We start from the raw sequence: 57671 nt of genomic DNA, 5'->3' as shown, positions 1-57671 counted from the left end.
TTGAAGCCCTCTCGTTTTCGCTAAAGCAGTTTTAGCAAAACGCTTTGCTTGTTCTAATTGGCCTTCATGTCTACACGCTTCTGCTTCAATGGCATCTTGCATCCATTGTTTTTTTATTTGTTGTCCTATCGTGCGAGCCAAGGAAAGGTTTCCTTCTTCTAGTGCAATGGAAGCTTCATAATATTGTTTATAAATCGACTGTGGCAATTGTTGAACTTCTTGCTTCGCACGCTCTATATCTTTTCGATAAAGAGCTTGAATTGTTAAAAAGAGAGCTCTCCTTTGTGGATGTTTATACTTTTCAAGTAATATTTCAATACCTTTGTCCATTTCAATTACATCGTCATTCGCTAGCGCATAATAAAATTGGGATAACGGGTCTTTTTTATTGTTTTTTAAATATGTTTCAATAACATGTATGTCTTTCGAAAAAAAGATTGGACTAAGCTTAACATATAAATAAGCAATCACAACAACGAGGATAATGAAAATGAATCCAACAATATGCACATTGAAAAAAGCCGCTAAAATACTAGCAACAATAACAATAAATACAAAGATAATATGCGTAAGCAAAAAAATACCTCCTTATTTACAATCCTGTAATTGTCACGAAGTTAGACTTGTTTAGTCATAACTAAAAATTTCACATCTTCTCCTTGTAACGGAGAAAAAAATGTGACGCCTTGCTTAAATCCTACTCGTTCATAAACCTTAATTGCTCTTTGATTCCAGGCAGCCACTACTAAACGAAAGTCCTTTGCCGGAAACTTTTTTGGGAAGAATGTTAACACTTCCTTCATAAACGTGGTTCCTAACCCACAACTTGTGAGTTTAGGGTGTAAACCAATGCCTACATCCACTTTTTCAAAATCATAATATAAACCGATAGCATAACCTCCAGGGACATGTGCTGCTTGTCCATAACAGCAATAGCCAAGCAATTCTCCGTTGTCGTTCACACAACTATAATAATATCCGCTTAATAACTCCTCTATCGTTTCCAAAGAACCATTCATACTATATAACGTATAAGGCTCCTCATACTGCCATAGGGAAATTTTCTCAGCTTCCTTTTTTTTCATCGGCAAAAACTTCATATATGTTTACACTCCTCTTACAATCCAAATAAAGCTGGATACGCAAATATACTTATGATTATTGATGTAAAAACAACACCTAGACTTATAGAAAAAATCGCAACACGAACAGGGATGAAAAATAATAATGCGGCCATACAAGCACTGTATACACCTGTAGCTGGAAATGGAAGAGCCGTGAATAAGAATAAACCCATTGCTCCATATTTTTCAATTTTATCACTTTTTCGTATTGTTCGATCATATAACCAATAATAAAATTGTTCGTACATTTTAAAACGTGTTAGCCACCGACTGAGCGGAATAAACAATAGAAGAAGTGGAGCAATCGGAGCGATATTTCCGATGATGCTTAATAGTAATGTTTTTTCAAAAGAAAATTCTAATAATGCCCCTGCTGAAAGCCCGCCTCTTACCTCTAATAAAGGAAGAGCGGAAATAAACAATACGATCATCTCTTCAGGTAAAAATTGAAATAACTCTATGAATACATCACTTATATCCTCAAACCACTCCACATGATAGCTTCCTTTCTTTTTATAACATCAATTAAACGACCCCTCACCAAAAATTATTCTTCCTTTGTACAGAAAATAACTTATTTTTTATCTACAAAAGCACCAACATTAATGTTTCGGATAACCATTCCAGTAAAAAAATAGACCGCATGAACCAAAATCTTGATTCATACGGTTTTTATCATTGTTTTTCTTGCACTTTAACGCAATGCTAGTTTGGTTTTCTTACAAAATTTGCTTAAACATCTCAATAACTTCTTCCTTTGTAGGTTGAAATGGATTTCCAGGCGCGCATGCATCATTCATCGCATTTGTTGCAAGTTTATCTACATCCACTTCATCAACTCCTAATTCTGAGAGTTTAGTTGGGATACCAACTTCGACGGCTAATACTTCAATTGCAGCAATTACAGCATCTGCACATTGTGTGTCATTTTTACCGACAACTTCGATTCCAATAGCCTGAGCAATTTTTCGAAATTTACTTGGGTCTCGTTTAGCATTTTCCTTTTGGACAATCGGCAATAACATCGCATTACAAACTCCATGCGGTAAATCATAAACACCACCTAGTTGGTGAGCCATCGCATGTACATACCCTAAACCAGCATTATTAAATGCCATTCCTGTTAAAAACATAACGTAAACCATTTGCTCACGAGCCTCGATGTCTTGTCCATTTCGAACAGCTCTTGGCAAATGTTCAAAAATGAGTTTAACCGAAGCTAGCGCAGTAGCATCGGTCACTGCATATGCACCTGGAGTCACAATAGCTTCTATTGCATGTGTCAATGCATCCATTCCAGTAGCTGCCGTTAGAGAACTAGGCTTCTCTAACATTAATTCAGGATCGTTAACAGAAATAGAGACAAGGCTATTTCTATCAACCATTACCATTTTCACATCACGCTCTTCATCCGTTATTACATAATTAATTGTATATTCACTTGATGTTCCTGCGGTTGTATTAATCGCTACTATTGGTACAGATTTATGTTTTGTTTTTCCTACACCTTCATACTCTCTTATATCGCCACCGTTTTTTACGACAATTCCAATTGCTTTTGCTGCATCTTGTGGGGAACCGCCACCAATAGAAACAATAAAGTCACATTGACTTTTTTCATATTTATCTACTCCTAGATGAACGTTTTCTGTTGTCGGATTCGGTTTTACAGTATCATAAACGACAAAATCAATTCCTATTTCTTGAAGTACTGTTATTACCTTATTTACTATCCCATTTTCATTTAAAAAAGAATCCGTAACAACAAAAGCTTTGCTTACACCTAATTCAAGAATATAAGGTCCTATATCTTTCAAGCAACCTCTTCCCATTAAATTCGTTGACGGTACATAGAAAACTTTACTCATTTTTTCCCCCTCCTTACCATTAATCTTGCTCAGTTATTCACAAACTATTACATTTTTATCTTATTCTTGTTCTAGTTACAAGTCAACGAACGGAATATGAACATTTTATTTGCTCGGACAAATTTGTGAACTTTTCTTTTTTTGTTAAATCGTATAAGAAAAATACTAGTTCTTCTTAAATAGCTAGTATTTTTCTTGTTCTTTATGTTTTGTTATTTCACAGAAATATAAATATCAACTTGTGCTTCATCAGGGTTACTTGCTCTTTCATCATACACTTCAAAATCAGTGATAAACGCACGTTCATTTTTTTTTGACCATTCCCAAATATCAATCCATGCTTCCTGGACAACTTCTGAAACCGGTCCGATCTTTGTTGTAAACACTTCATACGTACATTCAGGGATATTAAAAAGAGGCACTTGATTTGAATTATTATCAACAACTTCATGTCCTATAGCAAATGTGTATAGTCCATTTTCATCTAATTCATAGTTTGTATAAATAGCGTAGACTGACAAATTTTTTTTATTATGAATTTGTTGACTACGTTTTTCTTGATAAAATAACTGCCATTCATTTTGGATTTTTCCTTGTCCCGACATTTCATTTTCATTTGTGGTTAAAATTGGAAAAGCCGCGATTTTCATTTCAGGAAGATGAATCTTTTTTGATTTCACGATTGCGTTCATTTGTATCCCCCATTATCATTTTTGTTATTTTTATAGCAAAATAGAACGTATATTCGTCTATATATTACAATATTTCCCTCATTAATAATAGTCACTTTTCCACTTTTTACTTTTTTACACATTTGTTTCAAAAAAAAATGAGCTTCCACCGAAGCGAAAGCTCTTCATTATTATTTTTTCCACATGATTTCAACTGGGAAAACTTCTTGAATTTCTTGTCCGTATAACTTTTGTTGTTCATCAAGCATCCAAATATGAACCATTCCTTTATCATGTTGACTCCGAATTAATCGTCCTACACCTTGGCGAAGTCGCAATAACATATAAGGAGTATCCACTTGGGCCATTGGATTTTGAACATGGTTTCTTTTCGCTTGGAAAACAGGATCATTTGGCGGAAACGGTAAAGATGCGATAACGACCTGGCTTAATGATTCACCTGGCACATCCAATCCTTCCCATAAATGATAAGAACAAAGTACTGTCTCTTTTTCTTGTTGAAATTCTTTAACAGCTTGACTAATTTCACGGTCACCTTCATACAAAATCGTAAAATCCCAGTTCTCGGTATTTGCCCATTGACGGAATCGACTCATTTCTTCAAATGAAGAAAATAAGACAAGAGTACTCCCGCCATTTTGTCGTAATGTCTGTCCTATTTCTTCCCATTTGTCTCGTTCTGTTGTTTCAATATGACCAGATAACGTCATTTGCTCTTTATAATTAAATGGGGAATCAACAGTAAACGAAAGGAAATCAGGAATTCCTAGGCTTTTCGAAATATAAGTAAAATCTCCAGCTTTAGATAACGTAGCTGACGAGAAAATAAAAGGAATCTGTTGTGAGAATACTTCTTTCTTTAACACATCTTCAACAAGTCTTGGCATAATGACAAATGTTGAACCCGAATCTGTGTTTTCCAGCCAAAATATTCCTTCATCATCCTTCAACAAAATAGCTAAGCCATAAGAGAAAAACTCCAAATACTCCTCAATAATTTTCAAATGATAATCATCAATTGTAAACATTTCAGCATCAAATACGAGTTGTTCTAGCAACTGTTGCACTTTTTCGTTCATGTTTTGGACGAGACTAACCATTGCTTGTGATCGCGGCACTTCATTCCGGTTCGACCCAATCGCTGGAACGGCTGTTTCTGTTAACAGATCAAACCACTCATCATGTAACATTAAAATGTCTTCAATTAAAAGCAACGATTCTTCCCTTACATTTTGTTGAATATAGGCCGTAAGCATCGTTGTTAATGTTTCAGCGTGGAAACGGTATGTTAATCCTTTTTGTGCAGCAAATTCTAACACATGTCCTTCATCGAAGACGACACAACTCGCTTCAGGAAGAAGAGTCAGCTGCCCTTCCCGCTTTCGTGATTCCTTTGTCCAAACATGTTCCATATAAAAATCATGGGAACAAACAATTAAGTCCACACTTTCACGGTAATAGTTACGATGTAACGTTTGACCACAGCGATGTCTCCAATCACATGTAGAGCATTGCTGCAGTGGGTCCCATGCTATTGACTCCCATTTCTCATTGGATACCCAAGGATATTCTTTTCGGTCCCCGTATCGAGAAAAAGCGTTCATAGAGGCGGACGTATTAAAAACAAAGCTCGGTATTTGCTCATGTACTTGAATGATTTCATCCTCATCCGTTTCATGAATTAACATATCCAATTTTTTAACACAGACATACTGTTCACGTGCCTTCGCTAATCTCACATCGATTTTTAATCCTAACGCTTCCTCAAGCTTCTCGATATCTCCCCCTTCTTTCACAATTTGCTCAATCAACGTTTCATCCGCACAGGAAATAATAGCTGGTTTTCTCATATAACGTGCATAACATACAGCATATAATAAATAAACAAATGTTTTTCCTGTCCCAACACCTGCTTCGGCAAACACAATGCTTTTATCTTTAAAAGCCTTTTCGATCTGAAATGCCATATAAATTTGTTCATCGCGCACTTCATACCCATGCTCTGGCAATATGTCGTAGAAGACATCGCCTATATAATCACCTAATTTATCAAAAAAACGGTCGGTTTTCCCTATTGAAAATGGAAGTTGGTTTGTCATCTAGCATTTCCCCTCTTTTTTTCCTGATGTGTCCATAAAGATTATCATACCAAAATCAACTAGTATGATGCTATGAAAACAACCTATAAAAAGAAAAAATGCACAAAAGGAACCCTTTTATGCATCCATCCTACAATTCACTTTTCGGTAATGACAACGTAAATGTCGTACCGACACCTTCTTTACTTGTAACATCAATATTCCCTTTATGCAGTTCAACAACTTGTTTAACAATGGCAAGCCCTAATCCACTTCCGCCACTTTTGCTAGAGCGAGATTTATCTACACGGTAAAAACGGTCCCATATAAATGGTAAATCTTGTTCAGGAATACCTTGTCCTGTATCTTGAACCGAAATCATAACATGATTCTCATTTTCTGTTACATCAATTTCAATTTTTCCACCTGGATCCGTATAACGAATACTATTTTCTAATAAATTAATCATTGCTTGTCCCATTCGATGTTGGTCAAGTTGAACATGAATCGACTTTGCCTTCTTGTTTACTGTACATTGGAGCGCTTTTTCTTTAAACAATAATTGTCGACTTGCCACCATATCCATTAACCATGGAATTAAAGCTGTATCTTCTTTTTTTAATTGAATTTGACCTTCTTCCAGTTTTGTTAACTGAAACAAGTCACTAACGAGATGTTCCATTCTTGTGGCTTCATCATATATAACATGTAACGTCCGCTTTTTGGTCTCTTCATCAAGTCCATTTGTATCCTTTAAAATTGCAGAATAGCCTTTAATATACGTAATCGGTGTGCGTAAATCATGTGAAATGTTTGAAATAAATTGCTGCCGTGAATCCCGATATTCTTTTAACTGTTTTGTCATCAATTGAATATCTTGAGCCAATTGTCCTACTTCATCCTCTTGTTTAATTGATAATATTTTATCAAAATCTCCTTTGGCTATATGATGGGTCACTTCACCCATTTCAGTTAAAGGTTGCGAGATTTTATTTGTAATATATAACGTCAATAATAAACCTATGACAAACGTAATCGCTGCCATAAGCAATAATAAAATTAACAATTTATATTTCGTATATTCAAAAGGTTCTGTATCTTGGTCAATAAATAAATAGCCATGTGCTTGACCGTTCACAACAATCGGTTGAAGTGCCCATGTATGTGGGATATGAAAGTTCCCTGAATCTACTTCTTCTACAATCGGAAATTCATGTTGAGTTTGAATTTGATCTCTTACCCAGTTTCGATAGACGTCAATCCAACCTTCTTCAATATGAGCGGATTTTACAACTACCGCTAACTCACGGTCAAACAAGGTGAGATGGACATCTTGTTTTTGTTCCATTAATAATACATGATTAATGGCACGAAGATCAAAATCATTTTCTATCACTGCTGCATGGGTTATAATTCGATGGGTTAAATTTTCTGTTACATTTTCACTATACAGCTCTTTCGCAATCATATAAGATGCATAGGTCATGATAGAAATAACTAAAAACATCAGTCCGACAACAATCCAAGTAATTTTAGTAGATAAACGCTGTTTCATTTTGTTCATGATTCTTCTATCATTTGATATCCAATACCCCAAATCGTTTCGATGATTGCTTTTGGATAACCTGAAGACTTTAATTTTTCACGAATGTTTTTTATATGAGCGTCAACTGTACGTTGATCACCTTCATAAAAATCATCCCACTCTAATTCTAATAAATGTTCCCGACTAAAAACTCTCCCAGGGTTTGTCGCCAACCGAATGAGCAAATTCAGCTCTTTTTTCGTTAAAGGAATGGCTTCGTTCAAATAACTGACTTTCGCTTTATCTGGATAAAACACTAACTCATGAATGTGGAAAGAGTCAGGGCTAGCCTCCACCTTGCGTTTCGTTCGACGAAGAACAGCGTCTACTCTAGCTACTAATTCCTTTGGCTCAAACGGTTTGACAATATAATCATCTCCACCTTGCTGCAGACCTGAAACAATCTTTTCTGAATCTCCAAGAGCTGTTAATAAAATAACAGGTAAGTCTTCATCAATGACCTGCCTAATTTCTTTTAATACGTCAAACCCATCCATTCCAGGCATCATAATATCAAGCAATACAAGGTCAAACGTCGATTCCATTAGAATATGAATCGCTTCTTCACCTGAGGCTGCTTCTTGAACGAGAAACTGATGTGGTTGTAAACAAATGGTCAAGAGCGTTCGCATTTCCTGTTCATCATCTACAACTAAAATTCGTTTTGCTTCCATCTTGTTTCCTCCATTAATCAAGTTGGTTCACTTCATAGACAAAAATTCTATCTCCTTAACAGGTCTACATCCCTATTTATATAATAAATGAATACCGTATGACCGATCAAAAAAGAGTAAATTTCATCCTTTTCACCCTTTATTTTTTCTTATTGTAATCATACCCTTATATTATGAAAAAATGATGAAAAAAGTTTGAAGATATAAAGTAGAAACAACTGAATATATTGACCTATCAATAAATGTTTTCCGTTTATTTTTTATTATATGTTGCTATTTATCTATTAGTTTTATACTATTATTTTAACAGACTTTTTAGACAAAATTCGACGATATGAGGGTAATTATGATTAGAAAAATAAAAAAACTCGTAGAAAGTTTCTCAAGCGCAACTTTATTTTCATCCAAGACTGAAGAAATTAATCGATTATTAGAATTATATGAGATGAATATCGTCGAAAGCACACCTGACAAAGAGCTTGATCAATTGACAGAGCTTGTCGCTAAAATTTTTCACACCCCGATCGCAATGGTAACGTTAATGACAGAAGAAAAACTTTTGTACAAGTCCTGTTTTGGATTGAATATGCAGGAATCGCCACGAAACCAAACTGTTTGTCAGTATATTATCGCATCTAAGGACCATCTAGTGATAGAAGATTTACAAAAGGATGAGCGATTCGCTGACAATCTTACTGTAAACAAAAACGGTTTTCGCTTTTACGTTGGCGTTCCACTAAAATCAGACAATGGGAACGTAATTGGAACACTTTGTTTACTTGATTACATTCCTCGTGAGTTTTCGAATGGAGAGTTAGACATTTTACAAACTTTTTCCGAAATGGCAGCTCGCATTATTGAAAAAAGAAGTGATTTACTTATCCATGCCGAATTAGAGTCAAAACTTATGGACATAAATAGTAAATACTTAAGTGTTATTAATCATGTAAGAGATGTTGTATTTCAAACGAACTTAGTCGGTGAGTGGACGTTTTTAAATCCTTCGTGGGAAGAGATTATGGGTTATAAGGTTGAAGAGTCGATTGGCACTTCATCACTACAATACGTATACCACGAAGACAAAGAAAATTGTATTGAATTGTTTACTCCTTTCTTTAAAGGAGATATAGCAAAACTCGACTATATTTGTCGGTTTGTCCGAAAAAATGGGACAAGAAAATGGATTCGTGTTTCAAGCTCTAAGACATACACACCCGACGGAGAAGTTGTCGGGGTCAGCGGGACTTTATCAGACATTACCAATATTGTGGAACTTGAAACAGAAAAACAAAAAGATCTTGAACTTGCAAAAAAAGTTCAATTGTCAGTCATTAGTGACCCTATTCTAAACGAAAACATCAAAGTCAATTGTGAATATTATTCCTCTTCTGACCTATCAGGTGATATGTACTATTCTGTTCAAATTGACAAATCTAAATATGGCGTCATTTTAATTGATGTAATGGGCCACGGAATTGCTTCTTCTTTAATTAGCATGTCGATTCGCTCTTTGTTGCGCGGATTAATTATTAAAGTACAAGACCCAATTATTGTGTATGAAGAACTAAACAAACATATTCAATTTCTTCTTCCAAAAACAAGTACTATCATTAGTTATTTTACTGCGATATACTTAATCATTGATACGGAGTTAAAAACAGTAGAATATATTAATGCAGGACATCCAGTTGGACTTATGGTTACAGATAACAAAGTATTCGAATTAAATAAAGGAAGCCTTCCTATTGGATTAATGGAATCTCCTCCTTTACAAAAAGGAATACTGTCTTACGAAAACAAAGCAAATATTATTTTATACACGGATGGATTGTCTGAAATTGACAATATTCACAATCCAAAAGAATTTTTATTAGGCTGCAATCAACAATACAATGCAACAGAAAACAAAGAAAATCTTGCGGCATATATAATTCATTCTTGTAACCTACCAGAGAAATTACCCGATGATTTATGTATCATTTCTATAGAGTTAACGTAAACGACAATACTTGAATAAGGAGTTTGTAAATACTATGAGCAAAGAGTTAGATATCGAATTAACGTTTACCCCAGTAACAATGGATATCGACATCATTATGTCCGAAGTATCATCAAAACTAACCGAAATTACATTTTCATGCACAGAAGAATTTTGTTTCGCAATCCGTGAGGCACTGATTAACAGTATTGAAGCTTGCAAAGGATTAGATCAACAAAATCAAATGATTTTCATTCATTTACAATATACTGACGGCACTGCTATCGCAGAAATATCAGACTTAGGCAAACCGTTCGACGAATCTCGTTTAAATTACTCAAAAGAAATGTCATTTGAAGATGTATTACACGAAGAGGATGGCCGAGGCTTTTTATTTATTGAACTATTCACAGATGATTTTTATTTCACCCAAAACTATGAAGGATTAAAGACTTTTGTTTTAAAAAGGAAGGGATAAACTAATGGAGAAAGCTACTGTAACAATAGAAAAAACAAGTAACACGGACAATTATATTCTTGTAAATATTACGGGACAGCTTGTATATGACAGTGTTGAATCTATCCGCCAAACCTTTACATCAATTACAGAAAAAGCTGACCATTATATTCTTTCGATTAGTGAAGTGACAACAATCGATAGTACAGGAATTGGTGCACTTGTAACTTTTGCTAAGACGTTTGGAGAAAATAATACAGCTATCATTTGCAATAACCCAAAAATCAAAAAATTACTTCATATCGCCCGTTTAGAGTTGCTGTTTCCCATCGTAGATTCTGTAGAGGAAGCAAAAATTGCGATTACAAGTAAATAAGAAACTAACAAGTAGTATTAGAAAAAACAAAAGGTTTATGGGCCTTTTGTTTTTTTTTGTATATGCAGGAAGTAACTCGCCTTCTGTGAGGATAATGAGGAAAGACTACTGAATAAAGAGGGTTTCCCCTTTTTTCAGTAGTCTCAATAAACCTTACATTTTAAATTTCGATAATTGTTGATTTAGTTCTTCTGTCATTTGATTTAAGAGAACGACTTTATCAGAGATTTTTTCAAACGAATGCAACTGTTCCGTTGATGATGCTGATATTTCTTCTGTTCCGGCAGCTGACTGTTCCGTAACCGCACTTATACTTTCCACATTCGCAAGAACACTCTGAGATTTTTCTTGTAAATGCGATAAACCTAATGCTACTTCATGTACTTGATTCGTAATGGCTTTAACTTTCTCATCAATCGTTTCAAACGCTGATAATGTTAAGTCCATTGCTGATCTTTGACTTGAAACTATTGCATTACTTTGATCAATAGAAGATGTAATGTCGCTCATTCCCTCATTTAACTTCGAAACCATCGTAAAAATTTGTTTTGTCGCTTGGTTCGATTCTTCTGCTAATTTCCGCACTTCATTTGCTACCACAGCAAATCCACGACCTTGTTCACCTGCTCTTGCCGCTTCAATACTTGCATTTAACGATAAAAGATTCGTCTGTTCTGAAATATCTGCTACGAACGATGCCATTTTTTCAATTTCAGTGAAGTATTGTTTGAATGTTTGCGTAGACGTTTTTATTAATTCACTAGCCTCAATATTTTGGGCTAATAGCTTTTCTTGCGTTTCAATATTATTCTTCCCATGTTCAATCGAAGTAAGAGCCTCTTCTGTCATTGAAGTAGATGTATGTGAATCTTTTAAGCTACGAATTAGTGTATCATTCATATCGTGAATTAATCCAACCGCATCTCCAAGATCATTGGATATGCTTTGCGATCCATTTGCCAATTCATCAGTCGATAATGCAACTTGTTTTGTTACTTCTTCCAAATACTGATTATCTTTTTCGATTTCATTAGAAGTTCTACTTACACGATAACTCACATCGTTAACTGAATGAACGATGGCTTGTAAATTTTCAACCATTTTCTTAAACGCATTTGTGAGTACGCCTACTTCATCTTTACTTTTTGAAGCTTGTACACGAATAGACAATTCGCTGTTTGCTAACGCTTGTGCTTGGTTTGCTAATGTAACAAGCGGTTTTGTCATTTTTCGAATTAAAAATAAATTTACGGCAATTGCCCCAATTAAAAGCACAACACTAAATATAACTGCAGTTGTAATCACTTGTGTAATATTTCGTTGTAATTCGTTTGTTAACATTTCATAATTCAAATTGGCTTCTAAGTTTAATAAGTAAATATCATTTAACACACCTGATGCTCGGATGGACTGCCTTTGAATATTGGAAAGCTGGTTCGCTTCAAATGCTTGAAGCACTTCTTCTTCAAGCTTCATAAACTTTGACTCAATCACAGTTAATCGCTGTTGTTCCCCTTCCGTCATGACGATGTCATTTAAAAAGGAAATTTCCTCTTTTGTCCGCGCTATACTATCGATTGCACCTGCTTCGTTAGCAGCAGAAGGATTAAAAGCATAGTTATTTAATGCTTGCTTTGTACTCATGACGTTTGCTTCTAAATCTTTTCCTGAAATGAGTACAGGGACATAATGACTATTTGAGGTTTGTATACTCAGCATATTTACAATAATAAACCCAACCATACATAATGAAAGTAAAATTCCACTTAACGAGGTTAGTAATATTTTTTGTCCTAATCTCACTTGTATTTAGTCCTTTCTATTTTTACTTTTTTTCCTCAATCATGTTCATTCTTAATTGTTCTAGCTGTGCTTCTTCTTCTTTTGATAACGATGTGACGCGAATAGGCGCTAACCCTACTCCGTTTTCGGTTAATCCCATTTCAATATGCCGATCTGTTAGTTCTTTTTCTTCAACAAAAGAAGCAATCGTTAAATATATCGCCACATCAATGTTTTTTAGCATAGATGTAATAACAGCCTTTTCGCCAAGAAAATATTGGTCACTATCAACCCCAATTGCATATATTCCTTGTCGTTGAGCCTCTTCGATCATACCTACTCCTGTAAATCCAGCTGCAGCGTATAGTACATCAGCTTCTTGGTCAATCATGTCATTCGCGATTTCTTTTCCTAATTCATCATTTCCAAAATCGTTCGCATATTCAACTACTACCGTTGCCTCTGGATTGATTGCCTTTACTCCTTCTGTAAAACCGTGCTCAAACTTGTGAATGAGCGGCACATCCGCCCCTCCAATAAAACCTACTGTATTTGTCGATGTTTTCATACCGGCAACAATACCAGCTAAATAACTTCCTTCATCTTCTTTAAATGTCAAAGATGTAATATTTGGTAAATCAGATATATCATCAACTAATAAAAAGTTGACATCAGGAAATTCAGCTGCAATTGTTTCTATATCCTCTTTTACTAAAAACCCTAGTCCAATCACTAAATCGTTATCAGCTTGTGCGAGTTCGCGTAATCCAACAGCATAATCACCTGTTTCCTCAAGTTCGCGATAATCAAAAATAATACCAAGCTCATCTCTTGCTCGTTCTAAGCCAAAAAAAGCCGCATCACTAAATGATTGATCTCCAAGACCAACATCTGACAACATAATGCCAATTTTGATTTTATCGTCTATTGTTACACCACTTTGCTCGGCGTTTGTCGAACACCCGGCAAGAAGCACGATTAGCAACAAAGATAGATATTTCAATTTAAAAGTTTTGTTATTGTACATTTTAATTTTTAGCTCCTTTGAACTATTTTTTAAATATATTCTATCACTCTACCTGTTTACCATAAAAAAATCTAGTACTAAAGGAATAGTTCTTATTTTTTGAACATTTTAATTTTTACCAATGAATTGTTTCCCACTGTTGGTAGTTTTTCCATTGCGCTCTTTGCTTGAAATCCAGTAGCCTTAGCATATAAACATAAAAAAGGTCATATGAAATCATTGATTTCATATGACCTTTTCCTTAGTCAATAAAACGAAGTAAATCTCCATATAAAAGTTTATCAGAATAGTAGAGATCATTTTCTGCTCTAGAAAAATAAGGCTCACATTTCTCTATGTCCGTTATTTCTCTTGTTTGTTTACTGTAACATTCTCCTTTAGTAAAGACAACGTCATCCGTTATAAATCCACCGTCACGTCGGACGACGATTGACTCTCGATTAGGAGAAAATAAATCAGATCCAAACTGAATTTCTTGTCTCGTATGAACACCTAATAAATGTAGAATCGTTGGTTTTAAATCGATTTGTCCTGATACCGTATGTTTGATTTCATTGTTTTTATGTCCCGGAATATGGATATACAATGGAACCTTTTGTAATTCAACCGTATCAAACGGAGTTATTTCATCTTTTTCTAAATACATACTCATCGCACGATTATGATTTTCAGAAATACCGTAGTGGTCTCCGTAAAGAATGAAAATCGAATTTTCATACAACCCTTCTTCTTTCAGGCGAGTAAAAAAGTATTCAACGGCAGCGTCCATATATCGTACCGTTGGAAAATAACGATTTAATGTACCACTATTGGAATCAAACTCGTCAATAAATTTATCTTCCTCCCCTAATTCAAAAGGAAAGTGGTTGGTCAGTGTAATTAATTTTGTATAATATGGCTCTGGCTGTGTTTTTAACAATTCTATCGACTGCTCAAAAAAATCAAAGTCCTTTAAACCCCAACCAATCGAATTCTCTTCATGAACATCATAATACATTAAATCATAAAAATGCTCATAGCCTAATGCCTCATACATGACATCGCGATTCCAAAAACTTTTGTTATTAGCATGCATAACAGATGTGTAATACCCATTTTCATCGAGGATTTCTGGTAACCCTCTAAACTCATTTCCCGAGTGAGTGAAGAAGACGGCTCCACTATCTCGACCAAACATCGAGTTGGATACGAGAAACTCTGAATCTGATGTTTTCCCTTGTGCGGTTTGATGATAAAAATTATCAAAGTAATAACTATCATTAATGAGCTCATTTAAGAAAGGAGTAATTTCCTCTCCATATAAGTCATTGTTTATGACAAAGCTTTGCAATGATTCAAGTGAAATGACAATGACATTTTTCCCTTCCGCAATCGAAAACAACTCTTCATCCGGCTTTTTATAATTAAGTCTCGTATAATTTTTTATCGTTGTGATTTCTGTACTATCGGCAAATACACGTTGAGCTTTTGATTTCGATTGAATGTACGCATCATACACATGATAATTAAACATACCAATATTTTTGACTAATAACTCACGGTCAAACGACCTTGTTAATAATTGCGGCCGTTCCGCTTGAGCGATTGTTAAATTCACAAAAAATAGTGCAATCGCTAAAGCTAATATCGTACTTCGTTCAAATCTCAAATAAGGCTGAACTTTAAATGTACGTTTTGTGACTAAAAATACTAGTACAAAAATATCAACAAATAACAGAATATCGTACATATGCATTAACTCGGTAATACTACTTGATAAATCTTTAGCATTGCTCGTTTGAAAAAGGACGGGCAATGTTAAAAAATCTGCAAAAAACCTGGAATATAGTAAGTTAAAATACAAAATCAATGTCCCAAAAAGACTGAAAAGGACAACAAACACATCTCTCCATTTTGCATTCATAAACAAACTTATTCCTAATAAAATGATCACTGAACTTAGTGGATTAATAAACAAAATTAATTCTTGTAGCGCTGATGTCGTTTCAATGCTGAACCCAATCTTATATAATATGTACGATTTAATCCACAAGAAAACAACAGCTAACCAAAAAAACTTAAGTCTTGACCATGAACCCCTTATTCTATCCATGTTTTCCCCTTCTTTACCTTTTTTCTATATTCAATATATGGTAATATACATATATTAAACTTTTATTTTTCTTTGTCAACTATAAAAAATGATATTTTTTCCAATTATTCGAGTTTATTCTTGGACATTCGTGTATTATAAAATGTAAAGGAAGTGAAGTCAATGGGTAAATCGAAAGCAAAACGTCTTCGCGACAAACAAACTCGCGAAGGAAAAAGAAATCCCGAGAGTAATCGAAGTCCATTTTCGTTCTATGATTTACGAACAAGACGGACAAAAACAAAAAAAGACTATATGTATCGTAAGAAAAAGGAAAACCACTATTCAGATGATATAAGTGGTTTTTTTTGTGCCATAAAGACTATGGAAATATTAGTAAACTGATGCTATATTAATATTTTAGTTACGTCAAAGAAAAAAAGGTGGAAACGACATTGAAAATAAAAACAGCTTGCTTACTTCCCCTCCTTATTGGTGTTCTCTGTTTATTAACTGGCTGTAGCCCAATCATTCAAGTGCTTCACGAAATGTTACAAACCGATAAACTTCAAGAGCTGTATGCAGATGAGAATTATGAAGAAGCCTTGGTATACATAAACGAAGAAATTTCTAAGAATCCTAATCAATCTTGGGCATATAGTGATAAAGGGTTTATTTTAATTGAAATGCAACAATATGAGGAAGCTCTTCCTGTCATTGATAAAGCTATCGAGCTAGACCCCAATAATGAAATTGCACTTGCGAATAAAAGCTTTGCACTCAATTATTTAACTCAGTATGAAGATGCCTTAGAATATAGTCAAAAGGCGTTAGAGCTCAATTCAAATGACCCACAAAACTTTATTAATCAGGGTGATGCTTTTCTTGGCTTAGGAGAGTGCGAGAAAGCATTAGAATCATACGAAGAAGCCATTGCGATTAGTGACCAATATCCATTTGCTTTCTATGGACGGGGAGCATCGCATTATTGTTTAGGACAGTATTACAGTGCTTCAAAAGATTTCGAGTATTTTATTGAAGTCGAACACCCAAACAGTGGTATGGCGTATTGGTATTTAGGTGATAGCTATTATTTCCAAGACCGCTATGACGAAGCTCTCAACTATTATTACGAATCAATTGAGATTGAGCCAGAAGACGAATGGGTTTATTATGATATTGCACATACAGAAATGATGATTGGTAACATCAATCAAGCGATTGATATATATGAAAAAATGAAAGAGATGTTTCCTCAAAGTGAAGCTGAAATTTATTATCGAATGAGTCTCACTTATGCAACCGCCTTTGATCATCATAAAGCAATACAATTTTTGTCAAAAGCAATAGACATCGACTCGTCATATAAAGATTTTGCGAGAAATGACCCCGTATTTTTTGATATGGAAAATATCGAGGAATTTCAAAATCTGATTCAGTAATGAATTTCTGCTAGTCATATTTTGCAGTTTCATGTAAAATGAGGCTATTAGTGAACATGAAATGTTTACACATTATTAAAAGGAGGTGTTTTTGATGCCACAAAAAGAAGAAAGAATGTTTTCTATGTTAATTTACTTACTTAGTTTTTTTACAGCCATTATTGGACCACTCATTATTTGGTTATTAAAGAAAGATGAGTCAGAACTTATTGACCATCACGGCAAGGAATATATTAATTTCTTTATCTCTTACGCCATTTATGGACTTGTCGCTAGTATTTCAATGATTATTTTAATTGGCTTTATTTTAGCACCTGCAGTCGGAATTGCTTACTTCGTCTTTACGATTATTGCTGCAATTAAAGCGTACGAAGGTAGCTTCTATCAAATTCCATTGATTATTCGCTTTTTGAAATAATAAGAAAAACGCGGGAGCGTCTTTTCGTTTCAAGCGAAGTGCAAAGCCCTGCCCGCTTTTGAAAGTGAAACCCAAGTGTTCTTCTTGAATAAGCTTTCAAATCTTCAGTGCTATACAAAAATTTCATATTTTCTTATATGTAAAAAAAGAAACGAGAAGGGTTCTATCCCCTCTCGTTTTTTTAATCAAAATGAAATTGGAGCTCTGGCATCCATTGTTTCATGTGCTCTTTCGTTTTTTCATAATGTCCTGCTGCCTCATATAACAACGAATCTTGGACTTCTTCTAATGGATAAATGCGATAGTTTCGCCAGTTTTGTTTTGACGCATACGTAGGAATAAATCTAGGGTCTTTCAATTCAATTGTTCTTTCTTCTCCAAGCACCGTTTTTACCACTTCAAGTCTAGCGATACCTCCGATTTCTCTTTCGACTCCTTCTTGACCAGCTAAAAAATTACCGAGCGAATAAACAACATAGGCTTTTTCCCCATCTTCTGTTTCGATCCACTCCATCGGTTGAAGAACGTGAGGGTGATGGCCAAAGATAATCGAAGCCCCCGCATTAGCTGCTTCCGTTGCGATAGTCTTTTGCATGTCATTTGGATATGGCTGATACTCATCTCCAAAGTGTAAACTCAAAACGACAACATCACTTTGTTCTTTTGCTTCTTTAATCTCTTCAATCATCGTTTCTATTTCTATGACATTTACTAAATACTCTTTTCCATCAGGAATGGGGATACCGTTTGTCCCATATGTGTAGGCTAAAAAAGAAAAGGTAATATCGTTTGCTTCTATTGTTCGAATTTCTTCCTTATCTTCAAATGACTCATAAGCGCCTGTATACGTCATTCCAATTGAATTCCAATGATTTATGGCATTAATAATCGCTTTTTCTCCTCGATCAAGTGTATGATTATTCGCTAACGACACAATATCTACACCTGCATCATATAAGGCATCGCCTACTTCAAACGGACTATTAAAACTAGGATAACCCGAAAACCCTATCTCTGGTCCACCTATCATTGTTTCTTGATTAGCAAATGTAATATCTGCATGTTGCAACATATCTTTTACAGGTTCAAACATCGGTGTGAAATCATATGTTTCTCCATCAAATGCATCTTTAAAAAGCGTGCTATGAATTAAAATATCACCAACTGCCGCAATTGTTGCTGTCGTAACAATTTCTTTCTCTGGCTCAGGTTCTGGTATCTTTGGGTCTAATTCACTTTCTTCTTGGTGGTCGGTTGAAATCCCTTTAACTACAGGTTCTTCTGATTGAAAGGTTTGGTTTGAACAGCCCAATATAAAAAAAATGATAGAAATACTCCATACTAATTGAATCATTTGTTTTTTCATAGACTTCCCTACTATTCTAGTAAATTTATGACATCATTTTACATCATTTGCTATATTGAGAGAAGTCTTTTTTATATCTTGACGAAAAATGTTACTTTAGTTGTTTTTGTTGTATGAAATCATACTCATTTTTGCGGTCAGAGAAGCCGTTATTTGTGAACATAATACGGGTTTCCGTTTTTTAGCGGCCACAGGAGCCCTTATTAACGCAAAAGCTACTCTATTCCTAGCGATATAGTATGATTAACTGCTCCTGTGTCCACCAACATTCCAAAATGCTAGCCATGTTCACAGATAACAGTTCTCATGGCCACTTAATTGCCTAATTCCTAATAAAGAAAAACGGGAGAGCATCTTTTCATTTCCAGCGAAGTGCGGAGCCTTCGCTCTTCTATAATGCGCTTTCAAAACTTCACTGCTAGTCCAAAACTTTCTTATCTTTTAAAAAAGAGGAATAATGCGCCCACATTATTCCTCTCAATAGAATTGTTTTGTTCTCAGAGCTTTTACACTATAACCCGCCATCCCTACTAACTGGTCGGTTATTTTTTGTGTGTAAAAGAAAGCAATGCAATGACTAAAGTAGCAAATGCAACCATTAGCATTAAGGCTTCAAACACGGTCAACATTGCATCACCTCCCTTCAAACCGAGCTTACTCCACTCTTTTTTAGGAAGTTCAATTCTATTGTTTTTTCATTATATCACAAATAACGAACATATGTTTGCTTTTTTATATTATAACCAAACGAAATAGGAAATTAGAACAGTAACAACCATATATAATATATTTAACGGAATCCCCACTTTTAAATAGTCATTAAATCGATAGCCTCCAGGACCATATACAATTAAATTCGTTTGATAACCGATAGGGGTAGCAAAACTAGCAGAAGCTGCTATTGTAATCGGAATAAGTAGAGATAAAGGATCAATGCCCATTTGCGAAGCCGTTGCAAAAGCAATCGGAAACATGAGAACGACAGCCGCATTATTCGTAATGATTTCTGTAAATATCGTTGTAATTAAATACATTACTGCTATGACACCAATGATCCCGAGCCCTTTTGTTATTAAAATTAAATTTTCTGCTAACAAAGCTGCTGCTCCAGTTTGTTCTAGCGCAACACCAATACCGATTGCACTAGCAATTAGTAATAATACATTAAAATGAACATATTTTTTAACAGACTCAAACGACACTGTTTTCGTTAAAAAGAGGACCAACACTGCTAATGTTGCTGCTTTTAGCATCGATAACAGTTCAAATGTCGCTAACAACACCATCACAATAAGCGTCACAATGGCAATCATTGATTTTTTCGGATCAATCACTGCTTGCTCTTTAACAGAGTTCATCAAGTAAAAGGCTTTTGAATTTGACCACCGACTTACGAAATCTTGACTTGCAAGAACGAGCAACGTATCTCCTGGTTGCAACACAATATCTCCAACTTTGCTGTTAATCCGTTCATCATTTCGATGAACAGCAATGACTCCACCACCAAATTTTTCTCTAAATTTTGTTTCTTTAATCGAGCGATTCGTTAAAGAAGACTGATGTGAGACAACAACTTCAAATAAACTTTGTGTTCCGTTTTGCAAATCATCAAGTCTTATTTGTGAGCTTGTTTGTACACGAAGACCTTTTATGTTTTGAAGTTCAACTATCGTTGAAATTAATCCTGTAAATAAAAGTCGGTCTCCTTCGCGAATTTTATGTTGAGATGTTATTGGGGCAATTCGGTCGCCCTCTTTTCGAATAATTTCAATTAAGTATAAGCCTGATAAATTGCGTAAACCCGCTTGTTCTATTGTTTTTCCTATCATCGGAGCATCAGTTTCAACAACGAGCTCAGACAAGTATTCTTTTGTATTTTCTTGAAAGGTTTCTTCTGATGTTTTTCGGTTTGGGAGTAATCGAAAGCCAATTGTACTCATATACAATGTTCCGACCATTGCAGCCGGAATTCCCACAATCGCAAGGGTAAACATCGAATAGCCTGACATGCCACTTTCAATCATTAGTCCATGTGCTAAAAGGTTAGTTGATGTCCCAATTAATGTTACTGTACCTCCAAATATCGTGGCATAAGATAACGGTATTAAAAATTTTGATGGCGCGATATTATGTTCTTGGCACCACTTGCGAACCACTGGAGTAAACATGACGACAATGGGCGTATTATTTAGAAACGCTGACAATCCTGAAACTGGGATCATCATTCGTAACAATGCTGTTTTTGGTTTTTTTCCTTTTCCCAATGTTCTTAAAACTACTTGTGTTAAAATCCCACTTTGTTGAACGGCCCCAGCTACAATAAATAATAAGGCAACCGTTATCATCCCTTCATTCGAAAATCCTTTTAACGCATCAGCAGGTGACAATACACCAAGGAGTAATAAAACGGCTAACGCACAAAAAACAATAAAGTCCGGTCTTGTGACTTCTTTAATTAAGCAAATAATCATGACGACAACAACAAACAACACAATACCAATCTCAATTGTCATACTACTCCCCAACTTCCTTAATCCATAGTAAACTAATGTGAATTCTTAGTTTTAATCAGTATAAGAAATCCACCATCATTTGTCTATTCTTTTTTTCAAGATTTTTCATTTATTTTCTGTTGTCGATTTCCAGTGAAAAAACTCATACTTTGCGCTTACCCGGAAAATATTTTTCATTTCATTATTAAAATAACAAACTTATAGTCTCCATTGTATGAAATGAAAAAAAGTCGGGACTCCACTTATGCCCAACTCATAAAGAAAGATCATTATAATATTTCATTTTATGCTACATTTTCTTTCAGCACTGAGTTCCTTTTTATAAAAGCGGGAAGTAATTACCACTTCATTATCAGCCAATAAAAAAATGGTGTGTAAATTTTTACAAATCACCGTTGACACATCAATTGTATGAGTGTACTATTCAATTAATACACTAATACTACAATACAATTTAGGAGGGAATTACAATGTATGCATGGTTACACTTAGCAAAAAAAGAATGGAGACTTGGTTTACCCGCGTTTATTATGCCGATTCTTGTTTTTATTATCATTTCTAGCATTGCTGTATTTATTGGCAGTCGTTATGGTTTTGGGATTGAAACATTAATCGGCCTTAGCCTTTTAGCAACCGGTACTCAAGTTTTCTATTTAGCGTATTATTTATTTTATAGTTTATTAACCGAACGAAAGAAGCTTCATTTATGGTTGCACAATCCAATGTCAGGAGTATCGTTAGTATTAGCTAAAATTAGTGCAGGATTAGTTTCTCATCTCCCAACATTACTACTAACGACAACGGTTCTTTTAGTCAGTCTTCATTTTTCACAGCTTGATTCTCTACTTACCATGTCAACGATTTATTCAGTCATTAGTTTTATCATCCTACACATCTTTTTGCTTTCCATTCAAGTAGGTGTGTGTTTACTTTTGTTTTTCGTCATTTATCTCGTCCTATCAAAATATTTTCATTCGTTTATTAGTTTTTTACTGACCCTCATACTTGTAGCGGTTTCAGCCGGATTATATGGTTGGTTTACGGTAACTATTTACGATTCAATAACATCTTGGGGGGAAATACCTCTTCCACTTTTAACTGACATTTCAATATTAGCTACACCAGAAGGAAGTTCAGTTCATGTCGGCGCAGAAGATACATCTATATTTATAGGAACGTATTTTTTTGAAACTATATTTACTCTCGCTATCTTTTTTGGAGCGTGCTGGATGCTAGACCATAAAGTAGAGGTGTAGACAATGACAGATACTTTTCACTCATCAATGCCCATTTATAGCCAACTAGCCGACCGAATTAACCGGAAAATTATTCGTGGGGAATTAAAGCCTGGTGACAAGCTTCCTTCTGTAAGAGAGATGGGGACTCAATCAAATGTAAATCCAAACACAGTTCAACGAACATATCGGGAGTTAGAGGGGATGAAAATTGTGGAAACAAAGCGTGGCCAAGGAACATTTGTGACAGAAAACAAAGCGATTTTAGCGGAAATAAGAGAAGAGTTAAAAAAAGCGGAAATTTCATCATTTGTCAAAGGAATGCATGAAATGGGGTATTCAAATGAAGAAATACAAGATGGTCTTCACACTTTTTTACGAAAGGAAGAAGGTGGAACACAATGATAACAATTTCAAATGTAACGAAACGATATATGACGAAAACAGCTCTTTCCAATATAAATTTACACTTATCAAAAGGGAAAATTATCGGTTTAATTGGGGAAAACGGCAGTGGTAAGTCCACCACATTAAAACTCATTTCCGGCTTAGTGAAGCCAACAAGTGGAACTGTCGTCGTTAATGAATCAAATGTCGACCGCAAAATTTCTTCTCAAGTTGCGTACTTATCTGAACTTGATGAGTATTATAGTTTTTATACCGTTGGCCAAACAATCGAATTTTATGCAAGCCAGTTTTCGGATTTCAACACAAAAAAAGCCGAAGAAATCCTCTCCTTTATGAAGTTAGATAAACAAGCAAAGTTAAAACACTTATCAAAAGGAAACCGTGGAAGATTAAAAATTGTCTTAACCCTAGCACGAGAAGTCCCTGTTATCTTACTAGATGAGCCTTTATCAGGACTCGATCCGATGGTACGAGATTCCATCGTCAAAGGTTTAATTTCTTATATCAATTTAGAAGAACAAACGGTTATCATTACAACACACGAGATTAAAGAAGTAGAATTACTATTAGATGAAGTTATCGCGATTAAAAATGGTGCTGTCATTGGTCAATGTAATGTTGAACAGTTACGATTCCAAGAGCATTTAAGTATAATAGAATGGTTAACGAAAATATATGAAAAGTAAAAATGAATAACATATCTCATTTTCGCGGTCAGAGCAGCCGTTATTTGTGAACATCATACGGGTTTCGGTTTTTTAGCGGCCACAGGAGCGCTTATTCACGCAAAAGCAACGCTATTCGTAACGATATATTATGATTAACTGCTCCTGTGTCCTCCAACGTTCCAAAACGCTAGCAATGTTCACAGATAACGGTTTTCGTGGCCGCTTCCTTACCATAAACAACAAATTTGCTTGTCTCATAGTACCCCAAACCCCTCATTCATTCTAAAAATATAGTAGATTTATGTTATACACAGGTCGAATATTTTATCGTTTCCTAAACAACGAAAAAAAGCTGTTGATTTATCTCCACAGCTTTTTTTCTATACCTGTTTAGAGCAGATTATGTAAACGGAGATATTCTCGGACCTCATTAAAATCATTGACAGGTACAAACGGAACCTCTTTTTCTTTTAATATCGATATAAGAGCCGCTTTAGCAAATGTCACATCAGCATTAACAGCTGGATGGGAGTCTGGCTCACTGTCTCCAAAAAAATAAATCGTTTCATATTCATTTTTCATTTGTTGGATAACTTTTGCTTTATCAATCCCATATCTCTTTGAATATGTAGGGTCATTCTCATTTAATGTGAGATGGATATTTTTTTCGTGAAAATAACCTTTATTTGAAATAACATCGACATTTTCTATCCCGTAGTGTGAAAGAATATGCTTAATATAATAATCTGTTCCTGCACTTAATATATAAAAATCGCCACCACTTCGCTGAACATCTCGGATAAATCGAGGCACAGCTTCATCAATTTGTAAGCTAACAATATCTTCAATTATTGTTGCTTCTTCTTGATGAATGGATGAAAAGACCGTTTGTAGAAATTCAATATCAAGCAACTCTTCTGCTTTCCACTTTTTAAAAAGGTCATGACCTTCTTCAAAGTATTTTTTTATAACAAGCCAATAAAAATCCTCTTTTGATATTGTACCGTCAAAATCAGATACGAAAGCCCATTTTTTCATTGTGTCCCTCCTCGTTTTTTTACACGGTAATATTCCAATATAGTACAATAACAAAAATCATATATAAAACTACTAGACCAAGCGCTAAAAACACGCCTGCAGTAGAAGTTCCCCCTGCTTTTATTACTGTTGCTTCACGGCTTTGTTCAGGGATAGATTGACTATGTTCAACGGTCTGTTCTACTTTTTTCTTATAAAGTGAGTTCCCTTTGATTCCAAAAAACAAAGCGACCATCCCTCCGATTAAATTGTCAATAACGGGTGGGTAATATGGCCAAACGATTCTCATGATGATATCAAATGAAACAAAAAAAGCAAAAAGGAGAAACATCACTTTATACATTTTCCGGTATCCAAGCCAACATACCGATAAGAAAAAAGCAGCCCAGTTCCACGATAGGTCCTTTTGCCATTTCGTTGCATACCACTCATATTTTTCCCCCACAAAGCTTTCCTTTAACTTCTCATTACTGTTTTCAATTTTAGTCATTTTTTCCATTACTCCTTTAACGAATTCTACTTTTATAGTAAGCATTTAATCCGAAAAGAGCAATTTATTATTTTTTAAACTCCACTTGATAAGAATTGTCTCCCGCATGGACTGACACGAGTGTATCTGCATAGCCAACTAACCGATTTACAATTTCATCCGTAATGGCATAAACGAAAGAATACATGTTTTCTTTCCATAAGTTCTGATCATCAATGATAACAGTCGTATTGATAAAGATATCTCTATTTCCTTGCAACTCATAATGAATGATGACTTTTATTGCAGCTCCTCCGTGTTTCGGTTCTTGATAGGAAGGCAAAAATACATACCATTCTTCAGCTGTTGCTGAACGAAAATTTTTCGTGAATTTCATTTTTTCGATTTTAGCATTTTCATGATTTTGACTTAAATCATAAATATTCACTTTTCCAACCCCTAAGTCCGACTTTTTTGAAACAAAAATGACCACTATTCGTGGTCAAATCCGTCCATTTCATCCATATGGCCTTCGATTAATTCTATAATCGTCCCTGCTTCTTCTTTACTAAAAACAAAGTCAGATTCATCCTCAATGACGGTGTCATCCTCTGTCACAATTCGATTTACTCGACGAAGGACACCATCACCAGTTTCTTGGACAATTCCGAATCGATAAGCGACCTCTACTTCGTCTAAATAAGAATAAGCAAGAACTTCAGGTGTTGTCCAATCAACATCAATGATGACTTCTTCAAACACCCCTTCTTCCAACTCTTCACTATCGACATATACGCCTTCTTCTTCATATTCATCACTTTCAACTATTTCTTCGTCCACTAATTCATAAGCATCGATTGCATCATGGAATGTTTCATGAACAACTTCGATAATATCATCTATATCATCAAGAATGATTCGTGCAGTATGTTCTGTTTCTAAATCATATTCAACGATATAAAATTCTTCGTTATGAGGGTCAAATAATAATGAACAAAAATAATCACGTTCACCATCATCAAGTTCAATATAACACTCAATTTTCGGATGCTTTGAGGCACGGTCAATTTGTATTTGCCCTACTTCATCATATTGTTCGCAAATCGATTCCATACTATCTTGCAATTCAGAACATACACGATCAAACCATTCTAAAGACATATCATATCCCTACTTTCTTTAATTAGTCATCTATAGAATACGTCCGTTTCCCTTAAATTACCCATTCCATAAAAAGGAAAAATCCCCTTAATGCACACCTCCTCTCATATTCCAGTAAACCCCTAGTATCAATTGTTTCCTTTATCAATTATGATTAAAATAAAAATTTACTAGTTTGAGAGGGATAATCGATGAAAAATAACATCATTTTTTTCGCAGTCCTACTATTATTTTGTTGCTCTATTCCTTTGCCTTCTGCGCACGCTTCTGTTGAACAACCTTTGATGAGGGTTAAACTCGTAAACTATGTAAAAAATACAACTCAATTAACGGTCGCGTTTAACGGAAACTATACGTTAAACGAAACATTTTTCATTCCCTCGGGAAAGACGTATCAAATGCGAATTGTTAACAATGAACTCGGTTTATTTGATGGGACACATCAAGTCTTCCGAGGAGAAAGAATTTCATTTGTTCCAGCCCAATATAATGAAGCTCATCTCATCCGAATTAACAATCGACCATACCTAGGAACAATAGAATTTCAAATTGAAAATGCATTTATTCGCCCAATGAACACGATTCCACTCGAAGACTATGTAAAAGGTGTTGTCCCAGCAGAAATGCCTGCTTCTTGGCATCTAGAAGCATTAAAAGCACAAGCGGTTGCGGCGAGAACATATGCCCGCAAACACCAACGGTCAATTATTGATGATACGATTTCATTTCAAGTGTATGGCGGGTATGCGTGGCACCCAAATAGTACAAAAGCAGTTGTTGATACAACGGGACAAACACTTACGTTTAACAATGCTCTTATAGATGCTGTTTATTCTTCTAGTAATGGTGGGATGACAGAGTCAAACGCCAATGTTTGGAACGGGACAAGCTTACCTTATTTTCCGATACAACAAGATTCCTTTGATTCCATTGACCCGTGGAACTTTACATTGGCCAAAACACAAATTGATATTTCCAACTTAGATGTTATGAAACCTGAACTGTGGTGGGATTCTACAAGAGAAGTCGATACAACGATTCCTGCAAATATTAAAACATGGCTTCTGACCAATGGCTATTCAAATCAAGATATAAAGCTTGTTTCAATCCCTTTCCTCCACTTAACAAATCCTGGGACTGGAGGACGTGTTCGAAACGGAGCTATAAAAGTCGATTTCTTCCTAAGAGACCGAGGAACTAGAGAATTTTCAAAAAATTCGGACGGAACAATGAAACTCCATACTGTCCATTTCACAAATACGTCTGCGCAACGAATTCGAGCTATGATAGGCATTAATCACATTCGAAGCTATCTTATTGATGAAGTTACAGACCAAAACAATCGCATCACTGTTCGTGGGAGAGGATGGGGACATGGTGTTGGCTTAAGTCAATACGGCGCAAAAAACCGTGCAGATGCGGGACATTCGTACGTTCAAATTTTAGGGTTTTATTATCCACATACAGTTCTGACACCAAAACTTCAATATAACCAACCTGTAATGGGTAATCATCCACCTGTACAATCAATAGAGGAAACAGTAACTGTTCCAGAAGTACTCCCTCTTGAAATCACGAATGTTCAAGTGGATTTCAATCCAAATACAGAGCAAATGATTATTCGGTATCGTTTAAACCAAGATGCACAAATGACGATATCTATTCAAGACTCTACGAAAAGAACAATTGCTACCCTTATTCGAGATATGACGAGATCTGCGGGTGATCGAGCTCAATATTGGACTGTAACAAACATTCCAAATGGGAATTATACCTTTACGATTGAAGCAAAAGCGGGCTCACAGAACAGAATAGCAACAATAGAACAAGCACTACAAAGAACAACAACTCCACCAGAACAAGAACCAACACCTGTAGTCACAGTACCAACAAATCCAATCATTGCCCCTGTCCCTGTACAACCTGTTGCTTCGCCTCCGAAACAAGAACAAGCAGTGGCAATTGTTGGAACACAAATTACAGGGAAAATTAATGTAGCAGTGGCGAATATTCGAAAAAACGCATCAACATCATCCTCTATCATTGGGAAAGCGAGAAGGAATGATACAGTACAAATTACCGGACGACAAGGTGAGTTTTACCGAATTCGGGCTGGAAAGATAAGAGGGTTCATTCATACGAGTCTCATTACTATTAACGAAACGATTTCATCAAAAGATAGAAAAACAACACTTATTGTTAATGGTAAAGTTGCGACATTAAGCCGTGAGCCAATCAGAAGAAACAAGACGATTTATGTCCCAATAAAGCAGGCATCTGAACAAATAGGTTATAAATATAGTTGGAACAAATCAACAAATCGATTGACGATTACAAATCGAACCGACACTGTTTCTATGAGAGTAAATCAAAAACAAGCGACGGTAAACCAACGTAATCGGACATTGACAAACCAGCCTGAAATCCTAGATTCAAATGTTTTTGTATCTTTACGGACATTGCGTGAAACGACAATGGCTGGGACACATTGGGATTCAAAAGCAAATGTGATTTGGATAACGAAGTGACTTTTTTGACCGACGAGCTATTCCACAAAAAGTGGGATAGCTTATTTTGTTTTTTCAATTCATTTCCTTTGTTTTACACATTTTATCTTCTTGTGTATGATTTTTGATTTTTACTCAAATATTAAACGTATTCATGAAAATTAAAATTAACAAGGGGGTTTCATTATGAAAATGAACAATTTTTTACTTTGCCTCTTCCTTATTATTGCTTTTGTAATAACAGGATGTGGAACAGGTGGAGGCGGTGGTACACAGCCAGAACCAACAGCACCAGAAGATACTGAAGAGGAACAGCAACAAGAAGAAGCGACTGGAGATGCAGAAGATTTTACAGTCGCTATGGTTACTGATGTTGGTGGAATTGATGACAAATCGTTTAATCAATCGGCTTGGGAAGGAATGACTCGTTTTGGTGAAGAGTTTGGGTTAGAAGAAGGAACAGATTATAAATATTTGCAATCTTCCTCTGAAGCAGACTATGCACCAAATTTAAATTCACTCGTTCGTGAAGATTATGATCTTGTATGGGCCATTGGTTTCTTAATGGGAAATGATGTGAAAACAGTTGCACAACAACGCCCTGAAGCACAGCTAGCAATCGTTGATATGGTTGTTGAAGGCGATGATGGAGAACTTCTAGATAATGTCGCTAACATCACATTTAAAGAACATGAAGGTTCATTTCTTGTTGGGGTTATCGCAGGTCTTACAACAGAAACAAACCAAGTTGGATTTCTTGGTGGTGTAGAAGGTGCATTAATTAAAAAGTTTGAAAATGGCTTTAAAGCCGGAGTGAAGACAGCAAACCCTGATGCCGATGTGATCGTACAATATGCGGAGTCTTTTAACGACGAATCTACTGGCCAGCAAATCGCGAATGCCATGTACACTCAAGGTGCAGATATTATATATCATGCATCTGGCGGAACAGGGAAAGGGCTATTTACAGAAGCAAAGAACAGAAAAAGAAACAATGAAAATGTTTGGGCTATCGGTGTTGACCGTGACCAACATGAAGAAGGACTTCCTGAAAATGTCACACTGACATCAATGATTAAACGTGTAGACAATGCTCTTTATTCTGTAAACCAACAAACTATGGAAGGAAATTACCCAGGTGGTGAAATTCTTGAGTTTGGGTTAGAAGATGATGCAGTTGGAATTGCCGAAAACACTGAGAATGTTAGTGATGAAGCTCAAGAACGGGTTAACGAATATATCGAACAAATTCAAGCCGGTGACATTGAAGTTCCTCAAACCGATGAAGAATACGCAGAATTTATTGAAAATCTATAAAGGTCACTGTCACCATCGTGGTGACAGTCCCCTTTTTTATCGTTCGTGTTTTCCAATAGGAGGTGAATTGGCGTGGACTATGTCATTGAGATGCGCCACATTCGAAAAGAATTCCCTGGTATCGTCGCAAATGATAACATTACCCTGCAACTGAAAAAAGGTGAAATCCATGCCTTACTTGGAGAAAATGGAGCTGGTAAATCAACTTTAATGAATGTCTTATTCGGTCTATATCAGCCTGAAAAAGGTGAAATTTTTGTCAAGGGAAAAAAAGTGAACATAACCGACCCAAATATCGCAAACCAATTAGGAATCGGAATGGTCCATCAACATTTTATGTTAATCGATAAATTCACTGTTGCTGAAAATATCATTCTTGGGAAAGAGCCAACAACCTATGGAAAAATTAATATAAAAGAAGCTGCCAACGAAGTCGAACGAATTTCTAAACAATATGGTCTTGCTGTTAATCCATATGAAAAAGTGGAGCGTATATCTGTTGGGATGCAGCAGCGGGTTGAAATATTAAAAACACTATATCGCGGCGCTGATATTTTAATTTTTGATGAACCAACCGCTGTGTTAACTCCTCAAGAAATTAAAGAACTTATGCAAATTATGAAAAAGCTCGTAGCAGAAGGAAAATCAATTATTTTAATCACACATAAATTAAAAGAAATCATGGAAGTTTGTCACCGATGTACAGTCATTCGTCGTGGAAAAGGAATCGGAACCGTTGATGTTGCATCATCATCACCACATGAGCTTGCTGCAATGATGGTTGGACGCGAAGTGAACTTCACTGTAGAAAAAGAACAAGCGAAACCAACACATCCTGTCCTTTCGATTAAGAATCTTGTTGTTAAGGACTCTCGTGGGGTCCCCGCGCTTAAACAGCTTGAGCTAGAAGTAAAAGCAGGTGAAATTGTTGGCATTGCCGGTGTCGAAGGAAACGGGCAAACTGAACTAATTGAAGCGATAACAGGGCTAGCTACAAAAGAAAGTGGAGAAATAAAATTAAACGATAAAGAGATTTCTACTTTTACTCCTCGACAAGTAACTCGGACTGGGGTTGGTCATATCCCGCAAGACCGCCATAAACATGGTCTTGTCCTTAACTTTACGATTGGTGAGAACATGGTGTTACAAACTTATGATCAACCGCCTTTCTCTAAATCAGGTGTGCTTAATTATCGGGCCATTTATGAGAAAGCGAGAAAGCTGATTGACGATTATGATGTTCGTACCCCTAGTGAGTATACATTAGCGCGCGCACTATCAGGTGGAAACCAACAAAAAGCAATCATTGCAAGGGAAGTCGATCGCTCGCCAGACTTATTAATCGCAGCTCAACCTACACGGGGTTTGGACGTAGGTGCTATTGAAGCGATCCATCGTCGTTTAATAAAAGAACGAGACAGTGGAAAAGCCGTCTTACTAATCTCTCTCGAACTGGATGAAGTGTTGCATGTTAGTGACAGAATTGCGGTTATTTACGAAGGTCAAATTGTCGCGATCGTTGATGCAAAAGATACGAACGAAAATGAACTCGGTCTGTTAATGGCTGGAGGTTCAACGGAAAAGGTTGGTGATAACAAGTGAAGCCATCATTGCGAGAAAAAATGGACCATATCATTTTCCCTCTTTTAGCAGTTCTAATCGCTTTAACGATCGGAGCTATTATCATGTTATTAAGTGGCTATAATCCAGTACGAGGTTATACCGCCCTTTTCGTTGGAGTAGTCGGAGATACGTATTTTATTGGAGAAACGATTCGGACAATGATTCCTTTAGTTTTGGCTGGATTAGCTGTTGCCTTTGCCTATCGAACGGGATTATTCAATATCGGTGTAGAAGGCCAATTAATCGTCGGATGGCTTGCGTCTGTTTTTGTTGGGATTACATTTGATCTCCCTAGTTTTCTTCACCTCCCTCTAGCTATCGGAGCCGGAGCCTTCGCTGGAGCGTTATGGGGCTTTATCCCTGGCCTCCTAAAAGCAAAATTACATGTTCATGAAGTTATCGTTACGATTATGATGAACTATATTGCTCTACATGTAGTCAATTATTTAATCCGAACGTTTTTATTACAGCCTGGGGAAAGGACTGATATTGTGAAGCCTTCAGCTTCTTTAGCCTCACCTTTCCTGCAATCGTTAACAGACTTTTCAAGATTACATTATGGATTCATCCTTGCCATTATTGCATGTATCATTATGTGGTTTACTCTTTGGAAAACGACAACTGGCTTTGAATTACGAGCTGTCGGTTTAAACGAGCATGCTTCTAGATACGCAGGAATGAATGTAGGTGGAAATATTGTTTTATCTATGGTTATATCAGGAGCTTTTGCTGGGGTTGGTGGTGCAATGGAAGGATTGGGCACATATCAATATATGACTATAATGTCCGGATTTACAGGTGTCGGTTTTGATGGGATTGCGGTCGCCCTTCTTGGAGCGAACACTGCAATCGGTGTTGCCTTAGCTTCAGCGTTGTTCGGTGGTTTACAAATCGGTTCGTTGAATATGCAATCACAAGCTGGGGTCCCGACAGAGCTCGTAGACATTGTCATCGCCTTAATTATATTTTTCGTTGCTTCTAGTTATTTGGTTCGTTGGCTTATTACTCGAATCAAGAAGGAAGGTGTATAAACATGGACCTCCAACAAATACTAGGTCTCCTTATCCCTACTGCTATTTTTTCAGCTGCACCTTTAATCTTTACCGGCATTGGTGGGCTGTTTAGTGAACGAACAGGGGTTGTCAATATAGGATTGGAAGGATTAATGATTATTGGTGCTTTTGTTGGCGTTGTGGCTACTCTCGCATTAGAAAATATCGGAATGGGACCTGCTTCTCCATGGATAGCGTTACTATTTGCTATCGTAGCCGGTTCACTCTTTTCATTATTTCATGCTTTTGCTTCCATTACATTAAAAGCAGACCAAATTGTTAGCGGTGTAGCGTTAAATTTTTTAGCGTTAGGATTATCTGTGTTTCTAGTAAAAAACATTTATAATAAAGGCCAAACTGATTTTATCCAGCATTTAATTTACAGAATCAATGTTCCTGTTCTAAGCGACATTCCGATTATTGGCCGATTATTTTTTGCAAATGCTTATATTACCTCTTATCTAGCAATTATTGTGGCGTTTATTGTCTGGTATATTGTGTTTTATACTCCGTTTGGACTCCGTTTACGTTCAGTCGGTGAACACCCGATGGCTGCTGACACAATGGGAATTCGGGTCTTAAAAACGAGATATGTTGGCGTAATGTTAAGTGGGGCATTTGCTGGAATGGGTGGCGCTGTTTATGCATTAACGATATCGGGAAACTTTGCAGCGAACACAATAACAGGACAAGGGTTCATGTCGTTAGCTGCTTTAATCTTTGGGAAATGGCATCCGATTGGAGTAGTAGGCGCTGCGCTCTTTTTCGGTTTAGCTCAATCGATTAGTATTGTCGGGCAACATATTCCTTTTCTCCAAGATATCCCTCGGGTGTTTCTGTTAACGGCGCCTTATGTGCTAACGATATTAGCTCTTGCTGGTTTAGTTGGGCGAGCAGATGCACCAAAAGCAATCGGTAAACCTTATGAAAAAGGATCAAGATAATAAAGAAAAACGCGGAGCGTCTTTTCTTTCAAGCGAAGAGCGTAGCCCTGCCCGCCTTTGACAGTGAACCCCAAGTGCTCCTCTTGGGCTGAAACGCGCAGGTGCGAAGCCTTCGCTCTTCTAGAATAAGCTTTCAAAGCTTCATTGCTATACTAAAATTTAACTTTTCTTTTGTTTTTAAAAAGAGACAGGTTGTTCAAAGGACATTCCCTTCCCCAACAACCTGTGTTTTTCTTTATATTTTTGAAAAAGTCGGGTTTTTCGTTATATCTATCCATAATTCTGTTTTTTCTAACATTCCAGCAAGTTGATATAACCGATCTTCTTTTCCTCTCGCCGCCATAAATTGAACCCCGCAAGGCAAACCCTCTTTTGTCATGTAAACAGGAACGGACATCGCAGGTTGACCTGTTAAATTGGCAAGTTGTGTAAACGGGGTTCGAAGTAAACTTGTCTCAGCTATTTTATCAACAAACCCAACTTTTTTAAGCAAATGAGCCACTCCGAATTGGTTTACTAACGAAATGAGCATTTTTTCCCCTTTACTTTGCTCAAGTTCTCCAATTTTTGCAGGGGGAAAAGCCGTCGTTGGTGTGACATAAAAGTCATACTGTTCAAAAAAAGTCTCCATTTGGAAAGCGGCTTTATCCCATTCTCGTAAAGATAACACAAATTCTTGAGCTGACGTAGCTTTCCCCATTAAATGGAGGAGCCATGTCGCTGGTTCAACATCATGTCTCGTTACTTTTTTGCCGAGTTGTTCTTCTGCACTATACAAAGTAGCGGCAACCTCGCCGAAATACATCGTTAAATAACTTTTCGCTAATGCTTTTCCATCAACAGGTGCTGTTTTTTCTATAACACGGTGTCCTTCTTTTTCTAGTTTCTTCATTAAATTAAGGACAGCTTCTTTACAATCGCCATCCACTTCAGTTCCTAATGGTGAAGTAGTAGAAAAAGCAATGGTTAATGGTGACTCATTAGGTGTTTGACTATACTGCATATAACGTAATGGATGTGGACTAACGGAAAACGCATTTCCTTTTTCATAGCCGCTTATTTCATCTAGTATGGCCGCACTGTCTCGAACGGACCTTGTTAAAACATGGTCAACTGAAGCTCCTTGCCAGTGGCGCCCATGGGTTGGCCCTGCTGGCGTTCTTCCTCTCGTTGGTTTCATTCCAAACAAACCACAATATGCAGCTGGGATTCGAATAGAGCCCCCTCCATCATTTGCTCCAGCTATCGGCACCATCCCCGAAGCCACGGCTGCACCTGAGCCTCCACTTGAGCCACCAGGGGTATACTCCATATTCCACGGGTTTCTCGTTGGACCATGAAAAGCAGGTTCAGTAATCCCCATTAGGGCAAATTCAGGGACATTCGTTTGACCAACAAATACCGCTCCAGTGTTTCTCACACGCCTCACATATTCAGAATCTTGTTTTGCTTTATAGGATGCAAATGCTTTTGAACCAGATGTTAGCGGTTCTCCTTTTATTTCTTGTGTTATATCTTTTAATAATATCGGGACCCCTGCAAACGTACCCGTTTCATCCTTTGCGATCGTTCGTTTCGCTTGGTCATACATCGTATGAATAACCGCATGTAAAGATGGGTTCCATTTCTCAATTTCTGTTATTGCTGCCTCTAGCACTTCTTCTTTTTTCACTTGTTTTGTTTGAATTAATTCAGCTAATCCTACACCATCATATTGTCGATATGGAAAGGTCCCCATCCTCAAACACCTCTTTATCAAAATAATCGAATTACAATCTCATTCGACAATTTTGAGTAAAAGTCCTTTAACGTTGTCCACGCTAGGTGGACAGTGTCTTTTTAGGGTGTCAGACACCCTGAAACATACCGCCATACACCCCATTCGCCTGTTGTTCCTGGTTCTTCTCCTAGTGTCCACCATCCTGCTCTCCATATACTTCCATTATGGGAAACCTCTGCTCCCCCAGTATAAACTTGCGTACTACTCCAAGCTGGCGCCTCACATTGTGATGGTGGCTCTGGCTCCGGTGGGTCAGTAGGATCTGTTGGTTCTGTTGGGTTTCCTGGCTCTGGAGCAGGTGGTGTTTGTCCATCAAATAAATCATTATGAACTTGTGTTAATAATGTATTGTTTCTATCTCCGCTAAACTCCCAAAACATTGCTCCCCCAAGCCCTAAATTTTGAATATAGGCTGTTTTATAAGCCATCGATTGTTCATCATCATAGGAGATAAATTCTCCGGTAGACGGATTATATAAATAAGGAACTTTTGCTACATCATTCCAATGCCGTGTATAGCCATTTTTATTAATAAAGTTATTTTCAAGATCAGTGAAATCATAAACGCCATTTTCCCAAGTTCCTCCTGTAGCTCGTCCACAATTTTGATATTCTCCATTTCGACCATTGCTACAATTTCCCCACGACCGACCATAGAACGGGACCCCTAATACTAGTTTTTCTGGAGGTACCCCTTTTTCAAGATGTCCTTGGACACCGGCATCGACATAATAAACTTCCGCTTGTGGTACACCAGCAGTAAGCGCTGCTTCATCATAAAACAATGGAGCATTATGAGCACTTACAGTTTGCCACCCACCATTAAAGTCATATGTCATAATATTGATGAAATCTACCACTTCAGCGATTTTATCTAGTTCGTTATTTTCCGCATACGTTGGACTAGCACCTGATGCTATCGTTAGTAAATATGTTTTTCCATCTTCTTGTTCTGCAATATCAAGAGCTTTCCGAACTTCTTGCAATAAGAGTGTATGATTTTGCTTATCTTCTGGACGACGACTATTTCCAGGCAGTCCTCCACTCACAGGATATTCCCAATCCAGATCAACTCCATCCATATTATATGTTCGTATAAAGTCAACAGCAGATTGAGCGAACACTTCTCTCGTTTCTTGAGTAGCAGCTACATCAGAAAACCGATTAGACCATGTCCATCCACCAATTGAAATGATTGTTTTGAGATGGGGATGTTGCTCCTTTAATTTGCTCAACTGATTCAAGTTCCCAGCATACGGTTGGTCCCATGTATCGCCAGTAAAGCGCTTCCCCGCATCAATCCAAGGGTCACCTAACACGACCGTTCCATTTGGAACATTAATTGTTTGCTCATCAGCATTTCTACAAGGCCATGTTTGCGGATTAGGTCCTTCTGGGTCCGCGTTTCCATGACGCCCATTCCAGCAAATATCGGCAAAAGCATAATTAATATGCGTCACTTTCGAACCATCAATATCGCTCACATTATACTCTCGACCGTATGCTGCCCATGACGGATAATATCCTACAATCTTATAATCTGTGTTCATCCCCGACAATTCATTAGCAAAGGTAGTTCCACCACCTCCAACGGGAAACATAACCGATAGTAACATTAGAAAGCTTAACAATCCCATAAACGTTCTTTTTCTCATTTTAGTATTTTTTACAATAGTACCCAATACACTTCTCCTCCTTCATAAGTATATGATAGGTTAATAGAATAGAATCCTTGTCATAAAAGAAAAAACAGCTTTAATCCATAGTTGAAAACATCATGTATAATCATCTATACCAGTTAACCTCTTTTTATCTTCTCTCATTCGTTCACTAACGGAAAGGGTATTTATCCCTAAATTTCAGAATATTCCTAATCGTTTTGTTTTCTATATTTCTTATGCTTTTGCACATAAACAACTAGATAAACGGAATTTTCATCCAAATATATCAAGAAAATCTAGTAATCTATTACTTTTCTTTTAATCTCATATAACTAGACAACTATACAATTTAAATTTGATTTGAACAGTAAAAAATGTATAAATTCCTTCTATTCAACACAAAGTAAAAAAACATCTACTTTGCCTTGAATAGGAGGAAAACCAATGATAAGAACGATGGTTGAGCAATTTCAAGCTTTTGTCTTTGCCTTTTTTGAGCTTGAATACGAAAACGTCCTTTATGACAATCAAGAGCAAACAACATCAGATCCTCATCCCCATTTAAAGGTGTAACGTCTAGGGAGTGGTTTACCTCTGCACACCACTCCCTATAGACGAAGCCAACTTCTAGTCATTCATTCTTTTTTTAACTCCAACCAAAATAACAGAAAAACACTATATCTCCTATTTTTTTCTCTCTCAAACAAATTTTAAAATCCCCTTAAGAGTTTTTATAACGTTTTATACTGTATAAAATTGGTTAGATTGTTAAAAATAACGGTAGGAAAATCTCACCAAAGCTCCATTAGGAGGTGTAATGATGAAGTCCGTTCAGTTTGATTATAGTATTCCTCGATATGTAGTAAGCAAAGTGGCTGGAAAAATGAACCCGTCACTACATTGGCACCCAAAACTTTCATGTATACGTTTACGTGACGTTCAAGAACCTTCCCTGCCTAATGAGGATTGGGTAAAAATCAAAGTTACATATGGTGGCATTTGTGGAAGTGATTTAAACTTAATTTTTTTAAATGATAGTCCCGCCACATCTCCTTACGCCTCCTTTCCTTTTACGGTAGGACATGAAGTTGTCGGAACAGTATTAGAAAGTGGAAAAAACGTTGACAACTTACAAAAAGGGACAAGGGTTGTCGTTGATCCTGTTCTCTCTTGTATTAGTCGTGGCATTTCTCCTCCTTGTAAAGCCTGTGCTAGAGGTGATTTTAGTGTGTGTGCACATAAAACAGAAGGGAATATTTCTCCTGGACTGCTTATTGGCGCGTGTAAAGATACTGGTGGGAGTTGGGGTCCAATTCTTGTTGCCCACAAAAGTCAAATTTTAACACTCCCAGATGAAGTCGATGACTTAAATGGCGTATTAGTCGAGCCATTCAGTTGCTCCTTACATGCGGTATTGCGAAATCCACCACAACAAGGAGATAAAGTACTAGTAATTGGAGCAGGAGTTATCGGTATTTCAGTCATTGCGGCGATTCGAGCACTTGACATTGAGTGTGAAATCATTGCGATGGTCAAACACCCATTCCAAGGTGAATTAGCCAAACATTTTGGGGCAAATGAACTTATTTACCTTTCACGAAATGAAGCGTACATAGACGAAGCCGCCATCATTCTTGGTGCGAAAAAGTTAAAGCCAATTTACGGAGACGCTGTCATTGAAGGCGGAGCTGATATCGTCTATGAATGTGTCGGGAAAAAGAAAAGCATGAATGATGCCCTTCGTTTCTCACAAAGTGGAGGAAAAGTAGTTTTACTCGGTTTGGCGAGTATTATTGATGGAATTGATTGGACAACGGTTTGGTTAAATGAGCTCGAAGTAAAAGGAAGCTTTTGTTATAGCACAGGAGAATATCAAGGGAAGACAATGCGAACGCTCGAAATTGCGATTGAATTAATGAAACAAAAAAAAGTCGACTTAGCTCCAATGGTAACTCACAAATTCCCGCTTGATCATTACCGCGAAGCCATTCATACAGCTGCGAATAAAAGTAGGGAAAATGTCATGAAGGTTGTATTTGAGCATTAATATACACATCCATGAAGGAGGATTACAGCATGAAAACATTTACATTACATGGTACGGCCAATACTTCATTTTTACAATGGCTCTATGCTGGTTTAAAGGATACATTTTCAGCTCAAGGGTTCCACTTTAGTGATAACCATGAGGAAGTCATTCAATTAGTATTAAATTTTGTAACACCTGACGAGTGTCGTCCTTATCGCAGAAAAGCACAAGCGACATTTGTCGTATCGGTTTTGGAAACTGAAGGAACCATTGATAACGTTTTTAAAGAAGCATATCCCTATTTAATTCGTTCCTTATCTAATCACCTGCTTTATATTAATCATGACAACGATGTGACTACTTTGTATTTTCTAACACCTGAACAAGGATGTTATCGAATCGAGTATAAAAAAGGTGATGACGAACAACGCTTATTTAAAGCGATTTATGATAGACTCGAGCCTTTAGCCTTATCTCAATTGGTTATTAATAATGACTTTCAATATGACTTGCCAAAACCGTTGTGGAAAGGCGATTCCGTAACAAATCAGTTAAGTGAGTCTGGGAAAAAACTTGATGAAATGGATTTGCTTCCAGCACCATTTCCTATTGATCAATATTTAACTCCACGGGATATGCGTCAACTTCATAAATTATATGGAATTGGTGGGTTAAGCTATGGAAATTTAAGTGCACGTCAAGAAAATAACAATTTCTGGATGAGTGCTAGCGGCATCGATAAATCAAACATGAAGACAATTGGACAAGACATTCTTTATATAAAAGGGTATAACGAAATAAATAATCAAATTGAGGTGAGTGTGCCACCAGAAATCGCTCCAAAACGGGCGTCTGTTGATGCCATTGAGCATTGGATGATTTACAAGGAGCACCCTGAAGTAGGTGCCATCGTTCATATTCACGCCTGGATGGACGGGATTAAGGCGACAGAAATAAATTACCCTTGTGGGACTGTTGAACTTGCCAAAACGGTCGCACAACTAGTGAGAGAAGAAGAAAACCCTGCTCGTGCAGTCATCGGCTTAAAAAATCACGGACTCACAATTACCGGAACTTCCCTAGAAGATATTTTCAACCGAATTGATGGAAAAATACAACGACAAGTCCCAATGCATTAAAACCAACTTGAACGAAAGAACAAGGCCACTGAAGAGGATAAGTCCTCTTATCAGTGGCCTTACAAACGTTCTAGTGTTTTTCTTCCCCAAAAATTAGTCCTGATGTTTGTACGTTATAATAACGATTCTGCACCATCAATAAATATATCGGTTCCAGTAATATGACTTGATTTTTTTGAGGCTAGAAACACAACTAAATCAGCAACTTGTTCAGCTTTACCAGGCTGATGCTCTAACGGTTGATTTCCTTCTGGGTATTCGATAGGGATTTTCACTTTATCTAAACTTTCCGTCGGATGTGTGTTTTGGCCAATATTTGTTTCAATCGCACCTGGGCAAATCGCGTTCACACGGATCCGATACTTGGCTAACTCGAGCGCTGCCATTTTCATAAATGCCACTTGCCCTGCTTTTGATGTACTGTAAGCAGACATCCCTATATTTTTAAATGTTCGATTTCCATTAATCGAACTCGTTATAATAATACTCCCACCTCTAGTTTTCATATAAGGAATACTATGTTTAACAAGTAAAAAAGTACTGCGCAAATTCGTTTCCAACGTAACATCCCAGTCTTCTGCTTTTAAGTCTTCTATCGCTGCCAAAGTCCCATTTATACCTGCATTAATACAAACAACTTCTATAATCCCATTCAAGTTTTCACATGCTTTTTGAAAGCCATTTTTCACCCTCTCCTCATCTTTAACATCAATGTCTAAAACAATTGATGTCCCTCCAGCCTTATCAATACTCCGTTTTACTTCTTCTGCACGCTCTTCTTTAATATCCATTATACAAACAGCAAATCCTTCTTCTGCTAGTTTGATCGCACTAGCTTTTCCGATGCCAGACCCTCCGCCTGTTACGATTGCGATTTTATTACCCATCTCATCACTCCAGCTTTTAAGATTTCCTTTATTGTTACACGCATAATATAAATGATTCCTCTTATAAAAAAACGTCCTAATAGGAATATTCACCCTTTTAAGACGTTCTTTCATTATATAGTTTCTAGTTTCTGCGACTAACATTCATATCTTCCACTAACCTTTCGAGCCTCGATGTCATATCCTTTAATGACGATGTAATGTCAGTGAAACTTTGATACGTAGCCAATTGTTGTTCGGAAGAAGCGGAAATGGATTCTGTCATTGCTCGCTGATCATCTGAAATATTTGTCATTTCTTCTAGTGACATTTTTAACTCTTTTACTTTTGTGACAATCGTTTGTGAAATGAGATGAGCTTTCTCTACATTTTCATTCACTAATACTGTATTTTCAACAATTAAATCAAAAACCTCATTTGTTGCCTTGACTTGATCAATTCCTTTTTGGACTTGTGTTTGACTGATTTGCATCACATTTGTGACATCATTAGTACCCGTAACAACATCCCGGATAACTGAAGAAATTTGCGCTGCATAATTACTTGACTGGTCAGCTAGTTTCCTTACTTCTTCAGCCACAACCGCAAAGCCTTTCCCCGCTTCTCCTGCTCTTGCTGCTTCAATCGCAGCATTTAATGCTAATAAATTTGTTTGGTCCGCAATTTCAGACATGAAAGTTAATGTTTTTTGGATTTGCTCAGCTCCAGCTTGTAAACGTTGGACGACAACCTCCATATTTTGAACGGAATGAGATATTTCACTCATTTGTTTTTCTGTACTACCCATACTTTGCTTTCCACTTACTGCTAACTGCTTCGTTTGATCTGAAGATTGTTTTGAACGTAATGATTGCTCTGAAATAGTGGAAACGTCGACAGTTACAGCTTCAAGAATATCCGAACTTGTTTTAGCGCTTTCAAGTTGTTTTTCCGCACCAGACACCATATCTTGAATAGAACTAACAATTTCACTATTCGCTAAAGTAGATTCTGAAACTCCAGTATTTAGCTGTTCAATTCCTTCAAAAACTTCGTTAGACGTTGAAATAATATTTTCGATTAACTGGGAAATCACATTGTTATCATGGTTTTCTCGCAACGTAACCATTTGTAAATATTTTTGTCTTGCTACTAGCTGAATAATAATAATGACACTTGTAAACACAAGGAAAACAGCATGCATCATTAATAACCCAAAAGGATATTCAGTTGAACCACAAATTAATTCTGGAAAGGTAAAATAGCCAACCGTATGATGCACGGCAAAAATTCCTGTACTCCACACAATAAGACGAATATTTTCAAAATAAGCCAACCCAGCTAAGACCATAAAAATTGAAAAGTGATATTCTACTAATCCATCACCACCTGCAATAATGGATATACTTCCAAAAGTTAGAGCTAACATAATCAACATCGGTATTCTTTGGTCCGTTTGTTTTTTCTTATACAGCACAAATGAGAGAGCCAACAAAATACATGGAATAATCATAAGTAAAGTAAGAATTATATTTAAATCTGTAATGCTTGTCCCTCGATGACTAAGGCTATAATGAGCTAAAAAACCAAAATGACGATGCAAAATGTGGATCAAAAGAGATAACCCTACAACAAACAATGTGAAATACATCATAATCGCGTTTTTTTGTTTTACCATTGTGCTCTCCCCTTAAAATATAATTCTATAATACTAGTTATTTAGTCCTTTCATTCATTTTACAAGCATCTACTATTTTCCGCAATCTATTTATAAATAAAAGTTTTATAATAAAAATAACATCTTTTTCAAAACTTAACAAAAAAGATCGCTATCTTTTTTGTTAAGTTGATATTTATCGAGTAACAGTCATATCACACACTTGTTTTTCTAATTTTTCCGTCATTGACTGGAGCAAGGCAGTCGTCTCTTGTAAGTTTGCAAACGTCTTTAATTGACCTTCTGAGGCAAAAGAGATTTCTTTTGTTTTTACTTGATGTTCATTTGATACGTCCATCATCTCATTCACTAAATTATTAAGCTCTTCTACCCTCTTTGTAATCATTAATGCTAAATGATAAGCTTGGTCCACATTCATATTTACATTCTCTGTATTTTTCACTATTGATTCAAATACAACGGTTGTCGACTGAACTTGATTCATACCTTTTTCTACTTGTGCCTGGCTTTCGTTCATGACTTTAGTCACATTACTTGTCCCTTCCACAACGTATCCAACGATGGAGGAGATTACAGATGCATAATGTTGGGATTGGTCAGCTAATTTCCTAACCTCATCTGCCACAACTGCAAAGCCTTTTCCGGATTCACCCGCTCTCGCCGCTTCAATTGCAGCGTTTAACGCTAATAAGTTCGTTTGTTCAGCGATGTCAGACATAAATTGAACGGTTTGTTGGATATCCTTTGCACTTCCTTGAAGCTCAGATACGACTACTTCCATGTTATTTACGGAGTTTGAAATAGCCTTCATTTGCTCTTTGGTTTCTTGCATACTTTCTTTTCCATTACGTGCCAAAATCAATGTTTCATCAGAAGAGGTTTTCGAACGAAGCGATTGCTCTTTGATTATCGTGGCATCGTTCGTTACCTCTTGAATCGCATCTGTACTTTGATTTGTTTTCTTAAGCTGCGCTTCGGCCCCAGCCACCATTTCTTGAATAGAAGCTGTGATCTCAGTTGTAGCAGCTGTTGACTGCTGAACTCCTTTTTCAAGTCTTTCAATTTGGACGAACACTTGATTTGATGTTTTTTCTATGTTGTTGATAATGTTTTGGATCATGTTTTCGTGTTCACGTTCCCTTGTTTTCACTGCTCTTTCATAACGATTTCTCGCAATAATTTGAATAAGGATAACGACACTCGTAAAAATTAAAAATACAGCATGGATCATAAGCATACTAAAGGGATATTCAGATGTCCCGCAAAGCAATTCTGGAAATGTAAAGTAACCTAATAAATGTTGAACAGCAAATATAACGGTACTAACAATGACAAGTTTAACATTTTCATAATACGCTAGTGCCGCTAATACCATGAAGATAGAGAAATGATATTCAACAAGTCCATCTCCTCCTGCAATGATAGAAATACTACTAAATGTTACGGTCAATGTAATCATCATAGGGATATACGGATGAACGGCATTTTTCAAATAAAGAAAAAAGGACGAAAAGAATAATAAAATTGGTATAAGAGCAAGTCCAATTAAAATAGCACCAAAATCTGTACTCGTTTCTGTTGCATGGTGCATATGACTTAAGTGATGAAGAAAATGGAACTGTTGATGTAATACGTGAACGATAATAGATAATAGGACGACAAACGCCGAAAAAGATAACATAATAACATTTTTTCGTTTTTGCACAAAGAAGACCTCCTGAGTATGGGAAATAAAAAAGATGATATTATTTACCCAATAAGGAGGTCCTTTAAACCTACTACTTTTTTCCTTGTATTTATTTGTTTTTTAAAACCCGAAGGAGATATTTAAATTAATAGTTCATATACTTCATTTAATTGTCTGTATCTTGTTGGGTCCATTCCATCTTCTGCGTATTCAATTTCTCGTTTTAATACTTTATTTAAAAAAACATGTTCTTCCTCATCCAATTGTCGAACAAACTCTAATTCGCTTTCATTTGATTTACTTTCAATTTTTTCATATACTCGTCGGCACACTTCACTATGTTCATAATAATTCGATAAAGCTTCTCGTAAATATCCTAATGTTCCATCCATTTTTATACACACCACCTTTTTTAGAATTCATTTTATTCTTCTCCGTTTTTCCATCTCTTATTAATAACAATATTGCTCTAATAATTACCTAAATCACACTTGGAATACTAGGTCAAAATAATTAGTGCGAATGCCCATGTTACGATTTGAGCGTTAGGTGAATATACTCTTTTTGAAGGCTTTACGATAACAAACTTGTTGGGAGCGACAATCCAATGGCGATTCGAATTTTACAAGGACACCAACATTCACTAGCACAAAAGGAAGCAGACCCTCACATTAATGTTGTCATTGATGTGATACGAGCATTCACGGTTGCGCATTATGCCTTTTGTTCCGGAGTTAAAGAAATATACCTTGTGGACACAGTAGAAGAGGCATTCGCATTGAAGCAGCAGCATCCGGACTTTTTATTAGCTGGGGAGGTGAATGGACTACCAATTCAAGGCTTTGACCTTGATAATTCCCCTGTTACATTTCAATCAAAAAACCTTCAGGATAAGACCATTATTCAAAAAACAACAAATGGTGTTCATGCAACACTTCATGCGCTAGATGCTGACTATACACTTGTAACGGGATTTTCGAACGCAAAGACTACCGCAAAATATATTCAAGGTCTTCAAGCGCATTCACCTACACTCCAAAATATTAATCTAATTGCTTCTCACCCGACTGGCGATGATGATCTCGCTTGTGCAGAATACATGAAATCCATCATTCTTGACCACGACAACATAACTGTAGAGGAAACCATTCAACGTATTGAACAGTCACATGTAGCCGATAAATTTTTTGATAACAAGAATGAACATTTTTCGAAAGAAGATATTTCATTATGTACAGTTGAAATGCATGAACTCTTTGTGATGGTGGTAAAGAAAAAGGACGGAAAACCAAGAATTGAGAGGTTAGAATTATGAGTAATCTAGAGCTATCATTACCCCTTAGACAACAAAAACCCCGTCAACATGGAATTTCCATCATTATCGATAACGGAGTGCCTATCTCTTTTTTTAAAGATATGATGAAAAGCTCAAGTGAACTAATTGATTTTGTTAAATTTGGCTGGGGTACATCACTTGTAACAAAACATATAGAAGAAAAAATAGCATGTTTACAAGACCATGATGTCGACTATTTCTTTGGTGGAACATTGTTTGAAAAATCTGTAAGTCAAAACAAAGTAGAACAGTATTTTCATTACTGCCAAAACATGCAGTGCAAGTATATTGAAATTTCAAATGGTACAGTCCCGATTTCCAACAAAGAAAAAGCCGAATATATTAAAGACTTTTCGAAGGATTTTTTCGTGTTTAGTGAAGTCGGTTCAAAAGATTGTACGATTTCTAACGAACATCACTCAAAAGATTGGATTGAATTTATTCATGAAGACATTGAAGCTGGTGCTATGAAAGTGATTACTGAGGCTAGAGAAAGTGGTACGAGTGGTTTATGTCAAGAAAATGGTGAAATCCGCTTGCAAATCGTAGAAGATATTGTGTCTTCAGGGCTTAATTTGCAACAAATCATATTTGAAGCCCCTTCGAAAGAAATGCAAACATGTTTTATTGAGAAAATCGGCCCAAATGTAAATTTAGCCAACATTTCCATTCACGACCCGATTGCACTTGAAACATTACGATTAGGGCTTCGTTCTGATACATTTCATCTTTTTACTAATAAAATGGTGGTGACTTTAAATGAGAGAAACTAACAAAGTATTTCATCTTGCGGTACCTTGTAAAGATTTAGAAGAAACTGAACAATTTTATACTCAACTTGGTTGCAAACGAGCAAGAAGATACCATGACCGCGTCACATTTGACTTCTTTGGTGACCAACTCGTTTGTCATTTAAATCCAGAGAAAATCGACTTAAAGCCTTCCATGTATCCAAGGCATTATGGAATCACTTTTACGAACAAACAAGAATTTGAGGCTCTTCTAACATTAGCTGAATCCAGAAACCTTCCTTTTTTTCAAAAACGGATGGTGAGGTTTGAAGGAAAACAAGAGGAACATATCACATTCTTTTTAATCGACCCTTCCAATAATCTGCTAGAATTTAAATATTATCATGATCAAACAATGGTTTATTAAATCTATAGAGTACTTAGCCACTTTGGCTAGGTACTCTTCTTTTTTGACATAACTCTTTATTCATTTCATATAATTTACTAAGACAAGCTCAAACAAAAGTGGAAATGAGGGCGTTTGAAATGGATAAAGGAAATGAAGTATGTTGCTCCTAAAGAAATATTGTATGATTACTGCTGGCGGTATAATCCAAGGGTTTGCCATGGCTATTTTTCTTTTTCCCCATTCCATTCCATCTGGAGGTGCTGGTGGAATTGCAGTCCTTTTAAATTATTGGTTTGCCATACCGGTCGGATTTGCTCTTTGGTTAGTTAATTTTTCTTTGCTTGTTGTCGCCATTAAATGGCTAGGTAATGCAAGTGCAATGGGAACAATGTATGGAATTACAATCACTTCATTAACGATTAATTTTTTTCAAGTTGATATGTACAGGCCGTCAACTTATGTTTGGTTTGATTTACTTATCGGTTCGTTACTACTAGGAATTGGAGTTGGTTTATTGTTAAGGCAAGGTGTATCAAATGGTGGAATGGGAGTTCTCGCTTTATTATTTGCTACTTATCGAAATACACTTCCTGGTAAGCCCCTTTTTTTCATGAACGGATCCATTTTTATCTTAACGGCACTCGTAATTGATTGGGGAATTATTATTAAAGCCATTATCTCACAATGGGTTTCTACAAAAGTTGTCGACTTTATTTATCATATGAAAATTCAACCTTCTTTTAACCCTTCATTCCGAACTCGTAAAAGGTAATATCCTTTCCTAGAGAGCTTAGGAAAGGATATAATTATTATTGTTTTCCTTCTTCATTTTCAAGCTCTATTTTAGAACCGCCAACAGAAACAAAGGAGTAAACTTCCATATCTGACTTTAATTTCGTTAACCCTTCTAAGTACGGTTTAATTAAATCTTTAAAATCCGCCTCAACTCCACCTTCTTGTAATTGACCATATACGTACATTTTCTTTTCTTCCATTAAAAATGCTAAATATCCTACTGCTTCATTATTATCTGTAACGACATTAAGAACTTGTGCATCTTCTTTTAGAAATTCAGGTGAGAAATAAATTTGCAACAAAAGACCCTCCTTACCCCTTATTTATATGGATTCGTTTTATTTTTCTCAATAATCAATTCTTCATTCTTATTATTCATAATAACCTGTAGTGCGTTTGTTATCATTTCCTTTTAGCCAAACGTTATACAATCATTTAAGCATAAGACTTGAAAGGTCAAAAAAGGTCAGATATAATATTGATAAAGATTAATCCCTATCCAACTCGGATAGTTTTTTTACACACTATTGGTCAAAGTTAATCAAAGTCAATAACAAATAAATTTTAGGAGGTCATATTATGAAATGTCAAGTTTGTAACAATCATCAAGCATCTATCCAAGTTCATGTGTCCATAAACAATAGTCAACGTCTACTTCACCTTTGTGAATCTTGCTTTACTCAAGTTCATCACCCAAATACTATGAATAACGTATCTGGCAATGAATTTTTGCACTCCTTTTTTCATCAACATCAAAGACCACAAACGAGAACAAAAGACAATGACAAAACAAATCATTCATTTTTAGATGAATATGGCCGGAATTTAACAACAGCAGCAAAACAAGGAGAAATTGATACTGTCATAGGACGAGATGATGAGATTCAACGGATGGTCGAAGTATTAAGTCGGCGTACAAAAAATAATCCCGTTCTTATTGGTGAAGCGGGTGTCGGAAAAACAGCGATTGCTGAAGGACTTGCCCTTCGCATTGTAGAAGGAAATGTACCTAAAAAAATGAAAAACAAACAAGTATATGTTCTCGATATGTCTACTCTCGTGGCAGGGACGAGTTATCGTGGACAATTCGAAGAAAAAATGAAACAACTAGTATCTGAATTAGAAAAGCAACAGGACACGATCATTTTCATTGATGAAATTCATCAAATTGTAGGAGCTGGAGCTACAGAAGGCTCAATGGATGCGAGTAATATACTAAAGCCTGCTCTCGCTCGAGGAAAACTTCAACTGATTGGTGCAACTACATTAACGGAATTCCGAATGATAGAAAAAGACCCGGCACTTGAACGCCGCTTTCAACCGATTTTAGTAAAGGAACCATCGTATGAAAAAGCGATTGAAATCTTAAAAGGGATTCGGCCACTTTATGAACAGTACCATGAAGTACGTTATTCGGATGAAGTCATCCATGCATGTGTTTCATTATCAAACCGCTATATTCAAGATCGCTATTTACCAGATAAAGCGATTGATTTACTTGATGAAATCGGGGCGAAATTATCACTTGAACAAGAAGATTCTCCAACTGTTGAACTTGAACAACGACTAGAGGAAATAGCAGCTTTAAAAGTCCAAGCAACTGAGCAAGAAGATTATGAAACAGCAGCTACATTACGCGTCGAAGAACTACAAATTGAAGAAAAATTAAAAAATATACCAAACGAAGCTAAAACTGTTACTATTGAACATATCCAAGCCTTAATCGAAAAAAAGACAGGAATTCCTGTCACAAAATTGCAAAAAGCCGAGCAAGAGAAAATGAAAGAATTAGAAAAACAGTTAGCATCAAAAATTATTGGTCAAGATGAAGCCGTTACAAAAGTGGCAAAGGCCATTAAACGTCAAAGAGCTGGCTTAAAGCCAAAAAACCGTCCAATTAGCTTTCTGTTTGTTGGTCCAACAGGAGTAGGAAAAACCGAATTAACAAAAAGCTTAGCCAATGAATTGTTTGGAAAGAAAGATGCGATGATCCGTTTAGATATGAGTGAATTTATGGAAAAGCATTCCGTCTCTAAATTCATCGGTTCACCTCCAGGATATGTTGGCTTTGATGAAGGTGGACAGCTTACTGAAAAAGTAAGACGAAATCCTTATAGCATTTTATTGTTTGATGAAATTGAAAAAGCTCATCCAGATGTGATGCATCTGTTTTTACAAATCTTAGAGGATGGGCACTTAACAGACAGTCAAGGTCGTGTCGTTTCGTTTAAAGACACTGTCATCATTATGACATCAAATGCTGGTGTCGGACAAAAGAAAAATACTGTTGGGTTTGAACAACAAACAAACAATGAAGACCAACATTCATCAACGTTAACAGACTCTCTTCGTTCTTTCTTTAAGCCCGAGTTTTTAAATCGAATCGATTCGATTATTGAATTCAAACCATTACAAAAAGAAGCTCTTATTAAAATAGTCGATTTGCTCATTTACGATGTAGCAGAGCGTTTGGCAGAGCTCCAACTATCACTCGACATTTCTGAAGAAGCCAAAGTAAAATTAGCAGAGTTAGGATATAGCCCAGCATTTGGCGCACGTCCTCTTCGCAGAGTAATTCAAGAAAAAATTGAAGACTCCATTTCAGAATTTATCATTGATAACCCATCTGCTACACATTTTACAATTGAACTCGTCGATGATGAGATTACAGTTTCTGCTAAATAACCCACTTTTGCGGCCAGAGCAGCCGTAATTTGTGAACATCATACAGGTTTCCGTTTTTTAGCGGCCACATGAGCCCTTATTACCACAAAAGTAACACTATTCCTAGCGATATATTATGATTAACTGCTCCTGTGTCCACCAACGTTCCAAAACGCTAGCTATTATGTTCACAGATAACGGTTTTCATGGCCGCTTACTTACCATAAATAACAGAAAACGGAGGGAGCGTCTTTTCTTTCAAGCGAAGTGCGGAGCCTTCGCTCTTCTTGAAATAGCTTTCAAAGCTTCGCTACACCAAAAATTTTATGCTTTCTTAATCTTTAAAAAAAGGATGCCATTGTGTAGGCATCCTTTTTTCTCTTATTCGTATTACACACCTTTATAAGCTTGACGGTAAATCTCAGCTAATTCTGTAACTAACGGTAACTTTGGATTTGCTGTTGTACATTGGTCTTCGAATGCACGGTCAGCTAACAGGTCAATTTTACTTTCAAATTCTTTTTTATCGACACCATTTGCTGCAATACTCATCGGGATATTTAACTCTTTACCTAGTTTAATAACCGCTTGAATTAAGCTTTCTACCCCTTCTTCTGTTGTTTTTGCTGGAAGACCTAATACTTTTGCAATTTCAGCATATCGTTTGTCAGCAATAAAATGCTCATATTTCGGAAATGCAGTGAATTTTTTCGGTTTTGTTGCATTAAAGCGAATAACATGTGGCATTAATATCGCGTTTGAACGACCATGGGCAATATGGAATTCAGCTCCTAATTTATGAGCTAAGCTATGATTAATTCCTAAAAACGCATTGGCAAATGCCATTCCTGCAATTGTTGATGCATTATGAATTTTTTCACGTGCCACTTCATCATTACCGTTGCGATATGCTCGTGGTAAATATTCAAATACAAGTTGGATCGCTTTCATAGCCAAACCGTCAGTATAATCATTAGCCATGATAGATACATACGCTTCAAGAGCATGTGTTAATACATCCATTCCTGTATCTGCTGTAATATGAGGTGGTACTGTCATAACAAATTGCGGGTCAATAATCGCAACGTCCGGTGTTAATTCATAATCTGCTAGTGGATATTTTACATTATTCTTTTTATCAGTAATAACTGAGAAAGAAGTAACTTCAGAACCAGTTCCAGATGTCGTTGGAATCGCAACGAATTGAGCCCTTTCTCCTAATCTAGGATATTTAAACACACGTTTACGGATATCAAGGAATTTTTGCTTTAATCCATTAAAGTCGGTTTCAGGATGCTCATAAAATAGCCACATTCCTTTTGCAGCATCCATTGCTGAACCCCCACCTAGTGCAATAACGACGTCAGGCTCAAAGCTTCTCATCATTTCTGCACCTTTCATCACTGTTTCAATTGATGGATCCGGTTCAACATCAGAGAAAATTTCACAATGGACATAATCTGGACGTTTTCTTAAATAATATAGCACTTTATCAACATAGCCTAACTTCACCATCCCAGGGTCAGTGACAATAAGAGCTCTTGAGATGTTCGGCATTTTTTGTAAATATTGAGTAGAATATTTTTCAAAATAAATTTTAGGTGGAACTTTAAACCATTGCATATTCACATTTCTCCTAGATAGACGTTTTACATTGAGTAGATTTGCAGCACCTACGTTAGAAGAAACTGAATTTTTCCCATAAGAACCGCAACCTAGTGTTAAAGAAGGCAAGTAAGCATTATATATGTCACCAATCGCACCTTGTGACGATGGTGCATTTGTAATAATACGACCAGCTTTCATACGAATACCAAATTGACGCATGATGCTTTCATCTTCTGTATGAATGACGGCAGAGTGACCTAACCCACCAAACTCCAGCATTTCTTCAGCTCGCTGTAACCCTTCTTGTGCATTTGCTACTTTAAAGCAAGCAAGAACAGGACTTAATTTTTCACGAGATAGTGGTTCTTCTGGTCCAACTGTTGTTGTTTCAGCGATAAGGATTTTTGTATCTACAGGGACTTCAACACCTGCTAGTTTTGCAATTTCATAAGCCGGTTTTCCTACGATATTAGGATTTACCGCGCATGATTCTTCATTAATAACAAGTTTTTCAACTTTTGCTTTTTCTTCAGGTGATAAAAAGTAACAATTGTTTTCAATTAATTCGTTTTTAACATCATCATAAATCGGTTTTTCAACGATTACTGCTTGCTCAGAAGCACAAATCATCCCGTTATCAAATGTTTTTGACAACATTAAATCGTTCACAGCACGTTTAATATTCGCAGTTTTTTCAATAAAGCAAGGAACATTTCCTGGTCCTACTCCAAGGGCAGGTTTTCCAGTACTATACGCTGATTTCACCATTCCCGCTCCACCAGTAGCTAAAACAAGAGCAACTCCTTCATGATTCATCAGTTGTTGTGTTGCATCAATAGATGGTGTTTCAATCCACTGAATGCAATGCTGTGGTGCCCCTGCTAAAAACGCCGCATCACGTAAAATTCTTGCTGCTTCACTACTACATTTTTGCGCAGATGGATGGAAAGCAAAGATAATTGGATTTCTCGTTTTAATTGCAATAAGTGCTTTAAACATCGTCGTAGACGTTGGATTTGTGACTGGAGTCACCCCTGCCACAACACCAACAGGCTCAGCGATTTCAATCATTCCATCTTGCGTATTTTCATTAATAATCCCTACTGTTTTATCATACTTAATGTTGTGATAAATATATTCAGTTGAGAATATATTCTTAATAATTTTATCTTCATATACCCCACGTTTTGTTTCGTCAACCGCTAGTTTCGCTAACGGCATATGTTGGTCTAACCCTGCTAGCGCCATTTCCTTCACAATTTTGTCAATCATTTCTTGGTCAAATTCTAAAAATTCCTTTAATGCTACTTGTGCGTTTGCTACTAAGCTGTTAATTGTTTCTGTTACATTTTGTTTTTGTTTAACTTCTCTTTGTGAAACTGCCATTTTTTCCACTCCTTTTTTTATAAAAGACTTTGTGAAGCATTGAGCAAGTTATGTTAAATAGAATAGATTCTATTCACATACGGGATTTCTTTGAATTTTAGTAATTTGAATATCACTAAACATTCTCGTATTCACTTTAATAATACAAACGAAATTAGATGTCCAAACATACGATGGGATGTCATTTCCTTCTTCAATTAGCATCGCTTCAAACTCATCTTCCACAAGTTGTTCAAAAAGCTCCAGTGTATAAGTCTCAGTATCGGTTGAAAAGTTTTTCCACTCACATAGTATCATCTGTTATCAACTCCTTGTTCCTTATGAGTTCATTATAGCACGGAAAAAAATGTCTAATGGTGAACAAACTTTGGCTGTTTTGAAAGCGGTCTCCGTTTATAATTTATCAATTACAGACAAAAAAACCGCATAAAACAAGTGTTTAAGCGGTTTCTACGTTATATATAGTGTTAATGTAATTAATTTACAAATTCACAAAAAATTTGGTTGACAAAGTTTTACACTTACATCATTTGGTTTGGAGTATGTTGTTGGTGTTGCTGATGTTGGATATGTTGTTGAGAAGATTGCTGTTGTTGCTGAGGCATCGACATATGTGTCATAGCTTGTTGGTTCATCATTTGCGAAGATAAACGTTGGTTTTCTTGAATAAGCTGGCTGCAATATTGTTGAAGCTGTTGGATTTGACGAGTTGCTGCACTTTCGTTTTCACTCATTTGTTGTAACTGCCCAGCGATATGTCTTAATTGATTAGCATTTTGTTGCTCCATTTGTTGCATTTGTTGAAGAGATTGTTGAATTTGGTTTCCAGACGTCATTTGTGTAAATTGTTGTTGATACATTTTGTTTCCTCCTAATAATATAAATGGTTTTTTATTACACCGTTAAGGTAACCAAACAATCTGTTTTTATGATACTATTTTTAAATTTTTTTTCTCAAATGACAATAATCAAATAAACGCAGGGAGCGAAAAATGAGTGAAGCAAAACGAATGGATAAAACACGACATGCCACGCGCTGTTAATAAAGAGTATATAAGTAAGAAAGCACCGGAGCGTCTTTTCGTTTCCAGCGAAGTGCGGCGGCCTTCTCTCTTCTAGAATCATCTTTTAAAGACTTCACTGCTGTACCAACATATTTCTTATCTATAAAAAACCGCACGACAATTTTGTCGTACGGTTATATGCCATATATGAAATTTTAAAACTTTTGTTGTTCTGCTTGTTGAACCAATCGTTTTGTAATTTCTCCACCTACAGAACCATTAGAACGAGCTGTTGAATCAGCACCAATTTGAACACCAAATTCTTGGGCAATCTCATACTTCATTTGTTCCAATGCTTGTTCGATGCCAGGGACTAGAAGTTTGTTACTGCTGTTAGCCAATTTCTATCACCTCGCTTTGCTTGGATTACTTTTAGTATGATATTATAGATGGTTATTATTCGATTTGGACCATGGTAATATATTCACTCATTTACAACAGCCAATTATGAAATAAAGTTTTTACATTTTCAGACAAAAAACCTTCCATATCCTCATATTAATTATGGTATATTAGTACTAACAAAAGAAAAAACACCGTTAGTTCACGGTTCAACAATACTAATTACCTATAACTTGAGAATGATAGGAGTTTTTATGAGTCTGAAAAAAAGTGTCCTTATTTTTATTGTCATTTATTTTTTTAGTTATTATGGATGGCTTATCTTTTTACAGGAAACCGATAATCTAAAAGCCATTGGTGGAGGATTCTTTTCTCTTATCGGGATTTTGGTTGCCGGCGTCATCCTCCTATCTAGTGTTTTTAGAACAACAGGAAAATCCAAAGTGTTTTGGTTATTATTGTTATTCGGCATAAGTAGTCATGTAGTGGCAGAATTCATTTGGTTTTATTATGATATTGCAGGTATACATAGAAATCAAATTGAAGTTTATGATTCCTTTTACTCGGTTTACCATTTATTTTTAATCATTGCCATTTTTTACTTAATGTTCAAAAAACACAACAAATATAAAAATGCCAGACTCATTATCGATGCTTTTTTATTTTTAGTAGTTATCGGCACCATCAGTACGTTTTTCATCATTGAACCTATGATTAAAAAAATTCACACTATACAAATGGTCGATTTTACATTAATTTATCCGTTTACTGGTTTAATTTGTTTATTTGGGCTTCTGAATTTATTACTCTATCGGGATCAATCTAAAAAATCACTTTCGCTCTTAACTTTAGGAGTATTAGTTCAATTTATCGTTGATTATATATATTTTCAACAATCCATGACTGACAATTATGAATCAGGACATTGGTTAGATCCTTTATGGATACTTGCGCTACTACTTATCGCTTTATCAAGCTTGTATGACTCAAAATTAGCACTGTTAAAAAAAGACGTTTCAATTCGACCGCTGTCGCTCGCCAAAGTATTACCTCACATCTCAATCATTGTTTTAATGTTCATTATGTTTAGTAATGACAATTATACTACACCATGGTTGTTTTATGTTTTTAGCCTTATTATCGTCATCGTCATTGTGCGGCAAGTGATGACCATGTTTGAAAACCAAACGCTCGTAACTGAGTTAAACAAACAAATTCATATCATTGAAGATATGGCCTATTATGATTCTTTAACAGGGTTACCAAACCGTCTAAAGTTTACGCTTGAACTACAAAAAGCAATTGCTCGCTCTAAACAAAACGGGCACTCCTTATTCGTTTTATTTATTGACTTAGACCGATTTAAGTCCATCAATGATACAATGGGACATTCAATAGGAGATCAACTTTTAACAACTATCGCTGAACGGCTGCGAACGATCGTTGGACAAGATAAAGTAGCCAGGTTTGGGGGCGATGAGTTTCTCCTTTATATCGAAGGGGAGACAACAGAATACATTCAATATTTAGCAGCTGAGCTTGTAAATGAACTTAGTCATCCTTTACAAGTGAACGGTCAATATCTCCAAGTAACCCCTAGTATTGGAATAAGCCCATACATGGAAAATACGTCAATCGATACGTTAATTAAAAATGCAGATACCGCCATGTATATTGCGAAAGAAAAAGGGAAAAATACATTTGAGTTTTTCACATCAGAACTTCAAATCAAAGTGAATCGTAAACGTTCTATTGAAAAGGAATTACGTTTTGCAATTGCACGTAAACAATTTCAACTTTCCTATCAACCACAAGTACATCTACATACAGGTCAATTGGTGGGATTAGAGGTTTTGTTACGGTGGGAACACCCTGAATTTGGCGTCATTTCCCCTCATGAATTTATTCCGATTGCAGAAGAAACAGGGCTAATTATGTCGATTGGGGAATGGGTGTTAACAGAAGCTTGCTTACAACAGAAGAAGTGGGTTCAAAACGGAAGCCCTTCTTTAAAGTTATTTATTAACATCTCACAAAAGCAAATCATTCACCATCAGTTTATCTCTTCATTACGAGACATATTGGAAGTGACAAGAATTAATCCTTCTTTTTTAGGATTTGAATTATCAGAACAAACCCTTGATAAGACAGAGATTGTTCAAGCTCGGATCCACGAACTTCATCATATGGGATTTACGATAGCCATTGATGATTTTGGCACTGGTTATTCGTCATTAAGTCAAATTATGAATTTACCGATTGATATGTTAAAAATTGATTTATCCTTCATCCGCAATTTCCCAAACGAGCATACTTCCCTTATAAAAAGTATGATCGATATCGGAATTAACATGAATTTAGTCGTTGTCGCTGAAGGAATTGAATCCATTGCACAAATGCAAGCATTACATAAGCTTGGCTGTGAATGTGGACAAGGATATTTATATAATCCTCCACTCACCGCAGAACAAGTAGAAGCGTACTTTTTCAATGTGAAAAAATAAGGATGATTCAATGAGGTTTCTCATGAAGCATCCTTTTTTCATGCCTTTATCTTTTAACAACGTCAAAATTATCGCCAATCAGTACCCAGTTTTGCGGAAAGCTCAGTCCTAGCTTCCAA

53 protein-coding genes (2 of these 53 running past the window's edge) are annotated in these 57671 nt (G+C 36.3%); 23 read left to right on the top strand and 30 right to left on the bottom strand.

The features are described 5' to 3' along the window. The 8 genes from T323_RS0104805 to T323_RS0104765 form a co-directional block, all read right to left on the bottom strand. Nucleotides 1-576: the 5' portion of a hypothetical protein gene (locus tag T323_RS0104805; RefSeq protein ID WP_026672250.1), read on the bottom strand. It extends 48 nt beyond the left edge of the window; 576 of the gene's 624 nt are visible here — the first part of the coding sequence; the start codon lies at nt 574-576; its stop codon lies beyond the left edge, outside the window. A gap of 41 nt (nt 577-617) precedes the next feature. Then, nucleotides 618-1100, bottom strand: a complete 483-nt coding sequence (locus tag T323_RS0104800; RefSeq protein WP_026672249.1) for a GNAT family N-acetyltransferase — start codon at nt 1098-1100, stop codon at nt 618-620. A gap of 17 nt (nt 1101-1117) precedes the next feature. After that, nucleotides 1118-1618, bottom strand: a complete 501-nt coding sequence (locus T323_RS0104795; protein WP_245613685.1) for a COG2426 family protein — start codon at nt 1616-1618, stop codon at nt 1118-1120. A gap of 225 nt (nt 1619-1843) precedes the next feature. Continuing rightward, nucleotides 1844-2992 carry an iron-containing alcohol dehydrogenase gene (locus T323_RS0104790; RefSeq protein WP_026672247.1) on the bottom strand — a complete coding sequence of 383 codons (1149 nt, stop codon included), beginning with the start codon at nt 2990-2992 and terminating at the stop codon, nt 1844-1846. A gap of 212 nt (nt 2993-3204) precedes the next feature. Further along, nucleotides 3205-3684, bottom strand: coding sequence for a GyrI-like domain-containing protein (locus T323_RS0104785; RefSeq protein WP_084309109.1), 480 nt, complete (start codon nt 3682-3684; stop codon nt 3205-3207). A 170-nt stretch (nt 3685-3854) separates the two neighbouring features. Further along, nucleotides 3855-5783 (bottom strand): ATP-dependent DNA helicase, encoded by a 1929-nt coding sequence (locus T323_RS0104775; RefSeq protein ID WP_026672245.1) that lies wholly within the window; start codon nt 5781-5783, stop codon nt 3855-3857. 130 nt (nt 5784-5913) lie between these two features. Next, nucleotides 5914-7326, bottom strand: coding sequence for a HAMP domain-containing sensor histidine kinase (locus T323_RS0104770; protein WP_051556372.1), 1413 nt, complete (start codon nt 7324-7326; stop codon nt 5914-5916). Further along, a complete protein-coding gene (locus tag T323_RS0104765; protein WP_026672243.1) occupies nt 7323-8021 on the bottom strand; it encodes a response regulator transcription factor in 699 nt (232 codons plus the stop codon). The genes T323_RS0104770 and T323_RS0104765 overlap by 4 nt, the downstream gene beginning before the upstream one ends. 346 nt (nt 8022-8367) lie before the next feature. On the opposite strand from T323_RS0104765, the gene T323_RS27800 reads away from it, so the two are divergent. Genes T323_RS27800 through T323_RS0104750 form a run of 3 tightly spaced genes read left to right on the top strand, consistent with a single transcriptional unit; the run spans nt 8368 to nt 10832 of the window. Continuing rightward, a complete protein-coding gene (locus T323_RS27800) occupies nt 8368-10020 on the top strand; it encodes a SpoIIE family protein phosphatase (protein ID WP_051556371.1) in 1653 nt (550 codons plus the stop codon). A gap of 34 nt (nt 10021-10054) precedes the next feature. Then, nucleotides 10055-10477, top strand: a complete 423-nt coding sequence (locus T323_RS0104755; RefSeq protein WP_026672242.1) for an ATP-binding protein — start codon at nt 10055-10057, stop codon at nt 10475-10477. Between the two features lie 4 nt (nt 10478-10481). Then, nucleotides 10482-10832: an STAS domain-containing protein gene (locus T323_RS0104750; RefSeq protein ID WP_026672241.1), complete on the top strand. Its 351-nt coding sequence runs from the start codon at nt 10482-10484 to the stop codon at nt 10830-10832. A 153-nt stretch (nt 10833-10985) separates the two neighbouring features. Here T323_RS0104750 and T323_RS0104745 read toward each other — a convergent pair whose 3' ends face one another. From T323_RS0104745 to T323_RS0104735, 3 genes are all read right to left on the bottom strand, one after another. Then, complete coding sequence (locus T323_RS0104745) at nt 10986-12635, bottom strand: methyl-accepting chemotaxis protein (RefSeq protein WP_026672240.1); 1650 nt, start codon at nt 12633-12635, stop codon at nt 10986-10988. Between the two features lie 22 nt (nt 12636-12657). Then, nucleotides 12658-13641 carry a BMP family lipoprotein gene (locus T323_RS0104740; protein WP_051556370.1) on the bottom strand — a complete coding sequence of 328 codons (984 nt, stop codon included), beginning with the start codon at nt 13639-13641 and terminating at the stop codon, nt 12658-12660. Nucleotides 13642-13882: 241 nt separating this feature from the next. After that, nucleotides 13883-15733, bottom strand: coding sequence for an LTA synthase family protein (locus tag T323_RS0104735; protein ID WP_026672238.1), 1851 nt, complete (start codon nt 15731-15733; stop codon nt 13883-13885). A 162-nt stretch (nt 15734-15895) separates the two neighbouring features. Between T323_RS0104735 and brfA the strand changes: the two genes are divergently transcribed. From brfA to T323_RS0104720, 3 genes are all read left to right on the top strand, one after another. After that, nucleotides 15896-16117 (top strand): ribosome rescue factor BrfA, encoded by a 222-nt coding sequence (brfA, locus tag T323_RS0104730; protein ID WP_026672237.1) that lies wholly within the window; start codon nt 15896-15898, stop codon nt 16115-16117. A 50-nt stretch (nt 16118-16167) separates the two neighbouring features. Next, nucleotides 16168-17154, top strand: a complete 987-nt coding sequence (locus T323_RS0104725; protein ID WP_026672236.1) for a tetratricopeptide repeat protein — start codon at nt 16168-16170, stop codon at nt 17152-17154. A gap of 94 nt (nt 17155-17248) precedes the next feature. After that, entirely contained in the window at nt 17249-17572 is a 324-nt protein-coding gene (locus tag T323_RS0104720; protein ID WP_026672235.1) for a DUF4870 domain-containing protein, read from the top strand. A gap of 181 nt (nt 17573-17753) precedes the next feature. On the opposite strand, the gene T323_RS0104715 is transcribed toward T323_RS0104720, so the two are convergent. From T323_RS0104715 to T323_RS0104705, 3 genes are all read right to left on the bottom strand, one after another. After that, nucleotides 17754-18938 carry a CapA family protein gene (locus T323_RS0104715; RefSeq protein WP_026672234.1) on the bottom strand — a complete coding sequence of 395 codons (1185 nt, stop codon included), beginning with the start codon at nt 18936-18938 and terminating at the stop codon, nt 17754-17756. A 542-nt stretch (nt 18939-19480) separates the two neighbouring features. Continuing rightward, nucleotides 19481-19585, bottom strand: coding sequence for a putative holin-like toxin (locus tag T323_RS29360; protein WP_245613684.1), 105 nt, complete (start codon nt 19583-19585; stop codon nt 19481-19483). A 90-nt stretch (nt 19586-19675) separates the two neighbouring features. Further along, entirely contained in the window at nt 19676-21451 is a 1776-nt protein-coding gene (locus tag T323_RS0104705; protein WP_026672233.1) for an SLC13 family permease, read from the bottom strand. Nucleotides 21452-21921: 470 nt separating this feature from the next. On the opposite strand from T323_RS0104705, the gene T323_RS0104700 reads away from it, so the two are divergent. Genes T323_RS0104700 through T323_RS0104690 form a run of 3 tightly spaced genes read left to right on the top strand, consistent with a single transcriptional unit; the run spans nt 21922 to nt 23780 of the window. Continuing rightward, complete coding sequence (locus T323_RS0104700) at nt 21922-22707, top strand: hypothetical protein (RefSeq protein WP_026672232.1); 786 nt, start codon at nt 21922-21924, stop codon at nt 22705-22707. 3 nt (nt 22708-22710) lie between these two features. Next, nucleotides 22711-23091 carry a GntR family transcriptional regulator gene (locus tag T323_RS0104695; protein WP_026672231.1) on the top strand — a complete coding sequence of 127 codons (381 nt, stop codon included), beginning with the start codon at nt 22711-22713 and terminating at the stop codon, nt 23089-23091. After that, a complete protein-coding gene (locus T323_RS0104690) occupies nt 23088-23780 on the top strand; it encodes an ABC transporter ATP-binding protein (protein WP_026672230.1) in 693 nt (230 codons plus the stop codon). The genes T323_RS0104695 and T323_RS0104690 overlap by 4 nt, the downstream gene beginning before the upstream one ends. 372 nt (nt 23781-24152) lie before the next feature. Here the strand turns inward: T323_RS0104690 and T323_RS0104685 are convergent, their stop codons facing one another. The 4 genes from T323_RS0104685 to T323_RS0104670 form a co-directional block, all read right to left on the bottom strand. Continuing rightward, nucleotides 24153-24800, bottom strand: coding sequence for an MtnX-like HAD-IB family phosphatase (locus T323_RS0104685; protein WP_026672229.1), 648 nt, complete (start codon nt 24798-24800; stop codon nt 24153-24155). Nucleotides 24801-24819: 19 nt separating this feature from the next. Next, the gene (locus tag T323_RS0104680; protein ID WP_026672228.1) at nt 24820-25290 is read right to left on the bottom strand and encodes a DUF2628 domain-containing protein; all 471 of its coding nucleotides are present in this window, start codon (nt 25288-25290) and stop codon (nt 24820-24822) included. Nucleotides 25291-25357: 67 nt separating this feature from the next. Then, nucleotides 25358-25666 (bottom strand): hypothetical protein, encoded by a 309-nt coding sequence (locus T323_RS0104675; protein WP_245613688.1) that lies wholly within the window; start codon nt 25664-25666, stop codon nt 25358-25360. A gap of 95 nt (nt 25667-25761) precedes the next feature. Beyond that, nucleotides 25762-26430, bottom strand: coding sequence for a hypothetical protein (locus T323_RS0104670; RefSeq protein ID WP_026672226.1), 669 nt, complete (start codon nt 26428-26430; stop codon nt 25762-25764). Between the two features lie 191 nt (nt 26431-26621). On the opposite strand from T323_RS0104670, the gene T323_RS27795 reads away from it, so the two are divergent. The 5 genes from T323_RS27795 to T323_RS0104645 all read left to right on the top strand — a co-directional run bounded on the left by T323_RS27795 (nt 26622) and on the right by T323_RS0104645 (nt 33873). Beyond that, nucleotides 26622-28958: a SpoIID/LytB domain-containing protein gene (locus T323_RS27795; protein ID WP_051556368.1), complete on the top strand. Its 2337-nt coding sequence runs from the start codon at nt 26622-26624 to the stop codon at nt 28956-28958. 165 nt (nt 28959-29123) lie between these two features. Continuing rightward, nucleotides 29124-30254 (top strand): BMP family lipoprotein, encoded by a 1131-nt coding sequence (locus T323_RS25990; protein WP_084309106.1) that lies wholly within the window; start codon nt 29124-29126, stop codon nt 30252-30254. A gap of 72 nt (nt 30255-30326) precedes the next feature. Further along, on the top strand, nt 30327-31856 hold the full coding sequence (locus T323_RS0104655) for an ABC transporter ATP-binding protein (protein ID WP_026672225.1): 1530 nt from the start codon (nt 30327-30329) through the stop codon (nt 31854-31856). 20 nt (nt 31857-31876) lie between these two features. After that, the gene (locus T323_RS0104650; protein WP_035177764.1) at nt 31877-32908 is read left to right on the top strand and encodes an ABC transporter permease; all 1032 of its coding nucleotides are present in this window, start codon (nt 31877-31879) and stop codon (nt 32906-32908) included. 2 nt (nt 32909-32910) lie between these two features. Then, complete coding sequence (locus T323_RS0104645) at nt 32911-33873, top strand: ABC transporter permease (protein WP_026672223.1); 963 nt, start codon at nt 32911-32913, stop codon at nt 33871-33873. A gap of 235 nt (nt 33874-34108) precedes the next feature. On the opposite strand, the gene T323_RS0104640 is transcribed toward T323_RS0104645, so the two are convergent. Both T323_RS0104640 and T323_RS0104635 read right to left on the bottom strand, forming a co-directional pair. Beyond that, nucleotides 34109-35611, bottom strand: a complete 1503-nt coding sequence (locus T323_RS0104640) for an amidase (protein ID WP_026672222.1) — start codon at nt 35609-35611, stop codon at nt 34109-34111. Nucleotides 35612-35712: 101 nt separating this feature from the next. Beyond that, entirely contained in the window at nt 35713-37254 is a 1542-nt protein-coding gene (locus T323_RS0104635; RefSeq protein WP_245613687.1) for a glycosyl hydrolase family 18 protein, read from the bottom strand. A gap of 504 nt (nt 37255-37758) precedes the next feature. Here T323_RS0104635 and T323_RS29510 point away from each other — a divergent pair. The 3 genes from T323_RS29510 (at nt 37759) to T323_RS0104620 (ending at nt 40482) form a co-directional block, all read left to right on the top strand. Beyond that, nucleotides 37759-37887: a hypothetical protein gene (locus T323_RS29510; RefSeq protein WP_281175711.1), complete on the top strand. Its 129-nt coding sequence runs from the start codon at nt 37759-37761 to the stop codon at nt 37885-37887. Nucleotides 37888-38134: 247 nt separating this feature from the next. Further along, complete coding sequence (locus T323_RS0104625) at nt 38135-39361, top strand: zinc-dependent alcohol dehydrogenase (RefSeq protein ID WP_026672220.1); 1227 nt, start codon at nt 38135-38137, stop codon at nt 39359-39361. 29 nt (nt 39362-39390) lie between these two features. Further along, complete coding sequence (locus T323_RS0104620) at nt 39391-40482, top strand: class II aldolase/adducin family protein (RefSeq protein WP_026672219.1); 1092 nt, start codon at nt 39391-39393, stop codon at nt 40480-40482. Nucleotides 40483-40595: 113 nt separating this feature from the next. Here the strand turns inward: T323_RS0104620 and T323_RS0104615 are convergent, their stop codons facing one another. From T323_RS0104615 to T323_RS0104600, 4 genes are all read right to left on the bottom strand, one after another. Beyond that, the gene (locus T323_RS0104615) at nt 40596-41369 is read right to left on the bottom strand and encodes an SDR family oxidoreductase (protein WP_026672218.1); all 774 of its coding nucleotides are present in this window, start codon (nt 41367-41369) and stop codon (nt 40596-40598) included. 124 nt (nt 41370-41493) lie between these two features. Then, on the bottom strand, nt 41494-43026 hold the full coding sequence (locus T323_RS0104610; protein WP_026672217.1) for a methyl-accepting chemotaxis protein: 1533 nt from the start codon (nt 43024-43026) through the stop codon (nt 41494-41496). Between the two features lie 175 nt (nt 43027-43201). Further along, the gene (locus T323_RS0104605; protein ID WP_026672216.1) at nt 43202-44731 is read right to left on the bottom strand and encodes a methyl-accepting chemotaxis protein; all 1530 of its coding nucleotides are present in this window, start codon (nt 44729-44731) and stop codon (nt 43202-43204) included. A 122-nt stretch (nt 44732-44853) separates the two neighbouring features. Further along, on the bottom strand, nt 44854-45105 hold the full coding sequence (locus tag T323_RS0104600; RefSeq protein WP_026672215.1) for a hypothetical protein: 252 nt from the start codon (nt 45103-45105) through the stop codon (nt 44854-44856). 215 nt (nt 45106-45320) lie between these two features. Here T323_RS0104600 and T323_RS0104595 point away from each other — a divergent pair, with 215 nt between their 5' ends. From T323_RS0104595 to T323_RS0104580, 4 genes are all read left to right on the top strand, one after another. Continuing rightward, entirely contained in the window at nt 45321-46028 is a 708-nt protein-coding gene (locus T323_RS0104595) for a 2-phosphosulfolactate phosphatase (RefSeq protein WP_026672214.1), read from the top strand. Next, a complete protein-coding gene (locus tag T323_RS0104590) occupies nt 46025-46822 on the top strand; it encodes a phosphosulfolactate synthase (RefSeq protein WP_026672213.1) in 798 nt (265 codons plus the stop codon). Before T323_RS0104595 ends, T323_RS0104590 begins: the two co-directional genes overlap by 4 nt. Then, on the top strand, nt 46809-47207 hold the full coding sequence (locus T323_RS0104585; protein WP_026672212.1) for a VOC family protein: 399 nt from the start codon (nt 46809-46811) through the stop codon (nt 47205-47207). Before T323_RS0104590 ends, T323_RS0104585 begins: the two co-directional genes overlap by 14 nt. Nucleotides 47208-47349: 142 nt before the next feature. Next, nucleotides 47350-47961, top strand: coding sequence for a YitT family protein (locus tag T323_RS0104580; protein WP_026672211.1), 612 nt, complete (start codon nt 47350-47352; stop codon nt 47959-47961). Between the two features lie 37 nt (nt 47962-47998). Here T323_RS0104580 and T323_RS0104575 read toward each other — a convergent pair whose 3' ends face one another. Further along, nucleotides 47999-48283, bottom strand: coding sequence for a hypothetical protein (locus tag T323_RS0104575; protein WP_026672210.1), 285 nt, complete (start codon nt 48281-48283; stop codon nt 47999-48001). A 280-nt stretch (nt 48284-48563) separates the two neighbouring features. Between T323_RS0104575 and T323_RS0104570 the strand changes: the two genes are divergently transcribed. Further along, on the top strand, nt 48564-50669 hold the full coding sequence (locus T323_RS0104570) for an ATP-dependent Clp protease ATP-binding subunit (protein WP_026672209.1): 2106 nt from the start codon (nt 48564-48566) through the stop codon (nt 50667-50669). A 369-nt stretch (nt 50670-51038) separates the two neighbouring features. On the opposite strand, the gene adhE is transcribed toward T323_RS0104570, so the two are convergent. From adhE to T323_RS0104550, 4 genes are all read right to left on the bottom strand, one after another. Further along, on the bottom strand, nt 51039-53642 hold the full coding sequence (gene adhE, locus T323_RS0104565) for a bifunctional acetaldehyde-CoA/alcohol dehydrogenase (protein WP_026672208.1): 2604 nt from the start codon (nt 53640-53642) through the stop codon (nt 51039-51041). Between the two features lie 69 nt (nt 53643-53711). Further along, nucleotides 53712-53939: a hypothetical protein gene (locus T323_RS0104560; RefSeq protein ID WP_026672207.1), complete on the bottom strand. Its 228-nt coding sequence runs from the start codon at nt 53937-53939 to the stop codon at nt 53712-53714. Nucleotides 53940-54163: 224 nt separating this feature from the next. After that, nucleotides 54164-54502 (bottom strand): hypothetical protein, encoded by a 339-nt coding sequence (locus T323_RS0104555; RefSeq protein ID WP_026672206.1) that lies wholly within the window; start codon nt 54500-54502, stop codon nt 54164-54166. 359 nt (nt 54503-54861) lie between these two features. After that, nucleotides 54862-55047 carry an alpha/beta-type small acid-soluble spore protein gene (locus T323_RS0104550; RefSeq protein ID WP_026672205.1) on the bottom strand — a complete coding sequence of 62 codons (186 nt, stop codon included), beginning with the start codon at nt 55045-55047 and terminating at the stop codon, nt 54862-54864. A 255-nt stretch (nt 55048-55302) separates the two neighbouring features. Between T323_RS0104550 and T323_RS0104545 the strand changes: the two genes are divergently transcribed. Next, entirely contained in the window at nt 55303-57552 is a 2250-nt protein-coding gene (locus T323_RS0104545; protein ID WP_026672204.1) for a putative bifunctional diguanylate cyclase/phosphodiesterase, read from the top strand. 46 nt (nt 57553-57598) lie between these two features. Here the strand turns inward: T323_RS0104545 and T323_RS0104540 are convergent, their stop codons facing one another. Further along, nucleotides 57599-57671, bottom strand: the 3' end of a protein-coding gene (locus T323_RS0104540) for a glycoside hydrolase family 18 protein (RefSeq protein ID WP_026672203.1). Its footprint extends 1214 nt past the window's final position; only the last 73 of its 1287 coding nucleotides appear in the window; the start codon falls outside the window, past its right edge — the gene reads right to left on this strand; it ends in the stop codon at nt 57599-57601.

It is taken from the genome of Alkalihalobacillus bogoriensis ATCC BAA-922, from assembly GCF_000621445.1.
GTDB lineage: Bacteria > Bacillota > Bacilli > Bacillales > Bacillaceae_F > Bacillus_AO > Bacillus_AO bogoriense.
This window is presented reverse-complemented; position numbering and strand designations above follow the sequence as displayed.

What these genes read in the sequence shown, in the direction of transcription:
- T323_RS0104800 (WP_026672249.1), bottom strand. Translation starts at nt 1,100, where the DNA reads ATGAAGTTTTTGCCGATGAAAAAAAAGGAAGCTGAGAAAATTTCCCTA.
- T323_RS0104685 (WP_026672229.1), bottom strand. Translation starts at nt 24,800, where the DNA reads ATGAAAAAATGGGCTTTCGTATCTGATTTTGACGGTACAATATCAAAA.
- T323_RS27795 (WP_051556368.1), top strand. Translation starts at nt 26,622, where the DNA reads ATGAAAAATAACATCATTTTTTTCGCAGTCCTACTATTATTTTGTTGC.
- T323_RS0104715 (WP_026672234.1), bottom strand. Translation starts at nt 18,938, where the DNA reads ATGAAAAAACAAATGATTCAATTAGTATGGAGTATTTCTATCATTTTT.
- T323_RS0104750 (WP_026672241.1), top strand. Translation starts at nt 10,482, where the DNA reads ATGGAGAAAGCTACTGTAACAATAGAAAAAACAAGTAACACGGACAAT.
- T323_RS0104595 (WP_026672214.1), top strand. Translation starts at nt 45,321, where the DNA reads ATGGCGATTCGAATTTTACAAGGACACCAACATTCACTAGCACAAAAG.
- T323_RS0104785 (WP_084309109.1), bottom strand. Translation starts at nt 3,684, where the DNA reads ATGAACGCAATCGTGAAATCAAAAAAGATTCATCTTCCTGAAATGAAA.
- T323_RS0104590 (WP_026672213.1), top strand. Translation starts at nt 46,025, where the DNA reads ATGAGTAATCTAGAGCTATCATTACCCCTTAGACAACAAAAACCCCGT.
- T323_RS0104570 (WP_026672209.1), top strand. Translation starts at nt 48,564, where the DNA reads ATGAAATGTCAAGTTTGTAACAATCATCAAGCATCTATCCAAGTTCAT.
- T323_RS0104560 (WP_026672207.1), bottom strand. Translation starts at nt 53,939, where the DNA reads ATGATACTATGTGAGTGGAAAAACTTTTCAACCGATACTGAGACTTAT.
- brfA (WP_026672237.1), top strand. Translation starts at nt 15,896, where the DNA reads ATGGGTAAATCGAAAGCAAAACGTCTTCGCGACAAACAAACTCGCGAA.
- T323_RS0104600 (WP_026672215.1), bottom strand. Translation starts at nt 45,105, where the DNA reads ATGGATGGAACATTAGGATATTTACGAGAAGCTTTATCGAATTATTAT.
- T323_RS0104695 (WP_026672231.1), top strand. Translation starts at nt 22,711, where the DNA reads ATGACAGATACTTTTCACTCATCAATGCCCATTTATAGCCAACTAGCC.
- T323_RS0104775 (WP_026672245.1), bottom strand. Translation starts at nt 5,783, where the DNA reads ATGACAAACCAACTTCCATTTTCAATAGGGAAAACCGACCGTTTTTTT.
- T323_RS0104545 (WP_026672204.1), top strand. Translation starts at nt 55,303, where the DNA reads ATGAGTCTGAAAAAAAGTGTCCTTATTTTTATTGTCATTTATTTTTTT.
- T323_RS27800 (WP_051556371.1), top strand. Translation starts at nt 8,368, where the DNA reads ATGATTAGAAAAATAAAAAAACTCGTAGAAAGTTTCTCAAGCGCAACT.
- T323_RS0104680 (WP_026672228.1), bottom strand. Translation starts at nt 25,290, where the DNA reads ATGACTAAAATTGAAAACAGTAATGAGAAGTTAAAGGAAAGCTTTGTG.
- T323_RS0104625 (WP_026672220.1), top strand. Translation starts at nt 38,135, where the DNA reads ATGAAGTCCGTTCAGTTTGATTATAGTATTCCTCGATATGTAGTAAGC.
- T323_RS0104690 (WP_026672230.1), top strand. Translation starts at nt 23,088, where the DNA reads ATGATAACAATTTCAAATGTAACGAAACGATATATGACGAAAACAGCT.
- T323_RS0104610 (WP_026672217.1), bottom strand. Translation starts at nt 43,026, where the DNA reads ATGGTAAAACAAAAAAACGCGATTATGATGTATTTCACATTGTTTGTT.
- T323_RS0104675 (WP_245613688.1), bottom strand. Translation starts at nt 25,666, where the DNA reads ATGAAATTCACGAAAAATTTTCGTTCAGCAACAGCTGAAGAATGGTAT.
- T323_RS0104720 (WP_026672235.1), top strand. Translation starts at nt 17,249, where the DNA reads ATGCCACAAAAAGAAGAAAGAATGTTTTCTATGTTAATTTACTTACTT.
- adhE (WP_026672208.1), bottom strand. Translation starts at nt 53,642, where the DNA reads ATGGCAGTTTCACAAAGAGAAGTTAAACAAAAACAAAATGTAACAGAA.
- T323_RS0104615 (WP_026672218.1), bottom strand. Translation starts at nt 41,369, where the DNA reads ATGGGTAATAAAATCGCAATCGTAACAGGCGGAGGGTCTGGCATCGGA.
- T323_RS0104765 (WP_026672243.1), bottom strand. Translation starts at nt 8,021, where the DNA reads ATGGAAGCAAAACGAATTTTAGTTGTAGATGATGAACAGGAAATGCGA.
- T323_RS29510 (WP_281175711.1), top strand. Translation starts at nt 37,759, where the DNA reads ATGATAAGAACGATGGTTGAGCAATTTCAAGCTTTTGTCTTTGCCTTT.
- T323_RS25990 (WP_084309106.1), top strand. Translation starts at nt 29,124, where the DNA reads ATGAAAATGAACAATTTTTTACTTTGCCTCTTCCTTATTATTGCTTTT.
- T323_RS0104640 (WP_026672222.1), bottom strand. Translation starts at nt 35,611, where the DNA reads ATGGGGACCTTTCCATATCGACAATATGATGGTGTAGGATTAGCTGAA.
- T323_RS0104735 (WP_026672238.1), bottom strand. Translation starts at nt 15,733, where the DNA reads ATGGATAGAATAAGGGGTTCATGGTCAAGACTTAAGTTTTTTTGGTTA.
- T323_RS0104670 (WP_026672226.1), bottom strand. Translation starts at nt 26,430, where the DNA reads ATGTCTTTAGAATGGTTTGATCGTGTATGTTCTGAATTGCAAGATAGT.
- T323_RS0104585 (WP_026672212.1), top strand. Translation starts at nt 46,809, where the DNA reads ATGAGAGAAACTAACAAAGTATTTCATCTTGCGGTACCTTGTAAAGAT.
- T323_RS0104740 (WP_051556370.1), bottom strand. Translation starts at nt 13,641, where the DNA reads ATGTACAATAACAAAACTTTTAAATTGAAATATCTATCTTTGTTGCTA.
- T323_RS0104645 (WP_026672223.1), top strand. Translation starts at nt 32,911, where the DNA reads ATGGACCTCCAACAAATACTAGGTCTCCTTATCCCTACTGCTATTTTT.
- T323_RS0104755 (WP_026672242.1), top strand. Translation starts at nt 10,055, where the DNA reads ATGAGCAAAGAGTTAGATATCGAATTAACGTTTACCCCAGTAACAATG.
- T323_RS0104620 (WP_026672219.1), top strand. Translation starts at nt 39,391, where the DNA reads ATGAAAACATTTACATTACATGGTACGGCCAATACTTCATTTTTACAA.
- T323_RS0104770 (WP_051556372.1), bottom strand. Translation starts at nt 7,326, where the DNA reads ATGAACAAAATGAAACAGCGTTTATCTACTAAAATTACTTGGATTGTT.
- T323_RS0104635 (WP_245613687.1), bottom strand. Translation starts at nt 37,254, where the DNA reads ATGTTTCCCGTTGGAGGTGGTGGAACTACCTTTGCTAATGAATTGTCG.
- T323_RS0104555 (WP_026672206.1), bottom strand. Translation starts at nt 54,502, where the DNA reads ATGTATCAACAACAATTTACACAAATGACGTCTGGAAACCAAATTCAA.
- T323_RS0104650 (WP_035177764.1), top strand. Translation starts at nt 31,877, where the DNA reads ATGGACCATATCATTTTCCCTCTTTTAGCAGTTCTAATCGCTTTAACG.
- T323_RS0104705 (WP_026672233.1), bottom strand. Translation starts at nt 21,451, where the DNA reads ATGACAATTGAGATTGGTATTGTGTTGTTTGTTGTTGTCGTCATGATT.
- T323_RS0104700 (WP_026672232.1), top strand. Translation starts at nt 21,922, where the DNA reads ATGTATGCATGGTTACACTTAGCAAAAAAAGAATGGAGACTTGGTTTA.
- T323_RS0104790 (WP_026672247.1), bottom strand. Translation starts at nt 2,992, where the DNA reads ATGAGTAAAGTTTTCTATGTACCGTCAACGAATTTAATGGGAAGAGGT.